The following is a 54,413-nucleotide window of genomic DNA, read 5'->3' on the forward strand; positions in this document are numbered from 1 at the left end:
GATCACGGTGCAGGCCGGGGCGGAGCCGGCTGGGGGCTGAAGCCCGCGGCGCCATCGTCGGGTGTGACCGCTGCTACGGAGAACGGGCCGCCCCTCGGTTAAGCGGATCGCATGCCGCGACGGACGCGGCGGTGCGACCCCGACCGGAGCGAAAGGAGACGGTCATGACCCGGAGAAGCACGCGTGGAGCCTCGGTGCGCGCCATGCTGGAGCGGGTGGCGTGCTGGCAGCAGCGACGGCGGACCCGCCGGCTCCTGTGGCAGCTCGACGAACGGGAGCTCCAGGATATCGGCCTCAGCCGGGCGGACGTCTGGGCGGAAACGAGAAAACCGTTCTGGCGGGCATGAGGCAGCGCGGCCCGCCCGCGCGACACAATCGAAACAAAGCCGGCGCTATCATGGCGCGGAAGCGAAACGGGCGGCCGCGAGATTGACCCTCGGGCGGGCTTTCGCCGCTCCCGGTCCGGGCCGTCGCGGGGCCCGCCCGAGCAGCCGAAAGCCTTCGCCATGCCGGCCCTTGACGACGTCTGCCCCACGACGACCATGCCGACCCGTGCCGTGCGTCCGCCATCCCGGCACGCCGGCACGCCGACGCGGGAGGCAAGGGACATGGTCGCCCTGCAAGCACGTCGTCTGGCGCAGCATTACGCCCTGCTGCTGACCATCATCGCCGTTCCGCTGCTCGTCCTGATCCTCGCCCTCGCGGGCGGCCAGCTCGAGCGGCAGCGCCAGATGCTCCTGGACGGGCTGGCCATCGCCGTGGAGGCGGAGAGCCGTTCACTCGCCCCGCTGGCGCAGGCGGGCGACGGCGAGCTCGTCGCCGAACGCCTGCGCGGCGGCGAGTGGCGCGTAGGCGCAGCCTGGATCGTCGACCGGCGCAGCGGGACGGTGCTGGCCGGCAGCAGCGGCAAGGCCCTGCCGGCAGAGCTCGCGAGCCTGCCTGCGGGCGAGCTCGCCCGACCGGGCTCCGGCTTCCGCCCGCTGGGCGGCCAGCTCGTGCTGGCCCGGCCGCTCGGATCGGCACCCTTCGCCCTGCTCTACGCCATTCCCGAAGGCGAGGCGCGACGGCTGACCCTCGGCCATTCCGTCCCTTACGGGCTCATCCTCTTCGGCCTGCTCGCGACCGTGCTCACGGCACAGCTCGTCCTGCAGCGGCGCTTCGTCCGGCCGGCCCTGGCGCTGGTCGGCCACATCGACGCCCTGAGCCGCGGGCAGGCGGATGCCGGACCCCGCGTGCCGCGCTTGTGGCAGCCCTGGCTCGATGCGGTGGGGGAGGCCTTCGCCCGCAGCGGCCAGCTCCAGGCCCGGCTCGCCGCGAGCGAGGCCCGGCTCAAGGCCGCGGCCGAGAGCATCCCGGAAGGGCTCGCGATCTTCGACGCCGACGACCGGCTCGCCTTCTGCAACAGCCGATACCCCGAGCATCTCGCGGCCAATGCTCGCGCCACCATGGCGCTCGGCCGGAGCCGGGCCGAGTGGCGTCGCGACGCTCTGGCGCTCGGCCCGATCTACCGTCGTCCCGCTGCGGGCGAGGATCGGGATGCGGCGGATCGGGAGCGCCAGTTGGTCGACGGCCGCTGGATCAGGGTGCGCGAGCGGCCGATGCCGGACGGCGGGTGCCTGGTGCTGACGAGCGACGTGACCGACCGGATCCGCACCGAAACGGTGCTCGAGGAGAGCCGGCGCACGCACGAGGCCGTGCTCGCGGCAGCGCTCGACTGCTTCGTCCGGGTCGACGGGACGGGCCGGATCGTCGCCTTCAACCCGGCGGCCGAGCGGACCTTCGGCTATGCGCAGGCCGAGGCGATCGGCCGGCCGCTCGACGAGCTCCTGGTGCCCGAGCGGCATCGGGAAGCGCACGCGAAGGGCTTCGCCCGCCATCTCGCGACCGGGGAATCGCACATCCTCGGCCGGCGCATCGAGGTCACGGCACGCTGCAAGGACGGGCGGGAGATCCCGGTCGAGGTGGTAGTGGTGGCGGCCCGACACGGCGACCGGCCGGCCTATGCCGCCTACATGCGCGACCTCAGCGAGCAGAAGCGGGCCGACGCGGCGCTCCGCGCGAGCGAGGCCCGGTTCCTGGCCGCGGCGGAGAGCATCCCGGACGGGCTCATGATCCTCGATGCCGAGGATCGCATCGTCTTCCACAACAGCCGTCATCCCGAGCTTCTGCCGCCGGCCTTGCGCGAGGTGCTGCGCCCGGGCGTGCGCTTTGAGGACTGGGTGCGGGAGGGCCTGGCCCGCGGGCCGGTCTACCATCCCGACATGGGCGCCGACTACGCGGACGTCCGGCTCGCGAGCCGCCGCCGCGACGGTGCCAGCGAGCGGGAGCACAAGCACGCCGACGGCCGCTGGGTGCGGGTCCGCGAGGCGCCGATGCCCGACGGCGGCCGGGTGATCCTCACGACCGACGTGACCGCGCAGCGCGAGGCCGAGGCGGCGCTCAGGGCGAGCGAGGCGCGCTTCCTCGCCGCGGCCGAGAGCATCCCGGACGGGCTGGCGATCTTCGATGCCGAGGATCGGTTCGTCTACTTCAACAGCCGCTATCCCGAGCACGTGACGGAGAGCCTGCGCCCGGGCTTGGCACTCGGCGTGCGCTTCGAGGACTGGATCAGGGAAGGGCTCGCGCGCGGACCGATCTACCATCCCGACATGGGGGACGACTTCCTCGGGCGGCGCTTCGCCTGGCACGGGCAGGAGCGTTCGGAGCACGAGCAGAAGCTGATCGACGGCCGCTGGCTGCGCCTGCGCGAGAGCCGGATGGCCGACGGCGGCCGGGTGCTGCTCACCACCGACGTCACCGAGCAGCACCGGCGCGAGCAGGACCTGACGCTGCTGGCGATGGCGGTCGAGCAGGTGGGCGATCCGGTCGAGATCACCGATGCCGCAGGGCGCTTCACCTACGTCAACCCGGCCTTCACCAGGGTAACCGGCTACACGGCCGAGGAGGTGATCGGCCGGGAGCCGCAGGCGGTGCTGCACAGCGGCCAGCATCCGCCCGCGTTCTTCGTCGCGATGAAGGAGCAGCTCGACCGCGGCGAGGGCTGGCACGGCACCATCGTCAACCGGCGCAAGGACGGCGAGCTCGTCCATCAGAACACCACGATCTCGCCCTTGCGCGACGAGGCCGGGCACATCACCCATTATGTCGCGGTCAAGCGCGACGTCACCGAGCAGGAGAAGGCCGAGGCGGCCTTGCGGGCGAGCGAGGCGCGCTACCGGGCGCTGGTCGAGACCCAGACCGAGTTCGTCGTGCGCCAGACGCCGGAAGGGCGGCTGACCTTCGTGAACGAGGCCTACTGCCGCTATCTGGGGCTGCCGCGCGAGGTTCTCCTCGGCCGGCTCTGGGACGAGTTCGCCGCCATCGTGCCCGAGGACCATATCGACCTCGCCGCTCACATCGCCCGCCTCTCGCCGGACCGGCCGAGCGAGCCCATCGAGATCCGGGTCGTGCTGCCGGACGGCAGCGAGCATCTCGAGCATTGGGTCGACACGGGCGTGTTCGACGCCCAGGGCCGGGTCGTCGAGATCCAGGCGGTCGGCCGTGACGTCACCGAGCAGAAACGCGCCGAGCGGGCCCTGAAGGAGAGCGAGGCGCGCTACCGTGCCGTGGTCGAGGGCCAGAGCGAGTTCATCCTCAGGGTCCGACCCGACGGCACCTTGAGCTTCGTGAACGACGCCTACTGCCGCTATCGCGGCCTCACCCGCGAGGTGCTGCTCGGCGGCTTCAACGACATCTATCACTACCCGCCGGAGCAGCAGGCGAAGATCCATGCCGCTTGGGCCGGCCTCACGCCCGAGTTCCCGAGCGTCACCTACGAGCTGGTCAAGCCGGGCGAGGACGGCGGGGAACGCTGGGAGGAGTGGACCGACACCGCGATCTTCGCGCCCAACGGCAGGGTGATCGAGTACCAGGCGATCGGCCGCGACGTCACCGAGCGCAAGCGCGCCGAGCAGGCCCTGCGCGAGAGCGAGGCGCGCTTTCGCCTGATCGCCGAAGGCGTGCCGCTGCCGATCGCGATCACGGCCCTCGACGAGCATCGCGTGCTGTTCGTCAACGCGAAGGCGCGGGAGGTGTTCGGCATCGAGGTCGGCGAAGGCCGGGAGGCGGTCGCGCGGTTCTGGGCCGATCCGAGGCAGCGGGACGAGATCGCCCGCCGGCTCGTGCTCGAGGGCGCCGTCGAGCAGGCCGAGGTGCGCGTGCGGCGGCAGGACGGCACCGCCTTCGACGCGCTGCTCTCCGCACGGCCGATCCGCTACGCCGGAAGCCGGGCGGTGCTGGGGGTGATCATCGACATCACCGAGCGGCGCCGGATGGAGGAGGCGCTGCGGGCGAGCGAGGCGCGGCTGACGGCGCTCATGGATCATGCGCCGCTCGTGGTCCATCTCAAGGATCGCGAGGGCCGCTATCTTCTCGCCAACCCCGAATCCGCCAAGATCTTCGGCCGCGAGCCCGCGAGCATGATCGGCCGGACACCTTCCGACGTCTTCCCGCCCGCCGAGGCGGCCATGATCGACCGGCACCACCGCGAGGTGCTGGAGACGGGCGATGTCGTGGTGCACGAGGAGCATCAGCCGAGCCTCGACGCCTACCAGTGGAGCATCGTCATCCGCTTCCCGATTCGCGACGCTTCCGGTGCCGTCGCCGTGGTCGGCGGCTTCGCGCTCGACATCACCGAGCGCAAGCGGGCCGAGGCGGCGCTCGTGGCGAGCGAGCAGCGCTTTCGCACCATCGCCGACCTGCATCCCACGCCGATGCTCATCGCCCGGCTCGACGACCGGCGCATCCTGTTCGCGAACCGTGCCTACCGCGAGCTGTTCGGGCCGCCGGGCGAGCGGCTCGACCCGGCCTTCTCGTGCGACGGGCCCGGGCTGCAGGATGCGATCTTCGCCGCCGTCGGGCGCGGCGAACCGGTCGAGAGCCGCGAGGTCGCGCTGTGCACGGCCGCCGGCGCCGCCTGCCCCTCGATGCTGACCGCGCGCGGCATCGACTACGAGGGGGCGCGCTGCTGCGTCATGAGCTTCCTCGACCTCACCGCGCTCAAGCGGGCCGAGGCCGCGCTTCGTGCCAGCGAGCAGCGCTTTCGCAGCATCGCCGAGGCGCACCCGATGCCTTTGGTCATCGTCCGCCGCGTCGATGGCAGATTCCTGTTCGCGAACACGCCCTTCCGCCAGCTCTTCGGCCTCGGCGACGGCCCGCTCGACGATCTCCGGCCGGAAGAGCTCTATGCCGATCCGGACGGTCGCCAGCGCTTCCTCGAGGTGATCCGGGTCCAGGGCGGGGTGGACGCGCTCGAGCAGAATCTGCGCCGCTGCGACGGCACGGTGTTTCCGGCAGCGATCACGAGCCGCGTGATCGACTACGAGGGCGAGCGCGCCTTCGTGAGCTCGGTGATCGACCTCAGCGAGCGCAAGGCGGCCGAGGCCGAGATCCAACGTCAGCGCGAGGCGCTGCACCAGAGCGAGAAGCTGACCGCCTTGGGCGCCCTCCTCGCCGGCGTCGCGCACGAGCTCAACAACCCGCTCTCGGTCGTCGTCGGCTATGCCAGCATGCTGCAGGAGCTGGCTCCCGACGAGGGCACCCGGACCCGGGCGGAGCGGGTGCACGCCGCCGCCGAGCGCTGTGCCCGGATCGTCAAGACCTTTCTCGCCATGGCGCGCTCGCGTCCGCCCCAGCGCGGGCCAGTGTCCTTGGGCGACGTCGTGGAGGCGGCGCTCGAGCTCTCGGCCTACGGGCTCAGGACCGCCGGGATCGAGGTGGTGCGCGAGCTGGCGCCGGATCTCCCGGCCGTCTGGGGCGACAGCGACCAGCTCCATCAGGTGCTCACGAACCTGATCGTCAACGCGCAGCAGGCTCTCCTGCATCGGGCGCCGCCGCGCCGGCTCGTGGTGCGCGCACGGCGCCGGGACGACCGGATCGTGGTCGAGGTCGAGGACAATGGCCCCGGCATGGACGAGACGGTGAGGAAACGGATCTTCGAGCCGTTTTTCACGACGAAGCCGCAAGGGGTCGGCACCGGCATCGGCCTTTCGGTCTGCCACGGGATCGTCGCCGCGCACGGCGGGAGGATCACGGTCGACAGCATCCCCGGCACAGGCACGCGATTCACCGTCTTGCTGCCGCTCACGGCCGAGGCGCTGCCGACCGCCACGGCGCCGGCCGGCGATCCGGGAAAGCCCGGCCGCGGTAAGGTGCTGGTCGTGGACGACGAGAAGGAGATCGCCGAGCTTGCCGCCCTTCATCTTCGTCGTGACGGGCTCGCGGTCGAGATCGTCGGCAGCGGCCGGGAGGCGCTGGCCCGCCTCGAGCATGGTGGGTTCGACCTCGTCGTGAGCGATCTGCGCATGCCCGACATCGACGGGGTGGCGCTGATCGACGCTATCCAGCGGGACCATCCCGAGCTGGCCGGCCGGGTCCTCCTGATCACGGGCGATGCGCTCGGAGCCGGCGCGAACGAGGCGGTGCGCCGGGCCGGCATTCCGGTGCTCGAGAAGCCGCTCGATCTCGCGAGCTTGCGCGCCGAGGTCCGCCGCCTGCTCGAGGGGGCCCGAGCGAGAGGAGGTGGAGAACGATGACGGTCACGCGAATCATCGTCGTCGACGACGAGCCGGATCTGCGTCTGCTGCTCGAGGACTATCTCGGCGCGCAGGGCATGGCCGTGCGCAGCGCGGCGGACGGGGCGGAGCTGCGGGAGCGTCTGCGCGAGGAGCCGGCCGACATCGTCATCCTCGACGTCAACATGCCGGGCGAGGACGGCTTCACGGTGGCACGGGGCCTGCGCGCGGCGGGCAGCAGGGTCGGGATCATCATGCTGACGGCGGCGGGTGCCGTGGAAAGCCGCCTCACCGGCCTCGATGCCGGCGCCGACGACTATCTTCCGAAGCCGTTCGAGCCGCGCGAGCTCCTCGCCCGGGTGCGCAGCGTTCTGCGCCGCCTCGAGGCGGAGCGCGAGCCCGTACCGGCGGCGCGTGAACCCGGGACGGTACGGTTCGGCCGCTGCCGCCTCGACTCCGAGGCCCATCAGCTCCTCGATGCCGAAGGCAGGCCGGTGCCGCTCACGGCGATGGAGTTCGACCTTCTCGCCACCTTCGCGCGTCATCCCCGCCAGGTGCTCTCGCGCGAGCGCTTGGCCGAGCTCGCCCACAACCGTCCGCTCGAGCCCGAGGATCGTTCCATCGACATCCGCATCGCCCGCCTGCGCAAGAAGATCGAGCACGATCCCGCAAATCCGAGCACGATCCGGACGGTGCGCGGCGAGGGTTATCTGTTCGAGCCGGGAGCATGAGGTGACGCACGGGCGAGATCCCGAGGAACGGCCGCGGTGATGCCGGCAAAGGACGAGCTCGCGGCCGGGACCGGCGAGGCACGGAGCCAACCGGCGCATAGGAAGAAAGCAGCTCGTTAACTTTTCCTTCTTTCTTCGGGCCTATAAAAAGAAGGTGGCATGGATGCTCGCCGCCCGGCGGATCGGCAGGCCGCCATCTCGGGCGACGGCAGAGACCGCTCTGGGACGGGCTATGCGGAACGGCCGCGAGGTGGCAGGAACGCGCACGGCGGGCACGCAGCCGGGCGCCGGCTCCTATGGACGCACGCTCGCGTGGCGCGCGCTCGCAGCCTTTCTGCTCGCCTCCGGCCTGGCGGGCGGCGCTCGCGCCTCCGAGGTCGAGCGCAGCCTGACGATGCCCTCGCGCATCCTCGGCAAGCCGCTGCGCTTCTCCGTCTACTTTCCCGACGGCTATGCCCAGAGGAAGGACGGGCCTTATCCCGTGCTCTTCCTCCTGCACGGCACCGACGGCAACGAGAACGACTGGCTCGATCTCGGGCACCTGCAGCAGACCGCGGACGATCTGATCCGCCGCGGCAAGATCCCGCCCATGCTGATCGTCACCCCCGATGCGGGCAACAGCTGGTACGTCGACAACGCGGATGCGGGCCGCGGCGGTCTCTACGCCTCGGCCTTCCTCGGCGAGCTCGTGCCGTTCGTCGATGCCAGGTTCGACACGGTGGGCGACCGGCGCGGGCGCGCGATCGCCGGCCTCTCCATGGGTGGCTTCGGGGCGCTGCGGCTCGTCCTCGCCCGGCCGGACCTGTTCGTCGCGGCCGCGAGCCTCAGTGGCGCGCTGTTCATGCCGGACGAGCCTTTGACCCCGGCCGACATCGCCGATCTGCACGGCGCCTTCGGCACGCCGTTCGAGCGCGCCAGGCTCGAGCGGAACGACCCGTTCCGGATGCTGGGCGGTCTGGCGTGCGCCGAGGCACCGGCCATCTATCTGGCGAGCGGTGCTCAGGACGGCTTCCGCCTCGACGAGGCGACCGCGAGCTTCTATCTCGCTCTCAAACGCGCCGGCATCCCGTCCTCGCTGCGCATCCGCAGTGGCGGGCACGACTGGAAGTTCTGGTCGGACGAGCTCGGCCCCACCCTTCGCTTCATCGCCCGCGCCTTCGCGGGCAACGCCGTCCCGAAGCCGCCCCGAGCCGCCGGTGCGGCATCGGACCGACGATGCGAGCCGACCGGCGCCGGCGACAAACCGGTGCTGACGTCGGCCAGCAGGCAGTAGGACCGCCTTGCAGGCCGCGCAAGCTCGAGACGGTCGGGATCGTGGACCGCTCGGCACGGCAGCGGTCAAGGCACGCGGCAAGAAGCTCGATTGGCAACCGAGGCATCGGCCGCGCTCGGACCGGGTCGTGCCGAAGAGCCTCGTGCTCGTCGTTCCGGGACACAGCTAACGCCCGATTGGCCCGCGGTTCCCGCTCCATGGCACCATGCGGGCCAACCGGCCCGTTCCACAGCGGGATCCACGAGGATGGAAGATCGCCCTCGGCACGCCCGCCGTGCTCACCTTGCGCCAGCCGCGCGAGCCAACGGCGTCATCCAGCGGGCGACGACGCGCGGAGAAGCCGCATCGCGACGGCCGCGGCGCCGAGCACGACCAGCGTGCTCGTGAGGAACACGGTACCCAGACCCGCCCCGCCCGCGATCAGGCCCAGCGCGGGCCCCGACACCCCCAGCGCCAGATCGAGGCAGGCGGTGAAGGCGCCCATGGCGGCGCCGCGACTCTGCGGCGGAGCACGACGCACCGCCTCCACGCCGAGGCCAGGGTAAACCAGCGAGTAGCCGAAGCCGGCGAGCCCGGCCCCGACCGCAGCCCAAATCCGGCTGGGCGCCAGCCAGACGAGCGCCAGGCCGACCGCCTCGATCGACGCGCAGACGAGTGCCACCCTGGCGCCGCCGAACCTGTCGGGCAGGTGGCCGCCGATCACACGGGCGGCGATCAAGCAAGCCGCGAAGGTACTGAAGGCGAGCCAGACCGGGCTCCACCCGCGTTCGGCAAAGAGCAGCGAACCGAAAGCGATGATGGCGCCGAAGCCCACGCTGCCGAACGCCGCGCCGAGCCCCGGCATCCAGACGGCGCCGAGCATCCTGGCAAACGCCGGGCGATCACGATGCAGCGGGGCGGTGGGGCGGAGCGGCGCCACGAGCAGCAGGGTGCCGATCGGAGCCAGCGCCGTCGCCAGCGCTATCGCCGTGAAACCATGGTCCGCGTACAGGGCGCTGCCGGCCGGCGCACCGAGCGCCAAGGCGGCGAACATGGCCATGCCGACCCACGCGATGACCCTTCCTGCGCTCTGGGGATCGACGAGCGCCAGCCCCCAGCTCAAGGCACCCGTGATGACGAAGCTTTCCGCCCCGCCGAGCAGCGCGCGGCCCAGGAGCAGGATCGTGACCGACACCACCGGCGCGCCGACGAACAGGAGCGACAGGAGGTAGAGGAGCCCCGCCGCCGCGGCGGCCAGGAGGCCGGCGACGACCGCGCGCCTGGCGCCCCGGCTGTCCGCATAGTGGCCCGACCAGACCCGCGAGACGAGCGACGCCGCGAACTGGCTGCCGGTGATGAGGCCGACCATGAAGGTGCCGAGGCCCAGGCCCCGGTGAACGTGGAGCGGCAGCACCGGCAGGGCGAGGCCGATGACGAGGAAGGCGATCAGGACCACCGCCATGATCGGCAGCAGCCTCGCCAGAGTTCCCGGAGACGTCGGGGGACCGGAAGCGGTCAGGGGCATCGTGGTCGTCACGGGAAGAAACACCATCCGCTGATGCGGCCGGGCCGAGAGAGGCGGCGGGACCGCGAGACGGGGCCCGCCGACATCGCTGCGCCATGGCTGATCGAGACCCCGAGGCGTCCCGAGCCGGAACGCCGTACGAGCGCGCCGAGCCGGGCTGTCAGCCCGGGCGGTTCGCGAAGGCTCCCTTGGCGACGCCGCGATCCCGTGGCGACGGATGCGGGCACTGCCGAGGATCCTGGAGAGAGTGACCGGCATGTATCTCGCGAGCGCGGGCGGAACCGCGCCGAGATTCGCGGTTGTCGTGGCGCGTTCCCGCTCCACAGGAGTGTCCTGCTGTGCCCGAGCCGGAGGCAGGGCGGCGAGCCGCTTCATGGCGACTGGCCGTTCCGTGCCGAGGTAGGCACGAGGTCAGGCCCGGTGGCGAGCGGCACGACCTTGACCGTGGCGGAGCGGGCGCGGGCGCCGATCATCGAGCCGAGATGAGGGCTGCCGCGATACTTCGCCCGGTAGGCGTCGTCGATGCGGGCGTTGATCGGCCCGTGCGTCGGCTCGAAGGCGACCTCCTTCGTCATGCCGGCGGCGGTGATCCGCCCCGCCTTCTGCCGCACCGCGGCCTGGTACCAACGGGAGCTCTGCCCGTTGTAGGCCCGCACGTAGAGGTCGCCATCGACCACGACCGACCAGATCCAGGTCGGCGTGCCGTAGGTCTTCCCGTCCTCGCGGAAAGGTGCGACGTGGAGGTCATCGGCCTCGGCGATCCTGTGCAGTTCGTCCTTCGACCAGGTGGTCATGGCGGTCGTCCTCCGATCACGGGCGCAGCAGCGCCTTGATGGCGCGGCGCTCGTTCATGGCGCGGTAGCCCTCGGCCACCCGGTCGAGCGGCAGGGTGAGGTCGAAGACCTTGCCGGGATCGATCTTCCTCTCCCACACGAGCCCGATCAGCTCGGGCAGGTACCGGCGCACCGGCGCCGGGCCGCCGTGCAGGTGGACATGCTCGAAGAACAGCTCCTGCCCGTCGAGCGTGACCCCGTGCGGGACGCCGACATAGCCCACGTACCCGCCCGGACGGGCGGCATGGATCGCCTGCATCATCGACTCCTGCGTGCCGACGCACTCCAGCACCGAGTCGGCGCCGAGCCCGTCGGTCAGATCCATGATGCGGGCCACGCCCTCGGTGCCGCGCTCGGTCACGATGTCGGTGGCGCCGAACGCGCGGGCGAGCTTCTGCCGCGCTTCGTGGCGGCTCATCGCGATGATCCGCTCGGCACCCATCTGCTTCGCGGAGAGTACGCCGAGAAGGCCGACCGCCCCATCGCCCACGACCACGACCGTGCTGCCCGGCCGCACGTTCGCCGCGTCGGCGGCGAACCAGCCGGTGCCCAGGACATCGGAGGTCGTCAGCAGGCTCGGGATCAGGTCGTCCGGCGGCAGGTCCGGCGTGGCCACCAGGGTGCCGTCCGCGAGCGGGACGCGCAGCAGGGGTGCCTGCGCGCCACCGACGAACTCGGCCTGCCGGCAGGACGACTGGTAGCCGTGCCGGCAAACGGAGCAGGTGTTGTCGGAGGCGAAGAACGAGCCGATGACGAACTGGCCGGGCCCGATCGACCGGACGGCGCTGCCGACCTCCTCGACGATGCCGCAGTACTCGTGCCCCATCGGGGTCGGCTCGGCGACCGGCTGGAGGCCGCGATAGGGCCACAGGTCGGAGCCGCACACGCAGGCCGCCACGATCCGGATGATGGCGTCCGTCGGCTTGATGATCTTCGGGGCAGGGCACTCCTCGAAGCGCACATCGCCCGGGCCGTAAAGGACGGTTCCTTGCATGGTCGGATCCCTTCGCTCGGAAGCTGGCTTTCTCGACGACGTGCCGCCCGATCGGCAGGGCGGCGCTTGCCGCCGGCGAGGCTGGGTTACTCGGCGAGCCTGATCGTCGCCTGCACGGGCCCCGGCACGTCGAGCGCCGCGCCGCCGGCGACGATGGCACCAAGCTTGACGAGCCCGCTCGAGTAGCCGAAGTCCTCGTAGAAGATGGCGAGGTTGCCCCATGGCGCGTAGTAGGCGATGTCGCCGGGCGCCGGGTCGATCCCGGCGGGTGCGCCTTCGATCGAAAGCCTGCGCGGCAGCTGGCTGATCTTCTCGGTCGCGTTGTAATCTTCCAGCGGCAGCGCCAGCGGCAGCAGCGAAGCGAAATCCCTGGCCGTGGGACCGTCGTCGAGGATGGCCGTGATCGTCGCTCCCGCGACATCGATATGGAGCCTCATCGCGCTCGCCACCTGCTCGGATTGTCCCGGTACCGGCGCCTGACCTGCGGCGCCGGCCAGCGCGGTGGCGCCGACGAGCGCCATGGCCCGTTTCAGGGTCGGCAATACCGTTTCTCGGGGCATGATCTCCCCTCCCCCGCAATGCCACTTGAAAAGCGCCGCCTGCCGCTCCGGCGGGAACCGCCGTGCGCAACACGGCGGTTGGGGATGGCGTAGGGCTGCCCGGCGATGCCCTCTGCCACCGAGAAGTCGGCCGCATCGGGCCGGCGGCCGAACCAGCGGCCCGTCGGACCTTCGCCGACGGCTTCGACCTCCGGCGCCACGGGCAGGCCTTCAGCGTCGAGCCCGGCGCGGAAGCGTGCCAGGCCCATCGGCCGCAGCGCGTCGCGCAGGCACTCCTCCTCGCGGTTCCAGATCAGCTTCACCGGCCGGCCCACCGCCTTGGCGAGCAGGATGGCCTGCGGGAAGGGGTTGGCGGTCTCGTGAAGGAAGTGCCGCCCGAAGAAGCCGCCGAGCATGGGCGAGTGAACCCTCACCCGCTCCGGCGCGATCCCGGCAACGCTGGCGGCGGCGCGCTGGAACATCTCCGGCGCCTGGTTGGACAGCCAGAGATCGAGCATGCCATCGACGTTCCAGCGCGCGAGCGCCGAAGGTGGCTCGAGCTGGCCATGGGCCAGATACGGGGCGTCATCGGTCGCCTCCACCACCCGCGCCGCACCCTTCAGCGCCGCGGCGGCGGCGCCATGCGTCTCGGCGGCGATGCTCGGTCCGGGGGCGGCGGCGAGTGCGGCACGCATCTTAGAGGAGAAGTCGGCCGGCATGGCATGGTGGGTGCCGGAGGCGGGCTCGGTCCAGGTGACCCGCAAGGCCTCCGGCGGGGGTGACACAGGAACGGGTGGGCTCGCCGTCTCCACCAGCACGGTGCAGGCGCCGCATTGCGCGACACCGCAGCCGTACTTGGTGCCGGTCAGGCCCAGCTCGTCGCGGGTCACCCAGAGGAGAGGCGTGTCCGCCTCGGACTCCACCTGGTGCGTTGTACCGTTGAGCGTCGGTTCCATGGGCCTGTTCCTCGGGACCATCCAAGGTGCGCTTTACAGGAAGGATCGGTGGCGGGCGGGACGAGTGCGTCGCCGGTGCGAGTAGAGCGGCAGGACGTTCGCGAAGGCCCTGGCGTGGAAGATCGTCGCGTCTTGCCCGCCCTTTCCATCGCTCGTCACGATGTGGAGATCGTCGGTACCGGGCCTGACGGCCAGGCTGGTGGAGCGCAGGTTGCGGCCCTCCTGCCGGCCCGGCACCCGGCCCTGCCCGTACATCGCCACGTTGACGCGGCCGAACGCCTCGGCCGGCTCGTCGGCGGCGTCGCTCGGCGGCACCTGCACGCCGGCATTGTCGAAGGCCATGCCGGACCGACCAGAAGTCGCGACCGCCCGCTGCACCATTGCAGCGACCAGGGTTCTCGTCCGCCACGTCTCCACACCGGACGACGAGCGCGCGCCCCCGGCTCGAAGGCGACCAGAGCACCACCGACCCGAACCGGATCGGGCGGGGCGAACAGCGGGTCGATCCGGACCGTGCCGGTGAACCATTCCGCCGGCCCCTTGCCGGAGGGCCGGCTGCCCGGGCACTCGATCTCCATCGGCTCTCTCCTTCGCCCGTGAAGGCCCTCGAACGTCTCGCGACGCCAGGGGTTCGGATGGTCAGTTAGGGGATGCGGCCGTCGGTGATTAGGCGGTAGAACCCACATGGACTCATAAGCAGAGCTTCTGAATGTTGCGGACGAACCTCGACGACCTCGCCGCCTTCCTGGCGGTCGCACGGGAGCGCAGCTTCACCCGGGCCGCCGCCCAGCTCGGCGTGTCGCAGTCGGCGCTGAGCCAGACCGTCCGCGGGCTCGAGGCACGGCTCGGGCTCCGGCTCCTGACCCGCACCACGCGCAGTGTGGCGCCGACCGAGGCGGGCGAACGCCTGCTCCATGCCGTGGGGCCGGCCTTCGACCAGATCGATGCCGGGCTGGCTGCGCTGAGCGCGCTGCGCGACAGGCCCGCCGGCACGATCCGGATCACGGCCGGCGATCATGCCGTCCGGACGATCCTCTGGCCGAAGCTGGCGAGGTTCCTGCCGGGCTACCCGGAGATCAAGGTGGAGATCGCCGTCGACAACGGCCTGACCGACATCGTCGCCGAGCGCTTCGATGCCGGCGTGCGCTTCGGCGAGCAGGTGGCGAAGGACATGATCGCCGTGCGCATCGGACCGGACATCCGCTTCGCGGTGGTCGGGGCGCCGTCCTACCTCGCGCAGCGGCCGCCACCACGCACGCCGCAGGACCTGCTCGGCCATCCGTGCATCAACCAGCGCCTGCCGACCTATGGCGGGCTCTATGCCTGGGAGTTCGAGAAGGACGGGCGCCAGCTACGGGTGCGCGTCGAGGGACAGCTCGTGTTCAACAGCGTCTTTCAGGTCCTCGATGCCGCGCTCGCCGGCTTCGGGCTGGCCTACGTGCCGGAGGACCTGGCGCAGCCCCATCTCGCCGAAGGACGTCTCGTCCGGGTGCTCGAAGAATGGAGCCCACCCTGGTCGGGGTACCATCTCTACTACCCGAGCCGCCGCCAAGCCTCGCCGGCCTTCGTCCTGCTCGTCGAGGCGCTCCGCCACCGAGGCCGAGAGCAGCATTCGACGTCGGCTTTCGACGCGCTGCATGCCACGCCGGAGCAGCCTCGGCATCAGGAAGCTCCCGAGCCGCCCGAGAACGGCTCCAGATGCGCGAGCGGGCCGGTGTAGCGTTTCGGGAGCGGCCAGGCGAGGTCGCCGGTCTTGCTCGTCCCGAGGCCGAGGCCGACGAGCGCCTCGACGAGCTTCACCGCCGCCGCTACCCCGTCGATCACGGGCGCGCCGATCTCGCGCGCGATATGGGCGGCGAGGTCGGCCATGCCGGCGCAGCCCAGGACGATCGCCCCTGAGCCGTCCTCCGCGAGGGCGCGGCGGCACTCTTCGGTGATGATGCGGCGCGCGCCCGAGGCCGGATTCTCGAGCTCGAGCACCGGCAGCTCGGTCGCCCGCACCCGCCGGCAGTGATGCTCCATGCCGTAGTTGCGCACGAGATGCTCGGCGATGATCCGGGTGCGCCCGAGCGTCGTCACGATCGAGAAGCCGGTGGCGACGAAGCTCGCCACATGCATGGCAGCCTCGGCGATGCCGAGCACCGGCCCCCGTGCGATCTCGCGCACCGCCAGCAGGCCGGGATCGCCGAAGCAGGCGATGACGTAGCCGTCGGCACCTTCCGTCTCGCCGCGCCGGACCTCCTCGAGCAGCCCGATCACGCTCACCGCCTCGTCGTAATGGCCCTCGATCGAGGCCGGGCCCATGGGCGAGGTCGCAGCCACGATCTCCGTGCCGGGGGCCGCCACGGCACGCGCCGCCGCGGCGATCACCTCGGTCATGCTCGACGTGGTGTTGGGGTTGATCACTTTGATCCGCATCGCGGCGGTCTCCGCTGGATCCTTCGTGCCGGGATGGCGCAGCTCCTGTATACGAGTTTTCGCAGAAATCGTATACAAAGTCGTTGCAGAATCGCTGGGTGCTAGCGCATAGTGGAGCGAGCAACGGCCGGCGATCGCTGGACCGCGAGACGATCAGGAGGCTAGGCATGACGAATCCCGGCATGACCCGTCGCGGGTGGTTTTTGCTCGGGGCGAGCGCCCTCATCGTGGGCGGCGTGACGGCGGCACGGCCCGCCGCGGCCGAGAACGTGCTCAAGATCGGCGTGCTCGGCGTGATGAGCGGGCCGGCGGCGAGCTGGGGCCTGGTCAACAAGTACTGCGCGGAAGCCACCGCCCAGATGTACAACGAGAAGGGCGGCGTCGAGATCGGCGGCGAGAAGTACAGGATCCAGATCGTCGCCGTCGACGACAAGAACGACCCGAAGCTCAGCGTCTCCGGCGCCGAGCGGTTGATCCAGCAGGAGAAGATCCGCTACATCATCGGCCCCAACGTCGACACGACGGCGGCGAGCGTGCGGCCCGTGGCCGAGAAGAACGGGGCGATCTACATCCCCTACGCCTTTTCGAGGTCGCTCTACACGCCGCCGGCCGGCAACGCGATCTTGGGCATGATCGCGAGCTACCAGGCAGGGCCGATCATCTACAAGTATCTGCAAGAGAACAAGGGTGTGAAGAAGGTGGCCTTCGTCGCCCGCAACGAGTCCGATCCCTTGAACCAGCGCGACGAGGGCGTGGCGGCGGCGAAGAAGCTCGGCCTCGAGGTCGTCTCGAGCGCGGACACCTACGAGCCCGGCACCAGCGACTTCTTCCCGGTGATGTCGAAGGTGGTGAGCGGCAATCCCGACCTCATCGTGCTTTCGGGCGTGGCACCTGCCGACGCGCCGCTCCTGATCAAGACCGCCCGCGAGCTCGGCTTTCAGGGCACCTTGAGCACCGAGACCGCGCAGGACGCCAAGATCATCGGCGAGGTCGCGGGCGATGCCGCGAACGGCTTCATCTCGGTGGGCGGGGCCAGCACGCCCGAGATCCGCAGCCCCTACATGGAGGAGTTCGTCAAGCGCTACGAGAAGGTGGCCGGCGAGTGGAACGACGAGGCCGGCACCAAGGTCTACGCGCTCGAGATGATCCTCGCCACGCTGCAGAAGACCGGCAAGGCCGGGATCGACGACGTGGGTCCGTTCAAGCAGGCGATCGACACGTTCTCGATCAAGAATCCGTTCCTCAAAGAGAACGCCGAGCTCAAGTATGTCGGCACGGCCTATTTCGGCCAGAAGCGCCAGATCGGCGTGCCGATGGTGGTGAACGAGTACCGGGATGGCGGCTTCAAGACGCTGTTCGTCGGCAGCGTCGAGTAGCCGGCGACCCGAATACGGGTAACGCCTCGTTCATGGTACCTGGTACCATGAACGAGGCATGATCGACGAGGGTTCGACACGGCCGCTCCCGGGCGGCTCGAGCAGGCTCTATTTGAGCGATCCTCGTATCCTCCCCGCTCGCACCGGGGGAGGGCCAGGGTGGGAGCTCCGGGAATGGAGCAGATCATCGTCAACGGCGTGGTCCTGTCCGCCAACTACGCGCTGATAGCGCTCGGCATCACGCTGATCTTCAGCATCATGAACCTGCTCAACTTCGCCCACGGGCAGATATTCATGATCGGCGGCTTCGTCGTCTACTACGTCTACGGCCAGTGGGGCCTGCCTTATGCCCTGGGCCTCCTCGCCGCCGCCGCCGTCACCGGCCTCATCGGCGTGCTGTTCGAGGTCTTGTTCTTTCGCCGGGTGGTCAAGGTCGCGACGCGCGAGGAGAACTCGATGCTGCTCGCGGTCGGCACGGCGCTCCTCCTCGAGAACCTCGCCCTTTTCGCCTTCGGCGAGAAGCAGCGCGGCGTACCCTCGGTCGTGGCCGGCGTCTACAGGCTCGGCAACGCCTACCTCCCGGCCGGCCGTCTCCTCGTGGTCGTGATCGCCCTCGCCCTCATCGTGGGCCTCCTCCTCTTCGTCCAGTACACCCGTCCCGGCCGCGCCATGCGCGCTCTGGCGCAGGACCGCCAGGTCACCTACCTCATGGGCGTCGACGTGGACCGCATCTCGGCCATGGGCTTCGGCATCGGCGCCGCTCTCGCCGGACTCGCCGGCGCGCTCCTGATCACCATCTCCGGGGTCAATGCGGGCATCGGCGGCGCCATCTCCACCAAGGCCTTCATCATGATCATGATCGGCGGTGCCGGCGTCGTCGCGGGCTCCATCCTGGGCGCCATCGTCCTGGGCTTCGCGGAAGCCATCGGCTACGCGCTGATTCCGGGCTCGACCACCTATCTCCTGATCTTCGTGGGTCTGATCCTGTTCCTGATCCTCCGTCCGCAGGGGATCATGGGCAAGCCGCAGGGCTGAGCGGAGGACGACGCCGATGCGCACGCAGCCTCTCTCCCCTCCGGCCACGACCGAGCTGCCGGGTCGCCCCCGCGCAGGCCTCGGCCGCATGGCACTCGCCGTGGTGGCGGCCCTCCTCTACCTCGTCGCGGTGCCGCTGCTCCTCGCCGACCGGCCCTATTTCCTCAACGTGCTCACCAACGCCTCGATCCTGAGCTTCGCGAGCCTGGGCGTGTGGGTCACGTTCACGATCGGACGCATCAACATCGCGCAAGGCGCGTTCGCGATGATCGGCGGCTACGTCACCGCCATCCTCTCCACCCGCTACGGGCTTCCCTTCTGGCTGTGCCTGCCGTTCTCGGCCGTGGTCGCGGCCCTGGTCGGCATCGCGATCGGCCTGCCGATCCTGCGCTTGCGCGGCGTCTACTTCGCCATGATCACGCTCAGCCTCACCGAGGCGGTGCGGCTCGCCTTCCTCAACGGCGGCGACCTCACCAAAGGTGCCACCGGCATCGTCAACATCCCGCAGCCCGCCGGCATCCAGACGCCGGTGGCGTTCTACCTGCTCGCGGCCTGCCTCCTGATCCTCGGCCTGCTCGCCGTCCGGCGGCTCGCCACCAGCCGGATCGGCTGGGTGTTCCGCTCGCTGCGCCAGAACGAGGATCTGGCTGCGTCCTTCGGCGTGGACGTCGCCCGCTACCGTGTCGTCGCGTTCGCCTTCTCCTGCGCCATGGGTGGCATCGCCGGCTCGTTCTTCGCCGTGTTCCACCAGAACATCTACCCCGCGAGCTACAGCGTGCAGGATTCGATCAACTTCATGCTCTACTGCTTCCTGGGCGGGCTCGACCATGTCCTGGGGCCCGTGGTCGGCGCCTTTCTCCTCGTGATCGCGTTCGAGCTCCTGGGCGAGCTCCAGCAGTACCAGGCGCTGCTCTACGGTATCCTGATGATCGTCGTCATGCTGTTCCTTCCCAACGGCATCTTGAGCCTCGAGCTCGGCCGCGGAGACAGGCGATGAGCCTCCTGCGCGTTCAGGACCTCACCAAGCGCTTCGGCGGCCTCGTCGCCGTCAACGACGTCAGCTTCGACGTCGAGGCCGGCGAGATCCTCTCGATCATCGGCCCGAACGGCGCCGGCAAGAGCACGCTCTTCAAGCTGATCGCCTCGTTCCTGAAGCCCACGGCCGGCCGCGTGCTCCTGGAAGGCGAGGAGATCTCGGGCCTGAAGCCCCATATCGTGGCGCGCAAAGGGGTCGTGCGCACCTTCCAGGAGACCACGGTCTTCAAGGAGATGACTGCCCTCGAGAACGTGGTCGTGGCGCACCATCTCCGCCTCAAGGCCGGTCTCCTGGGCGTCTACTTCGCGAGCCCGCGGGCGCGCGCCGACGAGGCGAGCTTCCGCGCGAGCGCTTCGGAGATCCTCGACTATCTGGGCCTCGGCCACGTCAAGCACGAGCGCGCGCGCAACCTGCCGCACGGCTATCTCCGCGCGCTCGGCATCGCCGTCGCCATGGCGGCCGAGCCGCGCGTGCTGCTCCTGGACGAGCCTTTCGCCGGCATGAATCCCGAGGAGAAGGACCGTGCGGTGCGGATGGTGCGCGGCATTCGCGACCGCGGCATCACCGTTCTTCTCGTCGAGCACGACATGCCGTCCGTGATGCGGATCAGCGACCGCATCGTCGTCATCAGCTTCGGCACCAAGATCGCCGAGGGCACGCCCGAGGCGGTGAGAAACGACCCGGCGGTGATCGAGGCCTATCTCGGCGCCGAGGACGAGACGCTGGGGCACTGAGAGGCAAGGCCGGCCATGTACTTCGCCTGCAAGAACCTCACCGTCCGCTACGATCGGGTCACGGCTCTCCGCGACGTGTCGCTCGAGCTCGCCGAGGGCGAGATCGTGGCCCTCATCGGCGCCAACGGCGCCGGCAAGTCCACCACCTTGCGCGCGATCACGGGGCTCAAGCAGCCGGCTGCGGGCGAGATCTGGTTCGAGGGCAGCCGCATCGACCGCCTGCCGCCGGCCGAGATCGTCAGGCGCGGCATCGCCATGGTGCCGGAGGGGCGGCGGATCTACCCCTACATGACGGTCAAGGACAACCTCCTCATGGGCGCCTATCTCCGGCAGGACCGAGCCGGCATCAAGCGGGACCTCGAGAAGATCTTCGTCCGCTTCCCGCGGGTGAAGGAGCGCCTCAACCAGCAGGCCGGCACCCTCTCGGGCGGCGAGCAGGAGATGGTCGTGGTGGGTCGGGCGCTGATGGCCCGCCCCAAGCTGCTCCTCCTCGACGAGCCGTCCTTGGGCCTCGCCCCCATGGTCGTGCGCGAGATCGCGAAGCTCGTCACCGACATCAACCGCGAGGACAAGGTGAGCGTGATCCTGGTCGAGCAGAACTCGCGCATGGCGCTGCGGATCAGCCACCGCGCCTACGTGCTCGAGACCGGCAGCATCGGCCTCGCCGGCCCCTCGGCCGAGCTTGCCGACGACGACCACGTGCGGCGGCTCTATCTCGGCGGGTGAGGTGGCCGCCCGAGGCGCCGCTCGCCACGTGTCACCGGGCCGGCGGCCGGCGTCCATGCCCGGGCCCGTCTCGGCCATCCGGCCCCTCGCCGCGCGGCCCGGATGGCCGGCTCGAAGACGGGCCATGACACCAGGCGAAGGCAGGAACCCGCCCCGGGCGCGGCCGATGCGCCCCGACCGTCGCGCAAGGAGCAGGCCCGGCGCTACCCTCGGCCCCGGTCGAACGTCGTGAGCTCGGCCCCGCGATTGCGGGCAGCGGTGACGACGAAGCGCAGGCTCGGGAAGCGGTCGGCAAAGCGCGCCTGCGCCGCCCGGTGCAGCCGCTCGGCCGCCTCCTCGCTTTCCAGCACGGCGAAGCCGGTCGGCCCCCACGAGCTCTGGCCCACGCCCGCGATCCCCAGTCCCTCGAGCCAGGCCAGCACCTCGCTCACCGCCGGGCTCGTGAACCGCCCGCCCTGGGCCGGGGCGAAATAGTCGCCGACCCGGCGCTGGATCTCGCCGACGGCGGCGCCGACCGCGGCGATGTCGCCGGTCGCGAGCCCCGGCAGGAGCTGCATCACGACGCGGCGGCAGAGCTCGCCCGCGAGCGCCGGTGTGTAGGGCGGCAGGGCGCCGAAAGCGCCCGCCTCGCCGGCACCGTGCAGCCCCTCGCGTGCCCGGTCGAAGATCAGGAGCAGACGCCAGCCTGCCGGGAACGGCAGCCGGGCGGTGACCGGCGGCGGCTCGCCCGCCGCGGTCCTGCCGCCGTCGAGGATGAAGCCGCCCTGCTCGAACGCGCCGATGCCGATGCCCGAGCGGGCGCCGCGCTCGAGGAGGCGCGCCACCTCGCGCGCACCTTCCGGGCGGCCGGCCAGCCGGGCGAGGCCCACGCCCAGTGCCAGCCCGAGCTGGGTGCCCGATCCCAGCCCGACATGGGCCGGAATCGTCGCCTCGATCGTGATCCGGACCGGCGGCAGCCGCCAGCTCCGGCCGAGCACGGCGAGCAGCCGCCGCGTGCGCTCGACCTCGGCGGCGCCGGAGATCTCGTCCGTGTCCGCGCGCTCGATGCGCAGCCGGGTGGCGAAGCCCTCGATGGTGAGCCCGAGGCTGCCGAACCGGCGCCCGAGCCCGCCTTCGAGATCGAGGAACCCGAGATGCAGCCGCGCCGGTGCCGTGACGTGCACGGCCATGGCCGGATCGCCGACGGTCACCACGGAAGATCCACCGGGTACGGCGGCAGGAGCCGGTCGCTGCTCACGGGCAGGCACCCCTCGCATCTCGCCTGCACCACGAGAAGCCGGCCGGCCGCTCCACGGCTTCGCGTCCCTCCTCGCCGTGGAACGCCTCGGGCACCTCGCCCGGCAGGAGAGCGAAGAAGCCGTCGGGAACCTCGAGCTCGCCCCGCAGCGCTCCGGGCTCGCGCGGCCGCCTCTTCTCCGCCACCGGCACGAGCCTCGCCACCGGCTCGCCCTTGCGGGTGACGACGATCTTCTCGCCCGCGAGCGCGCGGTCGATCGGGCGCGACGGCGCGGTGCTGGCATCGTGGACGCTGACGGCGGACATGGCTCGGGCTCCTTTGCCCGGCGAGGATGTGCAGAGGCCTGGCTGGCTGGTCAACGGCTTTCCGCCGCCGCGGCCGCCTGCGGCGTCCATGGCCCCTCCGGACCTTGCAACCGGGCCGGCCGAGAGCCTTATCGTGGAGCGCACGCTCACATGCATTCCGATACCGGTAGCGAGGAACGATCGATCATGGCGGGCCCGACCGAGGCCACGACACCGGCGGCGGCGCCCGACGGCGGCTTCGCCCTCTACGTGCACTGGCCGTTCTGCAAGGCGAAGTGCCCCTACTGCGATTTCAACAGCCATGTCCGCGCGGGCGTGGACCATGCACGCTGGGCGCGTGCACTCACGCGCGAGCTCGACCACGTGGGCGCGCTCACCGCGGGGCGGGAGCTGCGCTCGATCTTCTTCGGCGGCGGCACGCCGTCCCTCATGGAGCCCGCGACCGTCGCCGCCGTCGTCGAGCGCGCCACCCGCTGGTGGCGGCTGGCACCCGACATCGAGATCACGCTCGAGGCCAACCCGACCTCGGTCGAGGCCGGAAAGTTTCGGGGCTTCCGCCATGCCGGAGTCAACCGCGTCTCGCTCGGCGTGCAGGCGCTCGACGACGCGGATCTGCGCTTTCTCGGCCGCGAGCACGACCTCGCCCAGGCCTTGCGCGCGCTCGAGCTCGCCGGCACCGTGTTCCCCAGGCACTCCTTCGATCTGATCTATGCCCGCCCCGGCCAGACACTGGCAGCGTGGGAAGCGGAGCTGCGCCGGGCGCTCCGGCTCGCGGGCGATCATCTCTCGCTCTACCAGCTCACGATCGAGCCCGGCACGCGCTTTCATGCCCTGGTCCGCGAGGGCCGGCTCCATCCGCTGGACGAGGACCGCCAGGGCGAGCTCTACGAGGCGACGCAGGCGATCCTGACCGAGGCCGGCCTGCCGGCCTACGAGATCAGCAACCATGCCCGCCCCGGCCAGGAATCGCGCCACAATCTCGTCTACTGGCGCTACGGCGACTATGCCGGGATCGGCCCCGGCGCCCACGGCCGCCTCACCCTGGAGGGTGTGAAGCTCGCAACCCGCACGCTCAGGATGCCCGAGCGCTGGCTCGCCCAGGTCGAGGCCAGGGGGCACGGCGAGGAGCCGCGCGAGACGGTGCCGCCCGTGGCCCAGCTCACCGAGCTGCTGATGATGGGCCTGCGCCTCGCCGAGGGAGTACCTACCGCCCGCATCGCGGCCGTGACCGGCCGGCCCTGGCGCGAGAGCCTCGATGCCGCCGCCCTCGAGCGGCTGGGTGCGCTGGGGCTGCTGGCAGTTGAAGGCGACCGCCTCGTCGCCACCCCGGCCGGGCGTCAGCGGCTCGACGCCGTGCTCCGGCGCCTGCTGTGAGCGAGAAGGTGCCCGAGCCTTCGGGGCCGATCCGCCGGACCGGCCGCCGGGCGTCAGCCGAGGCCGTCCGGCGCGAGGTCGGGGCCCGACCGGCTCCAGCCGAGCTGGCCCAGGCCCGGCAGCTTGATCGCGAGCTGCTTCGGCGCGATCCCGACGACGAAGCCGAGCAGGTTCAGCTCGAGCCCCTCGTCGAGCGCGAGGGTCAGGCCGAGCACGCCGGCGAGCGAGAGCTGGAAGCCGGTGCCGCTCGGCGCCGGCGCGAGCAGCCGGCCGCCGGGCAGGAAGTCCTTGCCGATCGCGGTCGAGGGCAGGGCCGCGTGCAGCTCCGGCACCTCGCGGGCGAGCCAGACGACGAAGGTGTTGGAGTTCGGGCCGGGCCAGGTGACGTAGCGGTGAGGGTAGGGATAGCGCGCGATCGCATCCTCGAGCCGCGGGATGACGGCCGCGGCCGCGGCACCGCGCAGGTCCACGAGCAGCTCGGGTTCGCTGCCGGCCCAGCGCCCGTCGGGCGGGCGCAGGTTGCGGCGGATCGCCGGCGCGCCTTGCGCGACACCCCAGCCCACGACCTCGTAGCGCTCGTAGGCCGCAGCTCCCTCGCGCTTGAACGCGACCCAGCAATGGACGGCGACGGCCCCCTTCCAGCCCCAGGCGCGCGCCGCATAGACCTGGACCACCGCGGCCGGATGGACGGCGGGAGCGGGCGCCAGCCCGGTGCTGTCCCAGCGGGCGAGGCTCCAGTGCTGGGTGCGGGTCGAGAGCACCAGGGCGGTCGAGACCAGGAGCGGAACGAGGAGCAGAACGAGAAGCCAGATCAGCCAACGCATCGGGGGAAAGGAACGATCCTCGCTGGAAGTCCGCCGACACATGGCCCGGCTCCGCCGCCACCGCAAGCACACCGGAATGCCGGGCGGTACGGGGCGTCGGTCTTTCCGCCTCACCGGGCCGACTGACGCCGCGGGCAGGGCGCGGCCACGACCCGCGCTCCGTCCCGGCTGGAACATGATGCATGAAAGGCGCTCCCGACCCGGTTCGAAAGCGCCTCCAGGACATGGCGGCGCAGATGCCGGCCGGCACGGCGCGGCGGTGAGGTCCTGCACCGATCGTCCGCCTGCGCCGGCCGATCCTCCAGGTGGTGCTCGGGCGGATGGCCGGCGTCGTGCCGATCGGCATCCTCGCCGCGCTGGTCGCGGGCGGCGGGATTCCGGCCGGGATCATCGGGCGGGGCGGCGCCGGTCCGCGGGTCCGGCGGCGGCGGTGCGATGCCCCAGAGGCGGCACCAGGCGGTGTCGACTGTCGGGGGCGCGGCGCCGGCCGCTTCGGCTGCGGGGGCGGGCTGCTCGGGTCGGCTGGGTTCGTTTCGTACCGGCGCATCGGTCGGGGGCGCGACACCTGGCGCGGGCCGGGCATCGGGCGGAGGAGTGGCGGGATCGGCCGCATCCGCCGCGAGAGCGGCGAGCGTGAGGCCGTGGCGCAAGGCGGAGGCGGCAGGCTCGACGGGTAGAGCCGGGGGCTCGGGCAGGAGGCCGCGATCGTGCAGGCACTCGGGCGGGACGTGGATCCGGCCTCGCGCATCGACCGCGACCGGCGCGTCGGCGGGGCGAGCCTCGTCCTGGAGGCAGCACGCGTGCTGCGGGGGAATGCCGGGGGTTGGCCACGGCATCAGGGAGCCGGGCGGCGGCGTACACGGCCGTGCGCCGCCCCAAACGACGAGGGCGAGCGTCGAGAGGTCGGGCGGCGGGGGCGGGCTCGATAGGGTCGGGGTGGCGGGGTCGTCGTGGCCGCCGAGGTCGGCCGATGGCGCGGGAGAGGGGGGATCGGCCTGCCCGCTCGCGTCGGCGGGCGGTGGCGGGAGATCCTCGGGCTGCGACTCGGCCGGAAGCGACGGGAGGGAGGACGCAGCCGCGCCGTCTCGGGGCGGAGATGGCAGGGGACGGCGGCGGAGGTCCTTCAACTCCTGCAGGCAGCGGAACAGGGCGAGACGGTTCTGGCCCTGGTAGCGCAGCGCCAGGCGCAGGCGCTCGGGGTTGGGATTGGCGCCGCGGGCGAAAGCCTGCGCCTCGAGGCGCTCGGCGCGGCCGGTCTTCCATAAAGCCGCGGCGAGGTGGGCGACGAGGGCGCCATCGAGCGTGCCCACGGGCGCGAGCTCGGCGAACAGGCTGCGGGCCAGGGTGTCGAAGGCGGCGGCGTTCTCGCCTTGCAGCACGAGATGGACCTCGGCGGTGAGGCCGTGCTTCAGGGCGTTGCGCGAGGAGCGCGCCTTGCCGGCTTCGGTCACCGGCCCGCGCGACTTCGCACCGTTGATGCGGGCACGACGAGCGCGCTCGGCGCGGGCAGCGTCCGCGGGCGAGAGGGCGACCTCCCTGCCCTCGCCGGGCCCGGGCAGGGCCATGGCCGGCGGGAGTGCCACGGCGGCGGAGGCCGGGGCGGCGGGTGGAAGCGGTGACGGGCAGGACGACATGGGCAGGCACCTCGCGACGGATGTTTAGGAATTTATATCTAGATTCGTTCGGGAAAGCCACATCCATCTCGCTGGACCGATTGAAGGAGCCGCGAAGTTCGGACGAATTCTCTCGGCATTTTATCGGTATCTTAGGAACATATACTTGCAACGCCATCCGATCTCTGGTAGAAGCAAGATGTCGGCAACACTACTCAGGGAGATGTGGACGATGGGATGCCGCCCCGGCTCGCTGCAGGAGATCTTCAATCCGGGCTCGAACTTCACCTGGGCGGGCTTCGCCTATGCCACCAACGACACGCTCGAGGAGGCGCTGAAGCCCGGCTATTTCGACGGCTGGGCGGAGGGTCTGCAGCCGGGCGACCTGATCCTGTTCGGCTGCAACCCGGCGCGGCTGCACCCGCAGTCGTGGCATCGGCCGACGCAGGTGCGGCGGGCGCTGCTGATGGTGACCCGGGTCGAGCGCATGCGGGTCTCGGTGCGCGTGCTGCACGACTGGGGCGGGGTCGAGGACGAGCCGGGCGAGCCGCCGCAGGCGGCGGGCCAGAGGCGGCCATGACGACGCGCACCGAGGGCCTGATGCGGGTGTTCGGGGCGGAGAACGACTACCCGTTCGGGGTCTGGACCTACTCGACACCCGAGCCGCTCGAGGCGGTGCTGCGGAAGGGCTACTTCAAAGGCTGGCACGGACGGCTGCGGCTCGGCGATCTCGTGCTGTGCGGGACGTCGCAGTCGGTTCACCCCTGGGACGAAAGCAAGCGCGACGTGCGGCGCTCTCTTCTCATGGTGAGCTCGAAGGCCCTGGACGGGATCGAGGTGCGGCTGCTGCAGGACTGGGGCACGCCGGAGGGGCCGCCGCTGCCGCCCGCCGCGCCGGAGGCTGCACCGGCGGCCGGGGCGAAGGCGGCGGGGCGGCAGCGGCGGGTGCCGTTCTTTCCGATGGCACGCGCGCGGCGGCCGCAGCGCCGGCGGCTCCTGCTCGCCCTGGGAGGAGGTGCTTCATGGTGCGTGCGCTGAAGGCGGTCGTCGGCGCGGCCGGGAGGTGGCGCCGCGGGGTAGCGGCTAAGGCCGGAGAGCGTACGGTGCTGGCGGCGGAGCTGGCACGGCTGGAGGCGGCGCTGGGCGCGCGGCTCGATGCGCTGGACCGGGCGATGTCGGCGAAGGCGCAGGCGCAGCTCGTCCTGCTGGCGCAGACGCTGGCCGAGGTGCTGGTGACGGAGCTGCGGCGGGGGCATGGCAGCGCCGGCCCGCCGTGGGAGCCGCGGCGGGCCGCTCGCCCGGCGGGCGGCGCGATGTCCGGGATCGCACCGGGCCGGGCCGAGCCCGACAAGCGGCGCTGACGCGGTGCCGGTAGCGACGGCGGGCGGACCTCGCCCGGGCGGGGGCCCGCCGTCGCCCGGCGGCGCGGGCAGGCCGGCTCGCGCACGACGCGATCGGACCGAGACGAACATAACATTAATGGATAATTATATTTCGTTCACTTTCTCCTTCCCATTCGGGTAAAAGGGGCTAATATCCAACCTCGAGACGATCGGACTGCCGACGCAGATCGGAGCCGACAAATGAAGCGCGCGGGGTTGCGGGGATGCAGAAGAGACTCCGTACCGGCTACAGGGTGCGTCGCTTCTATCGGCGCGCACGCTTTCTGCTGACGCTGCTCGGCACGATCGCGGGCGCCTCGGCCGTGGCGCATTCGGCCGGCGTGGCGATGGCGGCGAGCGAGGCGTCGTTCCTGGCGAAGGCGCTGGCGACGATCGCCATATGCGCCGTCGTGCCCTGGGTTCTGACCGAGGCGGCGTGGCGGTGGCATCGGCGGCGCTGTCACGAGGCATGGCAGTAAGGGACGGCGGCCGATAGCGGCTAGCTACCGACTCTTGCTCGGCGGCAAGTCCCTAGCGGGCGAGAACCTGCCGGCGCCCGATGATCCGATGCGGACGAAGGGGCGGGCGGGCCTGCGGCGTTCAATCGATCCAGCCGGTGCCGTCGGCGAACGGCAGGCCGCGCTCGGGATCGGGCGAGAGCACCGGCGGCCCGGCAGCAGCACCCGAGGCTGCGAGGAGGGCAGTGGCGCAGGCCGCGGACAGGAGCCCGCGCCGGCGCAAAGCGGGCACGGCACCCGCCGCGCCGTTCCGGGCGGGCCGGGCCGCGGGCCTGCTCATGCCGCGAGCTTCGGGCCCGAGCGCCGCGCCGAAGCCGATCCGGATATCGGCTTTCAGGGCATGCGCCATCCGCCGTTGCTGCCTCGCACCGATCCGGGTCGATCCGGCGGGGAGATGCCGACCCTATTTCAACCTTTGCTTGCTTTCAAGATCCGCCCCCGGAGCCTCGCGTGCGTTCGGGCGGCAGGGCGTGCCACGCAAGCGCGTGCGCAGGGCGGCGAGCAGGTTGACCTGGATGTCGTCGTGCGCCGTGCTGCCGCCGGCCATCAGGACGAGGCGGCCGTGGACGAACTCGTAGCGCTCGTTCTGCCGCTCCACCCAGGCGAGGAAGTCGTCGACGGTGTGCAGGACCGGCTGAGCGGAAGCGGTGGAATGCGGCATCGGCGCATCTCCGAAAGGAGAGACGGCAACCGTATTTCAACCTATGCTCGCTTTCAAGACCTGACCCCGAAGCCGCTACAAGGGCGGCTCGTGCTGCTGTACGGGTTCGTCAAGAAGACGCAGAAGACGCCACCGGCCGGGCTCGCGCTGGCGCGGCGGCGCGAGCAGGAGATCGAGACATGATGGGCGAGATCAAGGGGGCGATCGGCTCCTCGTTCGACGACTTCCTCAAGGAAGAAGGGATCCACGAGGAGGCGACGGCGCAAGCGATCAAGCGCGTGCTGGCGTGGCAGATCGAGCAGGCGATGGCCGAGCGCGGCATCGGCAAGAGCGAGATGGCGCGGCGGATGCGGACGAGCCGCAGCCAGCTCGACCGGCTGCTCGACCCGGGCAACGACAAGGTGCTGCTGCAGACGGTGCAGAAGGCCGCCGCCGCGATCGGCAAGCGGCTGACCTTCGCGCTGGAGGATGCCGAGCTGCCTGGGAGCCAAGCGGGGCGATCGGGTTAACCGTTTCTCAACCTGTACTAGAACGCAAGACCTGACCCCCGTTCCCTTTCCTCGGGCGAAGCGGCGTGCCGTGGATAGCACCGGGGAGCAGCGGCAGAGCGGATCGGACATGGAGCGCCTCTGGCAAGAGAGGCGTTGACGATCCTTCAACCTATGATCGCTTTCAAGACCTGACCCCGTTCCCTCGAGACAGTCGCTGCCCCCGAAGCCGATAGGCAGGTTGCCGCAGCGCGCACCACTATAGGATGCAAGTACCTGTAAACTAGGTTATGGAGCGACCAACGTGCAAAGAGACTGAAAATTCAATCTGAGTACGTCGCCGATGCGAATCCTGCAGGTCCACAACCATTATCAGCAGGCGGGCGGCGAGGACGTCGTCGCCGCCAGCGAGCGGCGTCTGCTCACGGAGGCAGGGCACAGCGTCGACGGCTTCATCGTTCACAACGACACCATCCAGAGCCTGCCGGACCGGCTCGCCGCCAGCTTCCGGGTCGTGTGGAGCAGACCTTCTTACGAAGCGGTGCGCGCCCGGATCCGGAGTTTCCGGCCGGACGTCGTCCACGTCCACAACTTCTTCCCGCTGATCTCGCCGTCCGTGTTCGATGCCTGTCGGGCGGAAGGTGCGCCCGTCGTGATGACGCTCCACAATTACCGCCTGATCTGCCCCGGCGCTCTCCTGCTGCGCCGGGACCGGATCTGCGAGAAGTGCGTTGCCGGCTCGCCCTATTGGGGTGCGGTCCACCGGTGCTATCGCGGCTCGGCGCTCGGCTCGCTCGCGGTGGCGACGATGGTCGACGTGCACCGCCGGCGCGGGACTTGGCATAAGAAGGTCGACAGGCTCATCGCCCTGACCGAGTTCGCGCGCGGCAAATTCATCGAGGCCGGGCTTCCGGCCGGCAAGATCGTCGTCAAGCCCAACTTCGTCGAGGATCCGGTGCAGCCGGGTGAGCGGCTCGACGGCCCGCGGCATGGGGCGCTCTTCGTCGGCCGCCTCAGCCCCGAGAAGGGCGTCCAGATACTTATCGACGCATGGAAAGGCGTGAACTATCCACTACGCATCGTCGGAACCGGTCCCTTGGAAGCGGAGATCAGGGGCAAAGCACCCGAGAACGTAAGCTTTCTAGGCCAATGTGATCGAATGCGGGTCGATGCTGAGATGCGGCGCGCTGCCTTCCTCGTCATGCCCTCAACCTGGTACGAAGGCTTGCCGATGACGCTAGTCGAGGCCTTTGCTTGGGATCTGCCCGTTGTGGCTTCACGAATCGGTGCGTTGGAGGAGCTAGTCGAGGAGCAAGCAACGGGCCTAACCTTCGAGGCAGGCAATCCGGCTGATCTGCGTCGGGCCGCCTACGAGATGATCACGCGCCCGATCCCGAGAGGAAACTGCCGACGCTACTTCTTCAATCATTATAGTGCTGCTGCCAATCTTGCTCGGCTGGAAGCCATATATCGAGGTGTCAACGGCGCCTACCCTTAGAGTAGGCGCCGCGACGACTTCATTCATCTGTCCCGATCGAGCGCAAGGCCAAATTCCCTACCTGTCTCCGATATCCAGAATACTCGATATCCTACGCTGCGGAGCTTTTTGATTGTCGCCTCGGTCATGACAACGCTGAATCCATAGAGACGATGGTGGAACTCTACCAGAAGCTGACTCGGTCGCGGACCATGGGCAACGATATCCTCACATACGTCGTACTCTGCACCTTCAATGTCCATTTTGAGGAGATCGCAGTGGCTGGTCCCCAGCTCCTTGAGCAACGAACCCAGACGCCGAACAGGGACTGAGATCGAACCTTCGGTACCATTCGACGCACCATAAGCGGTATGAAAAGAAACATGGCCATCGCAAGCAGGTGGCTGAAGATCGATTGTACCATCCGCAGCAGCCAAGCCAACCTTGTGGGTTACGAATTTTGCAGGCAACGACTGTTCAGCCAGCCACGCAATGCTGAAGGGCGTAGGATCGTAGCCGTGAATTCGACAGCCAAACCGTTCGATCATCGCCAAGTCGAAAGAAATATCTGTGCCGATACCAACTGAAAGCACTATGCTATTTGAATTCAACCGGTCCGGTAAAACCGCCCATCCTCCATAAGTAGATCCTAAGTGAACTTTGTTAGACACATCATCGATCCATAACCATGGATCGAGACGCATCAGCTTGCGCAAGCAAGATCTAAACGACTTATACATACAAAATCCCAGGCTATTGACATGCCGCTACGTTGATGATATTCTATCGTGTAGTCAATTCCGCATAGCCAGCGCTATCGAGACAGACTGTCGGGAAAAGTTGACCCATTTCAAACTCCGAATGGCTGCCCTCTGTATTGTTAATCACCAGTTGACGGTCAATCACGAGCTTATCAAGCTGCATTACTTTAGTACCTAGCAAGCGGTTGCTGTCTATGATGTTGCGTTTGGGCACTCCAGGCTCATCTCCAAAAATCAGCAGTAGAGCCGGATAGCGGCTCGCATAGGGCTCTTGTGACCACGGTACCTGCTCCAAGCGCGCTCTCATGTCCCAGCCAGAAGGACGTGGAGCAAACAGCTTGTCCTTTGCCCATGTAAGCCCGCGTGCATCGAGCGTTATCGGTCGCTGGCCGCCAACCACAATGTTGCGGGCCACGATGTTGTCCGATCCCCCGCCAATGAAGATTGCATCCTGAACATTATGAAAGCGGTTATCCATAATGGAAATACCGCTGGCAAGGTCGTCGAGATAGACTCCTTTTGCCCCGCCGGGAAACGGGGAATACAGATTGCAGAGCGTGTTGTCCCGGATCAGCGTCCCGCGAGCAGTCCAATCCCTACCCGTGTAGATTGCTCCGGCATCCCCGGTCTCGTGCATGAGATCGTAGAGGAGGTTGCCTTCGATCACGTGATCGTTGCCGGCGAACCGGATGCCGCTGTGCGGGGCGCCGTGGATGCGGTTGCGGCTCGCGATCTGGCCGACGCCGTCCATGACGATGCCCGGAGCGTAGGTTCTCGTCAGCCGGGCGAAGTCGGCGATCTCGCTGTCGCGGACGAAGTTGGCGGCCGGCGAGAGCGTCTGCCGGTCGCCTCCCGACAGCACCACGCCGGCCGCACCCACACTCCGGATCGAGCACCGCTCGAGGCCGCTGCGCGTGCCTGCGACCGTGACCGCGTTGGCGCCGGTTCCCCGGATCTCGCAGTCCCTAAGGATCACATCATCAACATCCTGCATCAGGACCGCGTTGGTCCGCGCACGCTCGAGACGGACTCCTTCGATCCGAAGGTGGCGGGCTCCTTCGATGCGGAGAAGGACGGGCGCCCAGGCGAGCTCGACGTCGCCCTCGGCGATCGGCGCCGGCGGCCAGAAGTAGAGGAGGCGCCGCTCGCGGTCGAGGTACCATTCACCGGGTCGGTCGAGCGCAGACAAAGCGTTCTCGACCGCAAAGCGCTGACCCACCCGCATGCCATAGTGCAGCGGGATCGGGCCGAGCCGGATCGTCCGCTGCCCGACGTCGATCGCTGCAGCGGGCACCCGCTCGTCGGCGTAGTCGTGATACCAATAGCCCGAAAGCCAGGGATCCGACTCCAGCCCGAGACCGGCCGGCGGCGGCTCCGTGAACCCGAAGATCCTGCCCTGCTCGCCTTCGGGCAAGGACGTGATGCGCAGGTAACCCGCGTCGGGCCAGCGCGCCTGCGGCATCGGCTCGCCCCGGAAATAGAGGAGCGGTGGCGGATCGACCGGCGACCGCCCGAACCCCCGCGGCATTTCCGGTGGCAGCGCCGGAAAAGCTTCGGGCGGCAGGCCCGCTATGCGCACGTAGGGCCTGGATACTGCAGGCAGGCGCGGATCAACGGCGACGCCGTCGTCACCCACGTTCCGCCAGTCGCCGACAGGTCGGCCACCCGAGAGAGTCGAGCCTTCCGGGGCACCCCGGATCACGACCGGTGCCTCGTCCGTCCCGGAAAAACTCTTGTCGAAGACGAGCGGCACCTGCAGCCGGAATGTGCCCGGCGGAAGGATCAGCACATGCTCGCCGGCCCGAGCACGCGCCATCAACGTATCGTGGAGCATCGCGTCTTCCGCCGCCCCGGCCGCAGCGGTGCAAGAAGCGGCCACTCCGGCCCAAGCTCCGGCCAGACAAACCTTCAGCAGGCACGCGCGGAACACAACTGCTGGTCGCGGACTCACTTTACAAGTCTGTCGCAGGAATGCTCTTGGCTGTGATAGTTTCAAGCATCAGGAAATTATAGGGCATGTTGATTGCACCTGGTGTTAACTGCAGTCACCGAAGCCTGCATATTGATATCCTCATTGAAGAGGGGGCGTCCAACAGAATGAAGAGTAGCCAGACGAACGGCCCAATTCAAGTCCGCGCAATTACGATGAAGTTTTCCAAGTGTTTCCAGACCGATGATCCGTCCTACACTGGCGAATATAGATGCTAGACGAATAGAAGATTACAATGAAGAGCACAAAAGTCGGAAGAAATGTGTGATGTAAGAACGTTCGCTCACCCATAGCTTCAACAAGAAGCGCAACTGCAACGGACAGCAAAATAGAACCAAAATCTGATTGAACCCGCCACAGTCGAATCAATGAACACGCGACAGGATAACAAAACAATAATAAGCCGATAATACCAAGTTCTGCTGTAACATCCAAAAACGTATTGTGGAAATTAGGCGGCATATAGCTGCCGGCCCGGCCAAAGTATGCATAAGCTGGAGCATCTATGGAGTTCCCAAAAAAACCGGAATAACCATAGCCAATAAGCACGCGCTTCTGAATCACCTCGAGCCAAGTGCCCCAAATATAGCCTCTTCCGGTAAGTCCGCTATCACGGTTAAAGATCAACAATATCTGAAAGATGTCAATATCAAACATACTAATAAAGACAAGTACGATGACAACACTGCTGCATATACCCATCAGAAAAATGCTACTTGTTCTTGCATGCTTGATGAAAAACCAGAAGGTTAGCCCAAATAAAGCCGCTAAAATAGATACAACCGAGTTAGACATAATAACACTCAAAACTGCAAGGCACATAATAAGTATAGACAGAATGTTTTGGCGCAAAAATTTCATTCTTATATTTGCTGCAGCAAGCACGACGAGAATAGCAGCTTCTGATCCAAACCACGTTTTGTGCGGGGTGATTCCTTTAACTGCTGGCAGCCCGATCAAACTCACTCGCTCCATGGGATCCAAGTATGTTCCGATTTCCGGAAATTGCACGTAAACAAATAGACTTAGCACCATTATACATGTAAGTGTAAACATAAGAATGGAAATTAATGCGCGAGGGCTAAATGTTGAAATAGCCCAAACTGATGCAAGAATAGTGAATGTAAACCCTACTGCACATGACAGGCTAGAGATTGTATTATACGACCAGAATGCTGATGCAATCACATATATAACAAGAGCGCATATAGGGAGATTTTGAGATAAAGTATCCATGATTGCAGCGTATCGTAACAATATAAACATGGCGAGAATGATATAGATTGGCAGCCACAAATATTCGATACTTAAATTAATTAATGCGGAGTCTCGAATAAAATTGCGTTCTGAGGAAAACACCATACTGAATGCACCGGCGCAAGCCGAAATAAATATGAATAAAAAAATAGAATACAGTCCAGGGATTCGAAATTCCCGACCGGTCTTTGAAGGGTATACGATAGCGCTTTGAGCTATAGCCTTCATTGTCAGGTCCTGATCAGATTGAGAGTTTAAACTTCCTAACTATTTCTTGAAGAGAAACCTTAGTAGGTAAGGAAAGGCCCCTGCTTGACTTTGGTATCGATATATCAGAACCAAGGCCACAATTAACCTAGCAACGTGACTAATAGAGTGGGCCGTTGCTAGACCTGCACTGCCGTAAGAGGTCAACATATAAGCCGCTGGTATAAGCACTAACGACCATGTAAAGTTAACTAATATGCGAGATCGAAGTCGTCCTGTGATTGCAAGTGTATTGGTGCATATGAGAGTAGGCGTGATTGTCAGTGTCGCCATCGCGAGGATGGCAAGTGTCAACCAATTCTCTTGAAAGGCAGGGCCGTAAATCGACATTATTAGGGGACTCGCCAGAGCTACGATCGCCACCGGAGGCCCCATGACGAATAATGAGATCAGCGAGGAGCGTAGTGGATGCAGATGTGCCACATTTCTGGACTCGGCGCCATGAGACATCAGCACGAAGGCGACCGACATGGCGATAGTCGGGAAAAACGTCAGCATGCTATACCACTGCCATGCCGCAGCGAATACGGCGACCTCATGCACCCCAGAAGGCTGACGCGCTAGAAGAGCGTTTCCGGCCCAGATTGTCGGCATCCAGAATAGCGACGCCGCAAAGATGGGCGCTGCGAAGCGAGCAATCTCGCGCCAAGTAGCACGGTCAGGCGATGCATGCATCTGAATACCGGCGAGGGCTACGGCCCGGCGAGCGGCGAGTGTCAGGCCAGCCGCATTCAGTCCCAATCCTAGTCCTAGACCGAGCAGAGCTCCCGGGAGTGCGGCGATATGGCAGCCACCTACGACGAGGAGCGTCGTAGCGGGCCCTGACGCGGCTGCCACAGCGAGCTGGTCGCGGTATCGCTCGAGGGCGGCCAGAACCGCCATCTGCATCTCACACCAGATCAGGGTGGCACCCATCGGTCCAGCAATGACAAGGAAGCTGGCCGCATTCTCGATGGCATAGCCGTGGCGTGCGATGAAATCCGCGAAAACCCCAATCAATAAGGCGACACTAATCGCCGCACCGGCGCTCAACCTCCTGCATGCCACTAGATAACGGCTGGCGAGTTCCCGATCGGTCGACCGGTATCGCGCAACAAAATACTGGATCGTTGGCCCGAGCCCGAGAAGGGCGAAAGCCTGGGCAAGTTGAGCGGTATTGTAGGCAAGTGCGAAACGGCCGAACTCGTCGGTGCTGAGGAGGCGCGATGCCCCGACCATGGAGAGAAGAAAGAAGGCCCGGGATACCAGTCCTGCGACCAGCGCCAGGATCGTAGCGCTGGCGAAGCGGCCAGTCAGAGTGGCACGTAAGCGGGTGAGCAAAACCGGGGTAGCGCCCGGCAGGACGTGAACTAAACTCAACACAGGATGGCACTCACACGAGCAGCAAAGGTATCGAGTACTGAATGATTCGCTTGTGGCAACATCAGCGCCGATCTAATCTGGAACTTTGTCATGCGGTAGATTCACTGGGCAGCGGCGTCGAAAGCAGCACTCTCTGTAGGCCAGCTTCAAACGATGAAACCATCATTGGCAACGAGCGACTGTATGCTGTTGCAGCCGCCGCCAGACTCATTCTACGCATAAGCTCTAGTGACGAACAGATTTCAATTACTGCTCGGGCAAACGCTTCTGGCGTGCGATCGGTAAGAAAACCATTCACACCATTCTTTAAATAGGCCACCTCCGGACTATGATTGTCGAAATGGGCACTGAGTACCGGCAGACCAGCAGCGAAACCGTCGAGGATTGAGAGTCCAATATGAGCGGGCATCAGCATGAGATCAGAGGCGGCCAAGAGGCGCCACTTCTCGGCACCGTAACGCGTTCCGACAATGCGAATCCATCCTTCGCCCGCACTCACTTGCCTGAGCCATGACATCAGCGGTCCGTCGCCGAGGATTAGTAACTGAAATTCGGGCATGCGCGAATGTACAAGCCGGCAAGCCTCAATGAGAAAAGGGATCTGCTTACCCTCATGAAGCCGGCTGCAGAACACGGCGAGCGGGCCGTCGCCGAGCCCGACGCCGGCGCGGATGGCACGCCGCTCGTCCTCGCTCAGCTCGTCGCGCCGGATCGCGCCGCTGGTGTCGATGGCGTTGTTGACGACCGTGATCCGATCCGAGGGAAGGCCCAGGCGCAGCAGTCGCTCACGACTGGCTTCGGTATAGGCGAGCCAGTGATCGGCGAAGCGGGCATAGCAGGCCTTGATGCCGCGCTGCAGATGCGCGCGCCCCTGGTTCTGGAAGTCGTCGCCGTGCCCCCAGAAGAACAATCTGGCCGGCCGGCGGGCGGCGAGACGGCTGACGAGCAGAAGGTGGTTGGCGAGCGGCGCGTTGGCGTGCTCCATCACCACGACGTCATACGACAGGAGCCGGGTCCAGCCGGGCTGATAATAGAGCCCGGCCGGCAGGTAGCGGTTGCGGACGGGCGTAGCCCAAGGCAACAGGTGACGGCAGTCTTCGAAAGCCTCCTCGGGCCGAGGGGCGCCAGCATAGAGGTCGAGACGGATGCCTTGCGCAGCCAAGCTGGTGCGGAGCCGGTCGAAGAACGCGACGCGATAATGTGGCACGATGCGTTGCAGAATGGCGACGCGCGCTACCGGCCGGGCCTCCGCCTCGGGCTCGAGGAGCTTGGTCACGGTCCGACCTCGGGCAGCAGGTTGCTCGTGACACCAGCAGCTTCGGGGAGGCGCCGTGTCAGCCATAAGAAGCGCGGGTTGTGGCGAAGATAGCGGCCGGCGAGCCGGCGCGGCTCGCTGGCGAGGCGAAAGGCCCACTCGAGGCCGCGTCGTTGCATCCAGCCCGGCGCTCGCGGGGTCGCCCCGGCGACGAAGTCGATCGCAGCCCCGATCCCGACCATGACGGCATCAACGCGACCGCGATGCTCGTGCATCCAGCGTTCCTGCTTGGGGCAGCCCAGCGCCACGAAGAGGATAGCCACACCCGAGGCATTGATACGTTCGACCAATGCCACATCCTCGGCTTCGTCGAGCGGCCGGAAAGGTGGCGCATGGATAAAGGCGACGTCGAGATTCGGCGTGATGTTCCTCAGGGCCTGCACGGCAGCGCGCAAGACATGCTCGCGGCCACCAAGGAAGCCGACAGGAATACCGGCGGCCGCCGCGGCCGCACACAGCCGGGGCATCAGATCGGGACCAGCGACACGTTCCTGCATGGGCAGGCCCATGCGACGAAGGAGCCAAACGAGCGGCATGCCGTCGGGGACGACGAGGTCGGCGGCATTGAGCTGGTCGCGATAGGCGCTGCTATCGTAGGCCTCCATCACCATGTGCACGTTGGCAACACAAACGGTCGCGCTCCGACGCTCACAGGCCTTCGCAAGGATGAAGCTCACCGTCTCTTCCATGGAGACCGCGCTCACTCGTGTTCCCAGAATATTACGGGAGGACGGCGAGGAAACGGCAGTCGACGTCTCAGTAGGCGTTATCATGAGAAAATCCTACCATGGCCGTGCGCAGCAGAATGCGGACATCCAGCCACAGCGACCAATTGTCGATGTATTCGAGGTCGAGCTCGATGCGGCGGCGCATCTCTTCTGTCGTTCTGGTTTCACCACGAAACCCATTGACCTGAGCCCATCCTGTTATACCCGGCTTCACCCTATGGCGCCCAAGATAGTCGTCTATCAACCTGGCGTAGTGGTCGTCATGCGCCATGGCGTGCGGCCGCGGCCCGACCAGCGACATCTCGCCCTTGAGGACGTTGACGAGCTGCGGCAGCTCGTCGAGGCTGGTGCGGCGCAGGAACCGGCCGACGCGGGTGACGCGCGGATCGTCCCTGGTCGCCTGGCGGACCGTCTTCGCATCCGGCGCATCGCAGCGATCGACGTACATGCTGCGGAACTTCAGCACCTCGATGGGCTGCTTCGAGAAGCCGTGCCGCTTCTGGCGGTAGAAGACCGGCCCCGGCGAATCGAGCTTCACCGCAAGCGCGATGGCCAGCATGACGGGGGCGGTGAAGAGCAGGACGAGACCGGCGAGGATGCGGTCCTCGAGGCTCTTCAGGACGTAGCGCCAGCCGTCGAGCGGGCGCTCGAGCAGGCGGACGAGCGGGACGTCGCCGGCCTGGATGATGCCGAGGATCGGCACGCGCGCCTCCGGCAGCTCGGGCGCCCAGCTCACGTCGACGGGCAGGTGGCGCAGGGTGCGCAGGGTGCGCTCGAGCAGGCCGTCGTCGCGAGCCGGCAGGGCGAGAACGATCTGGTCGATCTCGCCGTCGTAGACGCACCGCTCCAGGTCGGCGAAGCCGTGCAGGGGCACGATGCCGCGCGGCCAGCGGCCGAGCAGGGACTGGTCGAGGTCGAGGGCGGCGGCGACCTGGAAGGCAGGTCCCACGGCCCCGAGGCGGCGCAGAAGCGCTGGCAGGTGCTCGCCGAGGCCGACGACGGCGAGCCGGCGGGCGACGTCGCGGCGGGACAGGACGATGCGGGCAGCGACACGGACGGCGAGAAGCGAGGCGAGACCGGCCAGGAACCAGGAGCCGACCCAGAGGCGCGAGAGATCGTGCGCCACTTTGAAGGAATACAGAACGCCGAGCAGGACGGCGACCGTGGCCGTCCAGCCGGCCAGGACGCGCGGGAGCTGGAAGCCCAAGGAGGCGAGGCGGTCGGCGCGGTAGAGGCGGAAGAGCTGCAGGACGTTGCCGCCGAGAACCAGACCCAGAAGGAGAGCGGTGACGGCGACCGCCGGGACCGACATGCCGGCGAAGCGCCACAGGATGGTAGCGATTCCGGAAAGGCCGATCGCGGCGAGGTCGGCGATGCGGACCATGCCTTCGGCCAGGGCGCGGGCGCCAGCACCCGAGAGCTGCCTTCCCCGGCCACCGGCCGCAGCGATCAACGGGAGTTCGGCACGCATGGTGTGTCGTCTCGTGGTTCGGTTCAGTTCGCGGGCATCGGGGCGATGCGACGGCGGATCCGGTTCGGGTCAGGCTGCTGCGCCAGCGAGCCCGCGCGCAGCGGCAGCGTTGGCGAGGAACCAGGCGTAAGTGCCGGCCAAGCCCTCGCGCAGGCCGATCCTCGGCCGCCAGCCGAGCGCAGCGAGCCGGCTCACGTCCAAGAGCTTCCGCGGCGTGCCGTCGGGCTTCGTGGGATCGAATACCAGCTCGCCCTGGTAGCCCACCACCGCGCGCACCAGCTCCGCCAGCTCACGGATCGTCACGTCCTCCCCGCAGCCGACGTTCACTGGCTCCGAACCCGACCAGCGCTCGAGCAGGAACACGCATGCATCCGCGAGATCGTCCACGTGCAGGAACTCGCGCCGCGGTGAGCCCGTCCCCCAGACCGCGACCGATGCCGCGCCTTCGCGCTTGGCTTCGTGCATCTTGCGCACCAGCGCCGGCACCACGTGGCTGGTCGCGAGATCGAAATTGTCGCCCGGCCCGTAGAGGTTGGTCGGCATGGCGGAAATGAACTCCGCCCCGTGCTGCTTGCGGTAGGCCTGGCACAGCTTGATCCCGGCGATCTTGGCCAGCGCGTACCATTCGTTCGTCGGCTCGAGCGGGCCGGTCAGGAGGTAGTCCTCCTTGATCGGCTGCGGGCTGTGCTTGGGGTAGATGCACGACGAGCCCAGAAACAGCAGCTTCTCCACCCCGACCCGGAACGCGCTCCGGATCAGGTTGAGCTCGATCAGCAGGTTCTGCTCGAGAAACTCCACCGGCCAGGTGTCGTTGGCCAGGATGCCGCCGACCTTGGCCGCGGCCACGATCACCACCTGCGGCCGCTGCGCCGCCATCCAGGCCTCGACATCGGCCTGGCGGGTCAGGTCGAGCTCGTCCCGGCTCGCGGTCACGAGCGCGACCGGCTCACGCGAGAGCCGGCGCAGCAGCGCCGCGCCGACCATGCCGCGATGCCCGGCGACGAACACCCGCTTGCCGGCGAGGTCGAACCGCTTCCCGTCAGCCATGCGCCCTACTCCGCCGCATGATTGACGAGCTGACCATGCGCCAGGTGCTCGCGCTGGATCTGCTCGAGGTCGGCCAGCACCATCTCGCGCACGAGCTCCTCGAAGCTGGTGGTGTGCTTCCAGCCGAGCTCGCGCTGCGCCTTGGAGGGGTCACCCAGGAGATGGTCGACCTCGAGCGGGCGGAAGTAGCGCGGGTCGATCTCGACCAGCAGTTTGCCGGTGCGGCGGTCGATCCCCTTCTCCTCCACGCCCCGGCCCTTCCAGACGATCTCGCGCCCCACTGCCGCGAAGGCGCGCTCGACGAACTCGCGGACGGAATGCGCCTCGCCGGTGGCCAGCACCCAGTCGTCGGGCCGATCGTGCTGCAGGATGCGCCACATGCCCTCGACATAGTCGCGGGCGTGGCCCCAGTCGCGAAGGCTGTCGAGGTTGCCCATGTAGAGCCGGTCCTGCAGCCCGAGCTCGATCGCGGCTACGGCGCGGGTGATTTTGCGGGTGACGAAGGTCTCGCCGCGCCGTGGGCTCTCGTGGTTGAACAGGATGCCGTTGGCAGCGAAGAGGCCGTAGCCGTCGCGGTAGTTGCGCGTGATCCAGTAGGCGTAGAGCTTGGCGGCGGCGTAAGGGCTCTGCGGCAGGAACGGGGTGGCCTCGTTCTGCGGCGGGCTGGCCTTGCCGTAGAGCTCCGAGGTGCTCGCCTGGTAGAAGCGGGTCCTGTGCTCGAGCTTGAGGATGCGGATGGCCTCCAACAGGCGGAGCGTGCCGAGGCCATCGGCGTTGGCGGTGTATTCGGGGGTGTCGAAACTGACCTTCACATGGCTCTGGGCGGCGAGGTTGTAGATCTCGTCGGGCTGGACCTCCTGGACGACACGGATCAGGTTGGTGGCGTCGGTGAGATCGCCGTAGTGGAGGTGGAAACGGGCGCCTGCGGTGTGCGGGTCGACGTAGAGGTGATCGATGCGCTGGGTGTTGAACTGGGAGGCGCGGCGCTTGAGGCCGTGGACCTCGTAGCCCTTGGCGAGCAGGAGCTCGGCGAGATAGGCCCCGTCCTGGCCCGTGATGCCGGTGATCAATGCGCGACGCGTCATCGCGGCGTTCCCCCTATTCATCGTTTCGCGCGCCGGCCCGCGGACCGGGTCCGTCGGCCGATGCCGGCCGGCGCTTTCTCCTGCAATCGGGACCCTTCGCCGTACCTGCCGCCGGCCGCGGGAGGCCATCCGGGGTGCCCGGCGGCGCCGGGCGGCGAGCGGGGCAGCGCAGGTCGATCATTGCTAGAAACGAATCATCATGACGTTCGCCCAAGGATATAACCAATCCGGAGCGATCAGGCGAGAGCGAAAAAACCCGCGAGCGATCTCTACCATCCCGTGAACACTTCCAGGACGAACAACTATCGGCTGTATAGCCTACCGGCGAGGATCGTGCGGGGTGCGAAAGGACGCAGCGGCGGGCCGCCTGCCGCGGCATTCGGGCACGGGTGTGGATGTCGCATGCGGACGAGCCGGGAGGAGAGGTGCGGCGCCGGATGCCCGACCGCCCGTGACAGGTGGCGCCGTTGGCCCGGCGCGCACGCGCTGGTAGAGGTGCGCCGGCCGGGCGGCGGTGCCCGGCCGCGGGAAACGTGACGTGCGGGTGAACGACGATGGCGCGTGGCGGACGGGCGGTGCCGGCGGTGGTGGCGGTGCTGCTGATGGTGCTGCTGGCGTGGGCGCCGGTGCCGCTCGGGAGCAACCGGCCGTGGGCGTGGTCGCTGCTGGCGGCGTGGGCGGGGGTGCTGCTCCTGCTGTGGGCGGTGGGGGTGGCGCTCGCGCCGCCATCGCGCTGGCGGGCGGCGGGGCCGGTGGCGCTGGCGGGGCTGATGACCGTGCCGGTGTGGGCGTGGGCGGCGCTGCAGAACCTGCCGGCGGCGGGCGGCCCGTGGGCGGCGCTCGCGGGGTGGACGGGGCTCCGGCCCGAGCCGGCGCCGATCTGGGCGGTGGCCGCGGACGTGGCCGCAGGCACGGCGCCGGCGGTCGGGCTCGAGACGGCGGGCGGGATGGCGGCGCTGATGCGGCTCCTGGCTTATGGGGCGGTGTTCGTGCTGGCCTGGGGGCTCGGGCAGGAAGGGACGCGGGCGCGGCGGATCTTGTGGACCGTGCTCGGGGCGACGACGGCGTGCGCGCTTTATGGGCTCGTCGATCACTTCGCGGGCTGGGAGACGATCCTGGGCTCGCCGAAGACGGCTTACGTGGGCGACGTGACGGGAACGTTCGTCAACCGGAACAGCTTCGCGACCTACGCCAATCTCGGGATCGTGGTGGGGCTCGCGCTGCTGGCGGAGCCGTTCTTGGGCGCGCGGGTCGGGGACGATCTCCGGCGGATCGCGGTCGGGGCGGTGGAGCGGCTCATGGGGTGGCGGAGCCTTCTGGTGGTGGCGCTGAGCGTGCTCGTGACGGCGTCCTTGCAGAGCCATTCGCGGGGCGGGCTTTTGAGCCTCGCCGTGGCGGTGCCGGTGGTGCTGCTGCTCGTGTTCCTGGTGACGCGGCCGCGGCTGCCGGTGGCGGTCGCGGTGGTGGCGGCGACGGCGCTCGCGGGCTGGGGTGTGGTGCAGGTGAGCGGCGAGACGACGCTGCAGCGGCTGGAGCGGATCGAGGGCGAGGCCGATACCGAGGCGGGGAGCCGGATGACGTTCTGGCAGGTGTCGCTCGACATGGTGCGGGAGCGACCGTGGACGGGCCACGGCTACGGCAGCTACGAGGCGGCGCTGGCGCAGCGGCGGGACGAGCGGTTCGGGCCGGTCGTGGACAAGGCGCACAATACCTACATCGAGCATCTCGTCGAGCTCGGGGTGCCGGCGACGCTGGCCTTGTACGCGGGGCCGGTGCTGCTGTTTTCTTACGCGCTCAGGGGCGTGTTCGTGCGGCGGCGGGAGCAGGTGTTCGCGCTCGTGGTGGTGGGGGCGACGGTGCTGGTGGCGCTGCACGCGCTCGTGGATTTCAGCCTGCAGATCCCGGCGGTGGCGGTGACGTACGCGGCGCTCTTGGGCATCGGGGTGGCGCAGGCGGCGCCGTCAGGGCGGCGGGGCAGGGCGTCGGCTCTGGTTCAGGACGTCAGGGCCGAGCGGATGTCCGTGTGGGGGAAATCGTCGCCTTTGAAGAGGAGCGGCTCGCCGGATGATTTCGCGAGGGCGTAGGCGAAGCAGTCGCCGAAGTTCAGCTTAGCCGGGTGGCCGCTGCCCCTGCCGAAATCCCGGAACGCCTCGCGCGCGATACGAGCCTGCTCGACCGTGACCGGCTCGATGACCAACCTGGCCTTGGCGACGAACTCGTCGAAGCGGCGGCTGGCGATAGGGCTGCGGGCGCCGTCGATCACCATCGCCACCTCGAGCCAGTTGGCGGCCGAGATGCGCCGGCTGCGGTGGCGCTGGAGGGCGCGCAGATAGGCTTCCGCATCCGCCTCCTTGCGGAGGATGGCGATCAGGGCGGAGGAGTCGACGATCACCGCGGCAGCCCGTGCTCGTCGTAGAGAAGCTCGTCGACCGTGGCGGAACGGTAGGGCTCGGGCAGGTGCGCTGCGACGTCGTCGGCGATGGCGAGGAGATCGGCGTACCAGGTCTCGCCCTCGTCGCTGCTGGCGCGCACCTGCTCCAGGCGGAGCCGGATCGCCTCGGTCACGGCCTCGCGCATGCTCTTGCCGGTCGCTCGGGCAAGCTCGCGCGCCAGGCGGTGCGTTTCCGGATCCTTCAGGTTGAGGGCCATCTTCCACCTGCATGGCTCATGCATCCACCCTTCTACCCGCGGGGAGCGGATGGCTCAAGCGAGGGACCCCTGCCTGGCGCAGGGCGGGTCAGCCGGCGGCGGGCGGGGCGGGGTACCAGTCGTCGCGGAGGATGCCGTCGAGCGACCAGGGGCAGGTCTCGGGGAGGAGGCGGGCGGCCTCGGGCGCGCCTTCGTTCTCGAGATCCTTGGCTGCAGCCTTGCGCGTCTGGGCATAGAGGCGGTCGAGCTCGCCCAGCAGCGCGTTGCGCAACGTCCGGGTCAGATCGCCGCTCAGCTCCGTGCGGGCGTCGATGATCGATCTTTCCCAACCGCCGCGAGGCTGCTGCGCCGGGGAGAAGGCGAGCTTCAGGAAATGCTCGAGGATGCAGCGGACCTGGCTGCGCACGGCGCGGCGCAGGGCGTTCCCCAAGTCGTCGATCTCCCCGGCAACGTGGTCCAGGTCGAGGTCGGCGTCGAGGCGGAGCCCCTCGAGGCGGCGCAGCGCCTCGGCCTGGTGGCGCGCCCAGGCGTAGAAGCCGGTCTCGTAGAGGTCTTGGGCAGCCTGGTCCATACGGGCGAGCCTACTCCGCGGCGGCGGGCACCTCCAGGGGCTCGAGGCGGGCGGCGCAGAACTTGAACTCGGGGATCTTGCCGTAAGGATCGAGCTGGGGGTTGGTGAGGACGTTGGCGGCGGCCTCGACGAAGCAGAACGGGATGAAGAGGACGCCTTCGGGGACGGAATTGTCCTGCCGCGCCATGAGCTCGATCACGCCGCGGCGGGTGGATACCCGCACCCGGTCGCCGGCCTTCAGGCCCAGGCGGCGGAGATCCTTGGAATTGACGGTGACGAAGGCCTCGGGCTCGAGCGCATCCAGGCTCGCGGCACGGCGGGTCATCGCCCCGGTATGCCAGTGCTCGAGCGTGCGGCCGGTGGTGAGAATCCAGGGGAAGTCGGCGTCGGGCTGCTCGGCCGGGGGGACGATATCGGCGGGAACGAGCTTCGCCCGGCCGTCCGGGGTGGGGAAGACACCGTCCGTGAAGACGACACCCTGGCCCGGCTGGTCGGGAGCCGGGCACGGGTAGGTGACGGCGGATTCGCGCATGAGCCGCTCCCAGGTGATGTTGGCGAGCGACGGCATGGCGAGCGTCATCTCGGCGAAGACGTCGGCGGGGCCGGTATAGTGCCAAGGAAGGCCGATGCGGCGCGCGATCTCCTGGATGATCCACCAGTCGGGCCTTGCGTCGCCCGGCAGCGGCAGGGCCTTGCGGCCCATCTGGACCTGGCGGTTGGTGTTGGTGACGGTGCCGTCCTTCTCGGGCCAGGCCGAGGCCGGCAGCACGACGTCGGCGTACATCGCGGTCTCGGTGAGGAAGATGTCCTGGACGACGAGGTGCTCGAGCTCGGCCAGGGCCTCACGCGCATGGCTGGCGTCGGGGTCGGACATGGCGGGGTTCTCCCCCATGATGTACATGCCCTTGATCTTCCCGGCGTGGATGGCGTCGATGATCTCGACCACGGTGAGGCCGGGCTCGGGATCGAGCTGCGTACCCCACAGGCTCTCGAGCATGGCGCGGTAGTTCGGGTCCTTCACCGAATGGTAGTCGGGGAAGACCATCGGGATCAGGCCGGCATCGGACGCACCCTGGACGTTGTTCTGGCCGCGCAGGGGGTGGAGGCCGGTGCCGGGGCGGCCGACATGGCCGCACATCATGACGAGCGAGATCAGGCAGCGGGCATTGTCGGTGCCGTGGACGTGCTGGCTCACCCCCATGCCCCAGAACACCATGGCGCGCTCGGCGCGGGCGAACAGGCGGGCGACCTCGCGGAGCGTGGCGGCGGGGATGCCGCAGACGGGCTCCATCGCCTCGGGGGTGAAGGATGCCAGGTGCGCCTCGAGCTGCTCGAAGCCGTCGGTGTGGGCCTGGACGTACTGGGTGTCGTAGAGGCCTTCCGCGACGATCACGTGCATGATCGCGTTCAGCATCGCGACGTCGGTGCCGGGCTTGAACTGGAGGTAGTGCGAGGCGTAACGGGCGAGGCCGTTCTGCTTCCTCGGGTCCATGACGACGAGCTTGGTGCCGCGCTTCGCCGCCTGCTTGAAGTAGGTGGCGGCGACCGGGTGGTTCACCGTCGGGTTGGCGCCGATGACGATGACGACGTCGGCGTTCAGCGCCTCGTTGAACGGGGCGGTGACGGCACCGGTGCCGATGCCTTCCATCAGCGCCGCCACCGAGGAGGCGTGGCACAGGCGCGTGCAGTGGTCGACATTGTTGCTGCCGAAGCCCGTCCTGACCAGCTTCTGGAAGAGGTAGGCCTCCTCGTTCGAGCACTTGGCCGAGCCGAAGCCGGCGAGCGCCCGGCGGCCGTCGCGATCGCGGATCTCCCTGAGGCCCCTGGCGGCGAGATCGAGCGCCTCCTCCCAGGTGGCCTCGCGGAAGTGGGTCCAGGGGTTCCTAGGGTCGATGGCGGTGACGGCGTCGGTCTTGGGCGCCCCCTCCTTACGGATGAGAGGCCTGGTCAGGCGCTGGGGGCTCCTGACATAGTCGAAGCCGAAGCGGCCCTTGACGCAGAGGCGGTTCTCGTTGGCGGGGCCGTTGCGGCCGGAGACGAAGGCGATCTCGTCGTTCCGGACGTGGTAGGTGATCTGGCAGCCCACGCCGCAATAGGGGCAGACGCTGTCGACCGTGCGGTCGGCGGCGCGGCTGCCGCGGCCGGTGGTGCTGTCGACGATCGAGGCCGGCATGAGCGCGCCGGTCGGGCAGGCCTGGACGCATTCGCCGCAGCCGACGCAGGTGGAGTGGCCCATGGGGTCGGCCTGGTCGAACACCGGCAGCTCGTGATGGCCGCGCCAGGCCATGCCGATCACGTCGTTGACCTGGACCTCGCGGCAGGCACGGACACAGAGCGTGCACTGGATGCAGGCGTCGAGCTGCACCGCCATGGCCGGGTGCGAGAAGTCGGGAGCGGGCCGGTGGCGGGCGGGGAAGCGGCTCTCGCTGACGCCGACCCGCTCGGCCCACTGCCAGAAGCGGCTGGTCTGGTCGTGGGCGTCAGCCTTGGGGGGCTGGTCGGCGACGAGGAGCTCCATCACCATGCGGCGCGCGGTGGTGGCGCGCTCGCTCGCGGTCGTCACCTTCATGCCGGGGGTGGGCTTCCTGATGCAGGAGGCGGCCAGCACCCGCTCGCCCTCGATCTCGACCATGCAGGCGCGGCAGTTGCCGTCGGCCCGGTAGCCGGGCTGCGGCAGCCAGCACAAGTGCGGGATGTCGATGCCCTCGCGCTTCGCGACCTGCCAGATGCTCTCGTCGGGGGCAGCCTCGACCTCGCGGCCGTCGAGCGTGAAACGGATGGTCTCGGTCATGGGTCAGGCCTCCAGGGGCGGGAGCGCGAGGTCGAGGAGCTTGGCGCTGGCGGGGTCGAAGGGGTTGACGAACATGACGCCGTCGAGGTCGCGGCCGTCGTGCACGTGCTCGCTCAGGATCAGCCGGCAGCCGGCACGGCGTGCCGTGGCCCACAGCATGGCGTCCCAGAACGAGAGCTGGTGTCGGGTCACGGCCCACATCGCACGCTCGAGATCCTCGGGCGCCGCCGCCTCGACCGGCAGGTTCCGACGGAGCGCCTCGACCTCGGATCGGGCGCGCTCGGGCGGAAGGCGCCGTTCACGTACCAGGGCGTGGAAGCACTCGGCGAGGCTCTGCAGGGTCTGCACGCAGTCGCCTGCGATCGCGCGCGCGACGATGGCCCGCGCGGAGCCGTGCCGGTCGTCGTCGGCCTGCAGCGCGTAGACGAGGATGTCGGCGTCGAGCGTCACGCGCACCACCGGTCAGTCCCGCTCGTAGAGCTCGTCACGGGTCCAGTCGGCCACGACGCCGCCGGTCAGCGGCTCGCGCTCCAACCAAGCCAAGGCCGCCTCCCGCCGCCTTGTGCGCTCCACTTCCGCCTCGGTCGGGCTCGCCGGCACCAGCTTGGCCACGGGCACGCCGCGGCGCGTGATCGTCACCTCCTCGCCGCTGGCGGCAGCCTCGAGGAGCTTGGAGAATTGCTGGTTCGCCTCGCGGGCGGTGATCGTGCGCATGAATGGGCCGCTACGTAGTGACGTCACTACAATCTGGGCAGCCTCGAGTTCCGTCTCAAGCGGCGAACTCCTCGGGAAAGTATTTCATCAGGCACTTGAGCGGGTTGCTCGCCGCCTGGCCCAGGCCGCAGATCGAGGCGTCGGTCATGGCGCGGGAGAGCTCGGCGAGAAGCGCCGTGTCCCAGACCGGCTGCTGCATGAGCTTCACCGCCTTCTCGGTGCCGACCCGGCAGGGCGTGCACTGGCCGCAGGATTCGTCCTCGAAGAAGCGCATCAGGTTGCGGACGACTTCCTTGAGGTCGTCCTTGTCGGAGAGGACGACGACGGCATGGGAGCCCACGAAGCAGCCCAAGTGCTCGAGCTTGCCGAAATCGAGCGGGATGTCGGCCATCGATGCCGGCAGGATCCCGCCCGAAGCGCCCCCGGGGAGATAGGCACGGAAGCGGTGGCCGGGGGCCATGCCGCCGCAGAACTCGTCGATCAGCTCGCGCACGGTGATGCCGGCCGGGGCGAGCTTGACGCCGGGGTCCATGACCCGGCCCGAGACGGAGTAGGAGCGCAGGCCCTTGCTGCCGTGGCGGCCCTGCTGCGCGAACCAGGCCGGGCCCTTCTCGACGATGTCGCGCACCCAGAACAGGGTCTCGACATTGTTGACGAGGGTCGGCCGGCCGAACAGGCCGACCTGCGCGACGTAGGGCGGACGATGCCGGGGCAGGCCGCGCTTGCCCTCGATGCTCTCGATCATCGCCGATTCTTCGCCACAGATATAGGCCCCTGCCCCGCGGCGCAGCTCGAGATAGCCGGGGCGGACCAGCCCTTCGGCCTCGATGCGGGCGATCGCCCCAAGCAGGATCTCGCGGATCGCGGGGTACTCGTCGCGGAGATAGATGTAGACCCGCTCGGCCTCGATCGAGTGCGCGGCGCACAACGCACCCTCGAGGAAGCGGTGCGGGTCGCGGCGCAGATAATAGCGGTCCTTGAAGGTGCCGGGCTCGCCCTCGTCGGCATTCACGCACATGTAGCGCGGCGCGGGCTGGCTGCGGACGATCTCCCACTTGCGCCCCGTGGGAAAGCCGGCACCTCCCAAGCCGCGCAGGCCCGAATCGTTGAGCGCGTCGAGCAGGCGCACGCTCGGGCCGGCATGGAAGGTATGCGGGTCGAGGCCGGCGAGGCGGCGATAGAGCTGGTAGCCGCCGTGCGCGACATAGTCCTCGAAACCGATGGGCTCGGGCAGGACGGGGTCGTACGCGCCCGCGGCGACCACCTCCTTCACGAGCTCGGCCGTGGCGGGCTCGACGCGGCGCTTGCCGACCATGACGGCGGGCGCGTGGCTGCAGGCCCCCATGCAGGGGGCGGCGACGACGCGCACGCGCGCGGGATCGAGGCCGGCCTCGAGCTCGGCCAGAAGCTTCTGCGCGCCGAACATGGCGCAGGTGAGGCTGTCGCAGACCCGGACGGTGACGGGCGGCGGCGGAGTCTCGCCTTCCTTCACCACGTCGAAGTGGTGATAGAAGGTCGCGACCTCGAACGCCTCGGCCTGGGGCAGGCGCAGCTCCTCGGCGAGTGCGGCGAGATGCTGCGCCGAGATGTGGCCCCAGCGGTCCTGGATCAGGTGGAGAAACTCGATCAGGAGATCGCGCCGCCGCGGGCGGTCGCCCAGAAGCGCGCGAATCTCGCTCAGGGCCTCGGGGTCGACCTGACGGCCGCGCGGTGTGGTCCGGCCGCGCTTCTCACCCTTGCCGGGATGCAGCGGCCGCCCTTGCGGCCGCGATTGCTCGGTGACAGCGGCCATCCGCTCGCACGCGCCTCCCTCGCTCCTGCGTCGGCAGGGATTTAGGAGGCGATGAGATCACAAGGCAAATCCGTTTTCCAGATGATCCGATAGGATGCGGCGATCATGCCCCGACCATCTGGGCGATCGTCTGCGCCGCCGCCCAGAGCGCTGCCACCACGGGCGGGATCGGATCGCGCTCGGCGACGACGAGGCCCACCGTGTGCACCACCTCCGGCGCCTCCAGCCGCAGCGACACGAGCCCTTCCTCCGCGGCGAGCCTGGGCAGGAAGTGTTCCGGCACGATGGCGGCGAGGCCCGCCTCGCGGACGTGGCTCACGAGCGCCACCATGGAATCGGTCTCGACCACGGGCGAGGGCCGCGCGCCGGCCCTGGCGAAGGCGGCATCGATGATGCGCCGGTTCTGCATCTCGGGCACCAGCAGACAGAGCCGCTGTCCGGCCGCTTCCGCCCAGCCGATGCCGGAGCGCCCGTCGAGCCCCTGCCCTCTCCTCACGAGAAGCACGTAGCGCTCGCGGTAGAGCGGCAGGGCGCGCACGCGGGTCAGAGGCTCGTTGTCGAGATAGGTGACGCCGGCGTGGAGCTCGAAGCTGTCGAGCCCGCGCTGGATCTCGATCGAGCTCATCGAGAGGAGCTTCAGCCCGATGCCCGGCTGACGCGCGAGGAGCGCGGTCGTGAGGTCGGCCACCATGGTCAGCGCCGAGGGGATCACGCCGATCGCGACCCGGCCCTTGAGGCTGCGGCGCGCCTCGATCAGCTCCTGCTCGAGCGCGTCGCAGTCGGCGAGGATGCGCTGCGCCCAGGCCAGCACGCGCTCGCCTTCGGGTGTCAGGCCCTTGAAGCGGTTGCCGCGCTCGACCACCGGCACGCCGAGCTCGTCCTCGAGGTTGCGCAGCCCCGCCGAGAGCGTGGGCTGGGCCACGCCGCAGGCCTCGGCGGCGCGGGCGAAGTGCCGCTCGCGGGCGAGTGCTACGAGGTAGCGGAGCTGACGGATATCCATGGCTGGCTTCGTCCTTGCCGGCGAACGGCCGGCACCTTACTCTCCCTGCCGGAGTAAGGACAGACCGTCAGCGGCAAGGAAGATGCCATGGCCACGGCGACCATGACGAGCAAGGGCCAGCTCACCGTGCCCAAGGAGATCCGCGACCAGCTCGGCCTCAAGCCCGGCGACAAGGTCGAGCTGGTGCCGAGCGGCGACGATCGGGTCGTCATGCGCAAGCGCCGGACGATCGAGCTCAAGGAGCTGTTCGGGATCCTGCCGGCAGGGACCGTCCCGCTGACATTGGAAGGGATCGACGATGCGATCGCCGAGGAGATCCTCGAGAAGGACCGGCGCTCCCGCGAATGATCGGGCTCGGTACCAACGTCCTCCTGCGGGCGTTCACGGACGAGAGCGACCCGCATGCGCCGCGAGCGCGGCGGCTTTTGGAGCAATTGGCCGAAAGCGGGGAAACGGTTCATGTGAACCATATCGTGCTGTGCGAGTTCGCCTGGGTGCTGCAACGCTCGAAGCGGCTCTCGCGCGCCAAGGTCGCCGAGCTCATCGAGCTTCTGCTTTGTGCCCGCGCCCTGCACATCCACGAGCAGGATGCGGTCGAAGAGGCCTTGAGGACCTATAGAGCCAGTCGCACGGATTTTCCCGACTGTCTCATCGGCGTGCTCAACCGCCGCGCCGGCTGCGCCACCACCTACAGCTTCGACCGACGCGCCGCCGAGACGGCGGATTTCAGCCCGGTGCCCTGAGCCGGGCGCGGCCGCTTTCGACCTTGGCACGGCTGGCGGGCCGGCCCAGATATGCTAGGCAGAAGAGCCGGCCGCGCGCCGATCGCGTCGCGACCCCGAGGGAGGCTCGAGCATCGTGACACCGACGGGAACGGGTGCCGCCCGCTGCGGTAGCGGCCGATGATCACGCTCCACCAGCTCCGGATCTTCTGGGCGGTCGCGCACAGCGAATCGCTCACCCGCGTGGCGAAGCAGCTCGGCGTGACCCAGCCCTCCCTCTCGCAGCAGCTCGCCAAGCTCGAGAGCGCCGTCGGCGGCCGGCTGTTCGACCGCGTCAACAACCAGCTCGTGCTCACCGATGCCGGCCGCTTTCTCCTGCGCAAGGCCGAGATCATCCTGGCCGAGATGGACGAGGCCGAGGCCGGGCTCGCCGAGTTCAGGATGGGGCGGCGGGCCCGGATCTCCCTGGGTGCTCTGTCCTCGCTCGCCCGGACCATCGTGCCGGGCGCTTTCGCGCGCGCGCTCCAGGAATTTCCGGAGCTCGAGCTCGACGTGCACGAGCTGGCGCCGGCCGAGGCGCTCGAGCAGCTCTACGGCCGCAACCTGCAGATCGCCCTGCTCTCCGCGATGTCGCTGGCCGCGAACCGGATCTCGTTCAGCCGGGTGGACGTGGCTCGGGACCCTTACGTGCTCGCCACCCCGAAAGGCCTCGATCTCGGCTGCGTCGGCGAGCCCGACTGGGACTTGACCCCGGCGCAGCGCCGTCTGCTCAACCGCACGATCGCGTTCAACTTCGGCAACCTGCACAACCAGCGGGTCGAGGAGTGGTATCGGCGGGTCCTGCCGCGGCACGAGGTGGTGGCGCAGTGCCGGACCTACGAATCCGCGCTCGCCATGGTCGAGGCAGGGCTGGGCGTGGCGCTCGTGCCGCAGCTCTGCGCCCATCTCGGCGGCCGCATGCTCTACGACGTCGATCTCTACGCCGTGCCGGAGCTGGAGCGGCCGATCGTGGCGCTGGTGCCGCCACAGTACCGCCACGCCCAGCCCTTCGCCACGTTCCTGCGCGCGCTGCAGGAAGCGGGCGCGGCCCTGAAGTCGCCGCCGGTCGGGCCGACGCCGCCCTTCCTGGCCAGAGCGGGCACCGGAGCGGAGCCGGCGGCGCGGTCGCTCGCGAGCTGAAGCGCGCAGCGGCGCCCTACAGAAGACATGAAATACGGAAAAGTGCTTGGACGTGTAAGCGCATCTCCGTAGAAGCGCGCTCGTGCTCGCCGATCGATTGTGACAGGTGTTACAGCCCTGGCACGCATCGGAAACGTGCCCCGGCGAGGATACCCTCGTCTCGATACTGGAGATGAGGCAGTCATGAGCACGAACGAGCGTACCAGGTTCCGGCCGAGCCGGTCGCTCGCGACCGTGAGCGACGAGGGTGGGGTCAGGGTCGTGGCGGTGATGTTCGCGGACCTCTCGGGGTTCACGGCGGTCGCCGAGAAGCTGACCCCGCCGGCGCTCGCGACGTGGCTGGGCCGGTATCTCGACGCGATCGCCGAGCCGGTGCTCCGGCACGGCGGCACGATCGAGCAGGTCATGGGCGACGGCGTGCTCGCGATCTTCGCCCCAGCTATGGGCCCGGCATCCGCCGCTGCCACGGACCACCCTCGTGCCGCCGCATCCTGCGCCCTCGAGGTGGCAATGGCGGTCGCCGTCCTGAACCGCCGGCTTCTTTCCGAAGGCTGGCCCATCGTCGGCGTGCGGATCGGGCTTCATGTCGGCCCCGTGGTGACGGCCCGGCTCAGCGCCGGCCGGCTGGGCCTCGGCACGCTCGCCGGCGATGCGATCAACACGGCGGCGCGGCTGCAGCAGCAGGCCCGGGGCGCAGGGCGCGACACGGATACCGAGACGCGCATCGTCGTCTCGGATGGCTTCCGTGCAGCCATGGGCGAGGGTTGGGCGGTGCAACGGCTGGGCACCATGACGCTGCGGGGCAAGCGGCAGCGGATCACGGCCTGGCAGCTCCTTGCAGAGGTGGAGCCGGTAGCCTTGGCAGCATGAGACGTTCGGGAGGCCGCCGTCGGCCGCGGGAGACGGCCGGATCGTCAACCGTCGTCGGCGAAGGCGGCATCGAGCTCGAGGTAGAGCGCCGCCTCCTCCTCGACGTAGCGCGGCGAGAAATGGAACGGCACGACCCGCTTGGCGCCGGCGAGCCGCGCGATCGTGCCGGCCTGCCTCGCGGTGAGGTGCCGCCGGGCTGCGGCCCGCTCCCGCTCGCGGTCGAGGAAGGTCGCCTCGATGAACAGGATCTCGGCCTC

Annotated in this window: 53 protein-coding genes and 4 pseudogenes (2 of these 57 only partly in view); 24 read left to right on the forward strand and 33 right to left on the reverse strand. The window is 68.6% G+C overall.

Annotated elements, in window-relative coordinates; genetic code table 11:
• From U1T56_RS07720 to U1T56_RS07740, 5 genes are all read left to right on the forward strand, one after another.
• Positions 1-40 carry the final stretch of a sulfotransferase family protein gene (locus tag U1T56_RS07720; protein WP_418158879.1) on the forward strand. It extends 806 nt beyond the left edge of the window, so only the last 40 of its 846 coding nucleotides appear in the window; the start codon falls outside the window, past its left edge; the stop codon is at positions 38-40.
• 124 nt (positions 41-164) lie between these two features.
• A complete protein-coding gene (locus U1T56_RS07725; protein WP_418158880.1) occupies positions 165-347 on the forward strand; it encodes a YjiS-like domain-containing protein in 183 nt (60 codons plus the stop codon).
• A 261-nt stretch (positions 348-608) separates the two neighbouring features.
• Positions 609-6,572, forward strand: coding sequence for a PAS domain S-box protein (locus U1T56_RS07730; RefSeq protein ID WP_418158881.1), 5,964 nt, complete (start codon positions 609-611; stop codon positions 6,570-6,572).
• Entirely contained in the window at positions 6,569-7,282 is a 714-nt protein-coding gene (locus U1T56_RS07735) for a response regulator (protein ID WP_418158882.1), read from the forward strand. The genes U1T56_RS07730 and U1T56_RS07735 overlap by 4 nt, the downstream gene beginning before the upstream one ends.
• A 250-nt stretch (positions 7,283-7,532) precedes the next feature.
• Positions 7,533-8,555, forward strand: a complete 1,023-nt coding sequence (locus U1T56_RS07740) for an alpha/beta hydrolase (RefSeq protein WP_418158883.1) — start codon at positions 7,533-7,535, stop codon at positions 8,553-8,555.
• 310 nt (positions 8,556-8,865) lie between these two features.
• Here the strand turns inward: U1T56_RS07740 and U1T56_RS07745 are convergent, their stop codons facing one another.
• The 8 genes and pseudogenes from U1T56_RS07745 to U1T56_RS07780 all read right to left on the reverse strand — a co-directional run.
• Positions 8,866-10,059 carry an arabinose transporter gene (locus U1T56_RS07745; protein ID WP_418159035.1) on the reverse strand — a complete coding sequence of 398 codons (1,194 nt, stop codon included), beginning with the start codon at positions 10,057-10,059 and terminating at the stop codon, positions 8,866-8,868.
• Between the two features lie 371 nt (positions 10,060-10,430).
• Complete coding sequence (locus tag U1T56_RS07750) at positions 10,431-10,853, reverse strand: DUF2255 family protein (RefSeq protein WP_418158884.1); 423 nt, start codon at positions 10,851-10,853, stop codon at positions 10,431-10,433.
• A gap of 16 nt (positions 10,854-10,869) precedes the next feature.
• Entirely contained in the window at positions 10,870-11,886 is a 1,017-nt protein-coding gene (locus U1T56_RS07755) for a zinc-dependent alcohol dehydrogenase family protein (protein ID WP_418158885.1), read from the reverse strand.
• An 86-nt stretch (positions 11,887-11,972) separates the two neighbouring features.
• Positions 11,973-12,446 carry a cyclophilin-like fold protein gene (locus tag U1T56_RS07760; protein ID WP_418158886.1) on the reverse strand — a complete coding sequence of 158 codons (474 nt, stop codon included), beginning with the start codon at positions 12,444-12,446 and terminating at the stop codon, positions 11,973-11,975.
• 68 nt (positions 12,447-12,514) lie between these two features.
• Positions 12,515-13,195, reverse strand: a pseudogene (locus U1T56_RS07765) (molybdopterin cofactor-binding domain-containing protein); the annotation flags it as partial.
• Positions 13,196-13,240: 45 nt separating this feature from the next.
• Positions 13,241-13,402: pseudogene (locus U1T56_RS07770) on the reverse strand (2Fe-2S iron-sulfur cluster-binding protein); the annotation flags it as partial.
• Between the two features lie 12 nt (positions 13,403-13,414).
• The gene (locus U1T56_RS07775; RefSeq protein WP_418159043.1) at positions 13,415-13,723 is read right to left on the reverse strand and encodes a hypothetical protein; all 309 of its coding nucleotides are present in this window, start codon (positions 13,721-13,723) and stop codon (positions 13,415-13,417) included.
• 89 nt (positions 13,724-13,812) lie between these two features.
• Positions 13,813-13,959 (reverse strand): annotated as a pseudogene (locus tag U1T56_RS07780) ((R)-mandelonitrile lyase); the annotation flags it as partial.
• Between the two features lie 131 nt (positions 13,960-14,090).
• Here U1T56_RS07780 and U1T56_RS07785 point away from each other — a divergent pair.
• Positions 14,091-14,981 (forward strand): annotated as a pseudogene (locus U1T56_RS07785) (LysR family transcriptional regulator); the annotation flags it as partial.
• A gap of 62 nt (positions 14,982-15,043) precedes the next feature.
• On the opposite strand, the gene U1T56_RS07790 reads toward U1T56_RS07785, so the two are convergent.
• Positions 15,044-15,799: an aspartate/glutamate racemase family protein gene (locus U1T56_RS07790; RefSeq protein ID WP_418158887.1), complete on the reverse strand. Its 756-nt coding sequence runs from the start codon at positions 15,797-15,799 to the stop codon at positions 15,044-15,046.
• 167 nt (positions 15,800-15,966) lie between these two features.
• Here U1T56_RS07790 and U1T56_RS07795 point away from each other — a divergent pair, with 167 nt between their 5' ends.
• The 5 genes from U1T56_RS07795 (at position 15,967) to U1T56_RS07815 (ending at position 20,706) form a co-directional block, all read left to right on the forward strand.
• The gene (locus U1T56_RS07795; RefSeq protein ID WP_418158888.1) at positions 15,967-17,175 is read left to right on the forward strand and encodes an ABC transporter substrate-binding protein; all 1,209 of its coding nucleotides are present in this window, start codon (positions 15,967-15,969) and stop codon (positions 17,173-17,175) included.
• A 174-nt stretch (positions 17,176-17,349) separates the two neighbouring features.
• Positions 17,350-18,210 (forward strand): branched-chain amino acid ABC transporter permease, encoded by an 861-nt coding sequence (locus U1T56_RS07800; protein ID WP_418158889.1) that lies wholly within the window; start codon positions 17,350-17,352, stop codon positions 18,208-18,210.
• 16 nt (positions 18,211-18,226) lie between these two features.
• Positions 18,227-19,207, forward strand: coding sequence for a branched-chain amino acid ABC transporter permease (locus U1T56_RS07805; protein WP_418158890.1), 981 nt, complete (start codon positions 18,227-18,229; stop codon positions 19,205-19,207).
• Complete coding sequence (locus U1T56_RS07810; RefSeq protein ID WP_418158891.1) at positions 19,204-19,980, forward strand: ABC transporter ATP-binding protein; 777 nt, start codon at positions 19,204-19,206, stop codon at positions 19,978-19,980. The genes U1T56_RS07805 and U1T56_RS07810 overlap by 4 nt, the downstream gene beginning before the upstream one ends.
• A 15-nt stretch (positions 19,981-19,995) precedes the next feature.
• Positions 19,996-20,706: an ABC transporter ATP-binding protein gene (locus U1T56_RS07815; protein WP_418158892.1), complete on the forward strand. Its 711-nt coding sequence runs from the start codon at positions 19,996-19,998 to the stop codon at positions 20,704-20,706.
• Between the two features lie 203 nt (positions 20,707-20,909).
• Here the strand turns inward: U1T56_RS07815 and U1T56_RS07820 are convergent, their stop codons facing one another.
• On the reverse strand, positions 20,910-21,899 hold the full coding sequence (locus tag U1T56_RS07820) for a beta-ribofuranosylaminobenzene 5'-phosphate synthase family protein (RefSeq protein ID WP_418158893.1): 990 nt from the start codon (positions 21,897-21,899) through the stop codon (positions 20,910-20,912).
• A 40-nt stretch (positions 21,900-21,939) separates the two neighbouring features.
• The gene (locus tag U1T56_RS07825; RefSeq protein WP_418158894.1) at positions 21,940-22,248 is read right to left on the reverse strand and encodes a type II toxin-antitoxin system Phd/YefM family antitoxin; all 309 of its coding nucleotides are present in this window, start codon (positions 22,246-22,248) and stop codon (positions 21,940-21,942) included.
• 186 nt (positions 22,249-22,434) lie between these two features.
• On the opposite strand from U1T56_RS07825, the gene hemW reads away from it, so the two are divergent.
• Positions 22,435-23,622 (forward strand): radical SAM family heme chaperone HemW, encoded by a 1,188-nt coding sequence (gene hemW, locus U1T56_RS07830; RefSeq protein WP_418158895.1) that lies wholly within the window; start codon positions 22,435-22,437, stop codon positions 23,620-23,622.
• A 53-nt stretch (positions 23,623-23,675) separates the two neighbouring features.
• On the opposite strand, the gene U1T56_RS07835 is transcribed toward hemW, so the two are convergent.
• Together U1T56_RS07835 and U1T56_RS07840 are read right to left on the reverse strand one after the other, a co-directional pair.
• Complete coding sequence (locus tag U1T56_RS07835; RefSeq protein WP_418158896.1) at positions 23,676-24,446, reverse strand: DUF3750 domain-containing protein; 771 nt, start codon at positions 24,444-24,446, stop codon at positions 23,676-23,678.
• Between the two features lie 110 nt (positions 24,447-24,556).
• A complete protein-coding gene (locus U1T56_RS07840; RefSeq protein WP_418158897.1) occupies positions 24,557-26,080 on the reverse strand; it encodes a hypothetical protein in 1,524 nt (507 codons plus the stop codon).
• Positions 26,081-26,291: 211 nt separating this feature from the next.
• Here U1T56_RS07840 and U1T56_RS07845 point away from each other — a divergent pair, with 211 nt between their 5' ends.
• The 4 genes from U1T56_RS07845 (at position 26,292) to U1T56_RS07860 (ending at position 27,920) form a co-directional block, all read left to right on the forward strand.
• Positions 26,292-26,639, forward strand: coding sequence for a hypothetical protein (locus tag U1T56_RS07845; protein WP_418158898.1), 348 nt, complete (start codon positions 26,292-26,294; stop codon positions 26,637-26,639).
• On the forward strand, positions 26,636-27,097 hold the full coding sequence (locus U1T56_RS07850) for a hypothetical protein (protein WP_418158899.1): 462 nt from the start codon (positions 26,636-26,638) through the stop codon (positions 27,095-27,097). The genes U1T56_RS07845 and U1T56_RS07850 overlap by 4 nt, the downstream gene beginning before the upstream one ends.
• Positions 27,082-27,420: a hypothetical protein gene (locus tag U1T56_RS07855; protein WP_418158900.1), complete on the forward strand. Its 339-nt coding sequence runs from the start codon at positions 27,082-27,084 to the stop codon at positions 27,418-27,420. Before U1T56_RS07850 ends, U1T56_RS07855 begins: the two co-directional genes overlap by 16 nt.
• Positions 27,421-27,665: 245 nt before the next feature.
• Complete coding sequence (locus tag U1T56_RS07860) at positions 27,666-27,920, forward strand: hypothetical protein (protein WP_418158901.1); 255 nt, start codon at positions 27,666-27,668, stop codon at positions 27,918-27,920.
• Positions 27,921-28,041: 121 nt separating this feature from the next.
• Here the strand turns inward: U1T56_RS07860 and U1T56_RS07865 are convergent, their stop codons facing one another.
• Entirely contained in the window at positions 28,042-28,239 is a 198-nt protein-coding gene (locus U1T56_RS07865) for a hypothetical protein (protein WP_418158902.1), read from the reverse strand.
• 123 nt (positions 28,240-28,362) lie between these two features.
• On the reverse strand, positions 28,363-28,620 hold the full coding sequence (locus U1T56_RS07870; RefSeq protein ID WP_418158903.1) for a Uma2 family endonuclease: 258 nt from the start codon (positions 28,618-28,620) through the stop codon (positions 28,363-28,365).
• On the opposite strand from U1T56_RS07870, the gene U1T56_RS07875 reads away from it, so the two are divergent.
• The 3 genes from U1T56_RS07875 (at position 28,612) to U1T56_RS07885 (ending at position 30,606) form a co-directional block, all read left to right on the forward strand.
• Entirely contained in the window at positions 28,612-28,803 is a 192-nt protein-coding gene (locus U1T56_RS07875; protein WP_418158904.1) for a hypothetical protein, read from the forward strand. The genes U1T56_RS07870 and U1T56_RS07875 overlap by 9 nt on opposite strands.
• A complete protein-coding gene (locus U1T56_RS07880; RefSeq protein ID WP_418159036.1) occupies positions 28,803-29,129 on the forward strand; it encodes a helix-turn-helix domain-containing protein in 327 nt (108 codons plus the stop codon). The genes U1T56_RS07875 and U1T56_RS07880 overlap by 1 nt, the downstream gene beginning before the upstream one ends.
• 322 nt (positions 29,130-29,451) lie before the next feature.
• Positions 29,452-30,606, forward strand: coding sequence for a glycosyltransferase (locus tag U1T56_RS07885; RefSeq protein WP_418158905.1), 1,155 nt, complete (start codon positions 29,452-29,454; stop codon positions 30,604-30,606).
• A 23-nt stretch (positions 30,607-30,629) separates the two neighbouring features.
• On the opposite strand, the gene U1T56_RS07890 is transcribed toward U1T56_RS07885, so the two are convergent.
• The 9 genes from U1T56_RS07890 to gmd all read right to left on the reverse strand — a co-directional run bounded on the left by U1T56_RS07890 (position 30,630) and on the right by gmd (position 41,868).
• The gene (locus tag U1T56_RS07890; RefSeq protein ID WP_418158906.1) at positions 30,630-31,301 is read right to left on the reverse strand and encodes an FkbM family methyltransferase; all 672 of its coding nucleotides are present in this window, start codon (positions 31,299-31,301) and stop codon (positions 30,630-30,632) included.
• A gap of 67 nt (positions 31,302-31,368) precedes the next feature.
• Positions 31,369-33,180: a right-handed parallel beta-helix repeat-containing protein gene (locus U1T56_RS07895; protein ID WP_418158907.1), complete on the reverse strand. Its 1,812-nt coding sequence runs from the start codon at positions 33,178-33,180 to the stop codon at positions 31,369-31,371.
• A 306-nt stretch (positions 33,181-33,486) separates the two neighbouring features.
• Positions 33,487-34,311: an O-antigen ligase family protein gene (locus U1T56_RS07900; RefSeq protein WP_418159037.1), complete on the reverse strand. Its 825-nt coding sequence runs from the start codon at positions 34,309-34,311 to the stop codon at positions 33,487-33,489.
• Positions 34,312-34,860: 549 nt separating this feature from the next.
• Entirely contained in the window at positions 34,861-36,219 is a 1,359-nt protein-coding gene (locus U1T56_RS07905; RefSeq protein ID WP_418158908.1) for an oligosaccharide flippase family protein, read from the reverse strand.
• Between the two features lie 91 nt (positions 36,220-36,310).
• A complete protein-coding gene (locus U1T56_RS07910) occupies positions 36,311-37,498 on the reverse strand; it encodes a glycosyltransferase family 4 protein (protein ID WP_418158909.1) in 1,188 nt (395 codons plus the stop codon).
• Positions 37,495-38,226, reverse strand: a complete 732-nt coding sequence (locus U1T56_RS07915) for a WecB/TagA/CpsF family glycosyltransferase (RefSeq protein ID WP_418158910.1) — start codon at positions 38,224-38,226, stop codon at positions 37,495-37,497. Before U1T56_RS07915 ends, U1T56_RS07910 begins: the two co-directional genes overlap by 4 nt.
• Before the next feature lie 67 nt (positions 38,227-38,293).
• On the reverse strand, positions 38,294-39,736 hold the full coding sequence (locus tag U1T56_RS07920) for an undecaprenyl-phosphate glucose phosphotransferase (RefSeq protein WP_418158911.1): 1,443 nt from the start codon (positions 39,734-39,736) through the stop codon (positions 38,294-38,296).
• Between the two features lie 69 nt (positions 39,737-39,805).
• Positions 39,806-40,783 (reverse strand): GDP-L-fucose synthase, encoded by a 978-nt coding sequence (gene fcl, locus U1T56_RS07925; protein ID WP_418158912.1) that lies wholly within the window; start codon positions 40,781-40,783, stop codon positions 39,806-39,808.
• Positions 40,784-40,788: 5 nt separating this feature from the next.
• A complete protein-coding gene (gene gmd / locus U1T56_RS07930) occupies positions 40,789-41,868 on the reverse strand; it encodes a GDP-mannose 4,6-dehydratase (protein ID WP_418158913.1) in 1,080 nt (359 codons plus the stop codon).
• 554 nt (positions 41,869-42,422) lie between these two features.
• Between gmd and U1T56_RS07935 the strand changes: the two genes are divergently transcribed.
• Entirely contained in the window at positions 42,423-43,952 is a 1,530-nt protein-coding gene (locus U1T56_RS07935; RefSeq protein ID WP_418158914.1) for an O-antigen ligase family protein, read from the forward strand.
• On the opposite strand, the gene U1T56_RS07940 is transcribed toward U1T56_RS07935, so the two are convergent.
• The 8 genes from U1T56_RS07940 to U1T56_RS07975 all read right to left on the reverse strand — a co-directional run bounded on the left by U1T56_RS07940 (position 43,862) and on the right by U1T56_RS07975 (position 51,385).
• On the reverse strand, positions 43,862-44,260 hold the full coding sequence (locus tag U1T56_RS07940) for a type II toxin-antitoxin system VapC family toxin (protein ID WP_418158915.1): 399 nt from the start codon (positions 44,258-44,260) through the stop codon (positions 43,862-43,864). The genes U1T56_RS07935 and U1T56_RS07940 overlap by 91 nt on opposite strands.
• Positions 44,257-44,517, reverse strand: a complete 261-nt coding sequence (locus U1T56_RS07945; RefSeq protein ID WP_418158916.1) for a type II toxin-antitoxin system VapB family antitoxin — start codon at positions 44,515-44,517, stop codon at positions 44,257-44,259. Before U1T56_RS07945 ends, U1T56_RS07940 begins: the two co-directional genes overlap by 4 nt.
• 88 nt (positions 44,518-44,605) lie before the next feature.
• On the reverse strand, positions 44,606-45,088 hold the full coding sequence (locus tag U1T56_RS07950; RefSeq protein ID WP_418158917.1) for a DUF29 domain-containing protein: 483 nt from the start codon (positions 45,086-45,088) through the stop codon (positions 44,606-44,608).
• Positions 45,089-45,098: 10 nt separating this feature from the next.
• A complete protein-coding gene (fdhF, locus tag U1T56_RS07955; protein ID WP_418158918.1) occupies positions 45,099-47,879 on the reverse strand; it encodes a formate dehydrogenase subunit alpha in 2,781 nt (926 codons plus the stop codon).
• 3 nt (positions 47,880-47,882) lie between these two features.
• Positions 47,883-48,338 (reverse strand): PIN domain-containing protein, encoded by a 456-nt coding sequence (locus U1T56_RS07960; RefSeq protein ID WP_418158919.1) that lies wholly within the window; start codon positions 48,336-48,338, stop codon positions 47,883-47,885.
• Positions 48,339-48,341: 3 nt separating this feature from the next.
• Complete coding sequence (locus U1T56_RS07965; RefSeq protein ID WP_418158920.1) at positions 48,342-48,593, reverse strand: type II toxin-antitoxin system Phd/YefM family antitoxin; 252 nt, start codon at positions 48,591-48,593, stop codon at positions 48,342-48,344.
• Between the two features lie 55 nt (positions 48,594-48,648).
• On the reverse strand, positions 48,649-50,385 hold the full coding sequence (locus U1T56_RS07970; protein WP_418158921.1) for an NAD(P)H-dependent oxidoreductase subunit E: 1,737 nt from the start codon (positions 50,383-50,385) through the stop codon (positions 48,649-48,651).
• A gap of 103 nt (positions 50,386-50,488) precedes the next feature.
• Complete coding sequence (locus U1T56_RS07975) at positions 50,489-51,385, reverse strand: LysR family transcriptional regulator (protein WP_418158922.1); 897 nt, start codon at positions 51,383-51,385, stop codon at positions 50,489-50,491.
• An 87-nt stretch (positions 51,386-51,472) separates the two neighbouring features.
• Here U1T56_RS07975 and U1T56_RS07980 point away from each other — a divergent pair, with 87 nt between their 5' ends.
• The 4 genes from U1T56_RS07980 to U1T56_RS07995 all read left to right on the forward strand — a co-directional run bounded on the left by U1T56_RS07980 (position 51,473) and on the right by U1T56_RS07995 (position 54,156).
• Positions 51,473-51,733 (forward strand): AbrB/MazE/SpoVT family DNA-binding domain-containing protein, encoded by a 261-nt coding sequence (locus tag U1T56_RS07980; protein WP_418158923.1) that lies wholly within the window; start codon positions 51,473-51,475, stop codon positions 51,731-51,733.
• Positions 51,730-52,128: a PIN domain-containing protein gene (locus U1T56_RS07985; protein WP_418158924.1), complete on the forward strand. Its 399-nt coding sequence runs from the start codon at positions 51,730-51,732 to the stop codon at positions 52,126-52,128. Before U1T56_RS07980 ends, U1T56_RS07985 begins: the two co-directional genes overlap by 4 nt.
• A gap of 159 nt (positions 52,129-52,287) precedes the next feature.
• Positions 52,288-53,286 carry a LysR family transcriptional regulator gene (locus U1T56_RS07990; RefSeq protein ID WP_418158925.1) on the forward strand — a complete coding sequence of 333 codons (999 nt, stop codon included), beginning with the start codon at positions 52,288-52,290 and terminating at the stop codon, positions 53,284-53,286.
• A gap of 183 nt (positions 53,287-53,469) precedes the next feature.
• The gene (locus U1T56_RS07995; protein ID WP_418158926.1) at positions 53,470-54,156 is read left to right on the forward strand and encodes an adenylate/guanylate cyclase domain-containing protein; all 687 of its coding nucleotides are present in this window, start codon (positions 53,470-53,472) and stop codon (positions 54,154-54,156) included.
• 44 nt (positions 54,157-54,200) lie between these two features.
• On the opposite strand, the gene U1T56_RS08000 is transcribed toward U1T56_RS07995, so the two are convergent.
• Positions 54,201-54,413, reverse strand: partial view of a ribonuclease Z gene (locus tag U1T56_RS08000; RefSeq protein WP_418158927.1) — the final stretch only. It continues 801 nt past the right edge of the window; only the last 213 of its 1,014 coding nucleotides appear in the window; its start codon lies beyond the right edge, outside the window; its stop codon occupies positions 54,201-54,203.

It is taken from the genome of Benzoatithermus flavus, assembly GCF_037908215.1.
GTDB classification, from domain to species: Bacteria; Pseudomonadota; Alphaproteobacteria; order Geminicoccales; family Geminicoccaceae; genus Benzoatithermus; species Benzoatithermus flavus.

What these genes read in the sequence shown, in the direction of transcription:
- U1T56_RS07935 (WP_418158914.1), top strand. Translation starts at nt 42,423, where the DNA reads ATGGCGCGTGGCGGACGGGCGGTGCCGGCGGTGGTGGCGGTGCTGCTG.
- U1T56_RS07855 (WP_418158900.1), top strand. Translation starts at nt 27,082, where the DNA reads ATGGTGCGTGCGCTGAAGGCGGTCGTCGGCGCGGCCGGGAGGTGGCGC.
- U1T56_RS07725 (WP_418158880.1), top strand. Translation starts at nt 165, where the DNA reads ATGACCCGGAGAAGCACGCGTGGAGCCTCGGTGCGCGCCATGCTGGAG.
- U1T56_RS07985 (WP_418158924.1), top strand. Translation starts at nt 51,730, where the DNA reads ATGATCGGGCTCGGTACCAACGTCCTCCTGCGGGCGTTCACGGACGAG.
- U1T56_RS07970 (WP_418158921.1), bottom strand. Translation starts at nt 50,385, where the DNA reads ATGGCCGCTGTCACCGAGCAATCGCGGCCGCAAGGGCGGCCGCTGCAT.
- U1T56_RS07900 (WP_418159037.1), bottom strand. Translation starts at nt 34,311, where the DNA reads ATGGAGCGAGTGAGTTTGATCGGGCTGCCAGCAGTTAAAGGAATCACC.
- U1T56_RS07845 (WP_418158898.1), top strand. Translation starts at nt 26,292, where the DNA reads ATGGGATGCCGCCCCGGCTCGCTGCAGGAGATCTTCAATCCGGGCTCG.
- hemW (WP_418158895.1), top strand. Translation starts at nt 22,435, where the DNA reads ATGGCGGGCCCGACCGAGGCCACGACACCGGCGGCGGCGCCCGACGGC.
- U1T56_RS07860 (WP_418158901.1), top strand. Translation starts at nt 27,666, where the DNA reads ATGCAGAAGAGACTCCGTACCGGCTACAGGGTGCGTCGCTTCTATCGG.
- U1T56_RS07870 (WP_418158903.1), bottom strand. Translation starts at nt 28,620, where the DNA reads ATGCCGCATTCCACCGCTTCCGCTCAGCCGGTCCTGCACACCGTCGAC.
- U1T56_RS07840 (WP_418158897.1), bottom strand. Translation starts at nt 26,080, where the DNA reads ATGTCGTCCTGCCCGTCACCGCTTCCACCCGCCGCCCCGGCCTCCGCC.
- U1T56_RS07850 (WP_418158899.1), top strand. Translation starts at nt 26,636, where the DNA reads ATGACGACGCGCACCGAGGGCCTGATGCGGGTGTTCGGGGCGGAGAAC.
- U1T56_RS07945 (WP_418158916.1), bottom strand. Translation starts at nt 44,517, where the DNA reads ATGGCCCTCAACCTGAAGGATCCGGAAACGCACCGCCTGGCGCGCGAG.
- fcl (WP_418158912.1), bottom strand. Translation starts at nt 40,783, where the DNA reads ATGGCTGACGGGAAGCGGTTCGACCTCGCCGGCAAGCGGGTGTTCGTC.
- U1T56_RS07775 (WP_418159043.1), bottom strand. Translation starts at nt 13,723, where the DNA reads ATGGCCTTCGACAATGCCGGCGTGCAGGTGCCGCCGAGCGACGCCGCC.
- U1T56_RS07950 (WP_418158917.1), bottom strand. Translation starts at nt 45,088, where the DNA reads ATGGACCAGGCTGCCCAAGACCTCTACGAGACCGGCTTCTACGCCTGG.
- U1T56_RS07965 (WP_418158920.1), bottom strand. Translation starts at nt 48,593, where the DNA reads ATGCGCACGATCACCGCCCGCGAGGCGAACCAGCAATTCTCCAAGCTC.
- U1T56_RS07810 (WP_418158891.1), top strand. Translation starts at nt 19,204, where the DNA reads ATGAGCCTCCTGCGCGTTCAGGACCTCACCAAGCGCTTCGGCGGCCTC.
- U1T56_RS07995 (WP_418158926.1), top strand. Translation starts at nt 53,470, where the DNA reads ATGAGCACGAACGAGCGTACCAGGTTCCGGCCGAGCCGGTCGCTCGCG.
- U1T56_RS07980 (WP_418158923.1), top strand. Translation starts at nt 51,473, where the DNA reads ATGGCCACGGCGACCATGACGAGCAAGGGCCAGCTCACCGTGCCCAAG.
- U1T56_RS07760 (WP_418158886.1), bottom strand. Translation starts at nt 12,446, where the DNA reads ATGCCCCGAGAAACGGTATTGCCGACCCTGAAACGGGCCATGGCGCTC.
- U1T56_RS07915 (WP_418158910.1), bottom strand. Translation starts at nt 38,226, where the DNA reads ATGGAAGAGACGGTGAGCTTCATCCTTGCGAAGGCCTGTGAGCGTCGG.
- U1T56_RS07835 (WP_418158896.1), bottom strand. Translation starts at nt 24,446, where the DNA reads ATGCGTTGGCTGATCTGGCTTCTCGTTCTGCTCCTCGTTCCGCTCCTG.
- gmd (WP_418158913.1), bottom strand. Translation starts at nt 41,868, where the DNA reads ATGACGCGTCGCGCATTGATCACCGGCATCACGGGCCAGGACGGGGCC.
- U1T56_RS07750 (WP_418158884.1), bottom strand. Translation starts at nt 10,853, where the DNA reads ATGACCACCTGGTCGAAGGACGAACTGCACAGGATCGCCGAGGCCGAT.
- U1T56_RS07730 (WP_418158881.1), top strand. Translation starts at nt 609, where the DNA reads ATGGTCGCCCTGCAAGCACGTCGTCTGGCGCAGCATTACGCCCTGCTG.
- U1T56_RS07875 (WP_418158904.1), top strand. Translation starts at nt 28,612, where the DNA reads ATGCGGCATCGGCGCATCTCCGAAAGGAGAGACGGCAACCGTATTTCA.
- U1T56_RS07790 (WP_418158887.1), bottom strand. Translation starts at nt 15,799, where the DNA reads ATGCGGATCAAAGTGATCAACCCCAACACCACGTCGAGCATGACCGAG.
- U1T56_RS07800 (WP_418158889.1), top strand. Translation starts at nt 17,350, where the DNA reads ATGGAGCAGATCATCGTCAACGGCGTGGTCCTGTCCGCCAACTACGCG.
- U1T56_RS07880 (WP_418159036.1), top strand. Translation starts at nt 28,803, where the DNA reads ATGGGCGAGATCAAGGGGGCGATCGGCTCCTCGTTCGACGACTTCCTC.
- U1T56_RS07825 (WP_418158894.1), bottom strand. Translation starts at nt 22,248, where the DNA reads ATGTCCGCCGTCAGCGTCCACGATGCCAGCACCGCGCCGTCGCGCCCG.
- U1T56_RS07895 (WP_418158907.1), bottom strand. Translation starts at nt 33,180, where the DNA reads ATGCTCCACGATACGTTGATGGCGCGTGCTCGGGCCGGCGAGCATGTG.
- U1T56_RS07990 (WP_418158925.1), top strand. Translation starts at nt 52,288, where the DNA reads ATGATCACGCTCCACCAGCTCCGGATCTTCTGGGCGGTCGCGCACAGC.
- U1T56_RS07885 (WP_418158905.1), top strand. Translation starts at nt 29,452, where the DNA reads ATGCGAATCCTGCAGGTCCACAACCATTATCAGCAGGCGGGCGGCGAG.
- U1T56_RS07805 (WP_418158890.1), top strand. Translation starts at nt 18,227, where the DNA reads ATGCGCACGCAGCCTCTCTCCCCTCCGGCCACGACCGAGCTGCCGGGT.
- U1T56_RS07735 (WP_418158882.1), top strand. Translation starts at nt 6,569, where the DNA reads ATGACGGTCACGCGAATCATCGTCGTCGACGACGAGCCGGATCTGCGT.
- U1T56_RS07745 (WP_418159035.1), bottom strand. Translation starts at nt 10,059, where the DNA reads ATGCCCCTGACCGCTTCCGGTCCCCCGACGTCTCCGGGAACTCTGGCG.
- U1T56_RS07795 (WP_418158888.1), top strand. Translation starts at nt 15,967, where the DNA reads ATGACGAATCCCGGCATGACCCGTCGCGGGTGGTTTTTGCTCGGGGCG.
- U1T56_RS07920 (WP_418158911.1), bottom strand. Translation starts at nt 39,736, where the DNA reads ATGCGTGCCGAACTCCCGTTGATCGCTGCGGCCGGTGGCCGGGGAAGG.
- fdhF (WP_418158918.1), bottom strand. Translation starts at nt 47,879, where the DNA reads ATGACCGAGACCATCCGTTTCACGCTCGACGGCCGCGAGGTCGAGGCT.
- U1T56_RS07865 (WP_418158902.1), bottom strand. Translation starts at nt 28,239, where the DNA reads ATGAGCAGGCCCGCGGCCCGGCCCGCCCGGAACGGCGCGGCGGGTGCC.
- U1T56_RS07815 (WP_418158892.1), top strand. Translation starts at nt 19,996, where the DNA reads ATGTACTTCGCCTGCAAGAACCTCACCGTCCGCTACGATCGGGTCACG.
- U1T56_RS07975 (WP_418158922.1), bottom strand. Translation starts at nt 51,385, where the DNA reads ATGGATATCCGTCAGCTCCGCTACCTCGTAGCACTCGCCCGCGAGCGG.
- U1T56_RS07755 (WP_418158885.1), bottom strand. Translation starts at nt 11,886, where the DNA reads ATGCAAGGAACCGTCCTTTACGGCCCGGGCGATGTGCGCTTCGAGGAG.